Source organism: Stenotrophomonas sp. SrG, from assembly GCF_050031795.1.
GTDB lineage: Bacteria > Pseudomonadota > Gammaproteobacteria > Xanthomonadales > Xanthomonadaceae > Stenotrophomonas > Stenotrophomonas rhizophila_A.
This window is the reverse complement of the sequence record NZ_JBNBBE010000004.1, coordinates 23,453-80,111: the sequence shown is the minus strand read 5'-3', so window position 1 is coordinate 80,111 and position 56,659 is coordinate 23,453. Positions and strand designations below refer to the sequence as shown.

Annotated in this window: 50 protein-coding genes; 26 read left to right on the top strand and 24 right to left on the bottom strand. The window is 64.9% G+C overall.

Annotation, left to right across the window (positions count from 1 at the left end; genetic code table 11):
- Positions 1-140: 140 nt before the first annotated feature.
- Positions 141-1,574: a hypothetical protein gene (locus tag ACQG3P_RS05190; protein ID WP_426804396.1), complete on the bottom strand. Its 1,434-nt coding sequence runs from the start codon at positions 1,572-1,574 to the stop codon at positions 141-143.
- Between the two features lie 2 nt (positions 1,575-1,576).
- A complete protein-coding gene (locus ACQG3P_RS05185) occupies positions 1,577-3,721 on the bottom strand; it encodes an ATP-binding protein (protein ID WP_426804395.1) in 2,145 nt (714 codons plus the stop codon).
- 213 nt (positions 3,722-3,934) lie between these two features.
- Here ACQG3P_RS05185 and ACQG3P_RS05180 point away from each other — a divergent pair, with 213 nt between their 5' ends.
- From ACQG3P_RS05180 to ACQG3P_RS05170, 3 genes are all read left to right on the top strand, one after another.
- Positions 3,935-5,398 (top strand): DNA cytosine methyltransferase, encoded by a 1,464-nt coding sequence (locus ACQG3P_RS05180; protein WP_426804394.1) that lies wholly within the window; start codon positions 3,935-3,937, stop codon positions 5,396-5,398.
- Between the two features lie 74 nt (positions 5,399-5,472).
- Positions 5,473-6,675, top strand: coding sequence for a restriction endonuclease (locus ACQG3P_RS05175; RefSeq protein ID WP_426804393.1), 1,203 nt, complete (start codon positions 5,473-5,475; stop codon positions 6,673-6,675).
- Positions 6,644-7,018: a DNA cytosine methyltransferase gene (locus ACQG3P_RS05170; RefSeq protein WP_426804392.1), complete on the top strand. Its 375-nt coding sequence runs from the start codon at positions 6,644-6,646 to the stop codon at positions 7,016-7,018. The genes ACQG3P_RS05175 and ACQG3P_RS05170 overlap by 32 nt, the downstream gene beginning before the upstream one ends.
- Here the strand turns inward: ACQG3P_RS05170 and ACQG3P_RS05165 are convergent.
- The 4 genes from ACQG3P_RS05165 to aceE form a co-directional block, all read right to left on the bottom strand.
- Positions 6,997-7,458, bottom strand: coding sequence for a very short patch repair endonuclease (locus ACQG3P_RS05165; RefSeq protein WP_426804391.1), 462 nt, complete (start codon positions 7,456-7,458; stop codon positions 6,997-6,999). The two genes, ACQG3P_RS05170 and ACQG3P_RS05165, sit on opposite strands and share 22 nt — an antisense overlap.
- Positions 7,459-7,664: 206 nt before the next feature.
- A complete protein-coding gene (locus tag ACQG3P_RS05160; protein ID WP_426804390.1) occupies positions 7,665-8,669 on the bottom strand; it encodes a hypothetical protein in 1,005 nt (334 codons plus the stop codon).
- A gap of 11 nt (positions 8,670-8,680) precedes the next feature.
- Positions 8,681-8,869 (bottom strand): hypothetical protein, encoded by a 189-nt coding sequence (locus tag ACQG3P_RS05155; RefSeq protein ID WP_426804389.1) that lies wholly within the window; start codon positions 8,867-8,869, stop codon positions 8,681-8,683.
- A 97-nt stretch (positions 8,870-8,966) separates the two neighbouring features.
- Positions 8,967-11,654, bottom strand: coding sequence for a pyruvate dehydrogenase (acetyl-transferring), homodimeric type (gene aceE, locus ACQG3P_RS05150; protein WP_184124429.1), 2,688 nt, complete (start codon positions 11,652-11,654; stop codon positions 8,967-8,969).
- Positions 11,655-12,089: 435 nt separating this feature from the next.
- On the opposite strand from aceE, the gene ACQG3P_RS05145 reads away from it, so the two are divergent.
- The 3 genes from ACQG3P_RS05145 to ACQG3P_RS05135 all read left to right on the top strand — a co-directional run bounded on the left by ACQG3P_RS05145 (position 12,090) and on the right by ACQG3P_RS05135 (position 14,260).
- Positions 12,090-12,593, top strand: coding sequence for a PadR family transcriptional regulator (locus ACQG3P_RS05145; RefSeq protein ID WP_307107560.1), 504 nt, complete (start codon positions 12,090-12,092; stop codon positions 12,591-12,593).
- A 93-nt stretch (positions 12,594-12,686) separates the two neighbouring features.
- The gene (locus ACQG3P_RS05140) at positions 12,687-13,481 is read left to right on the top strand and encodes a siderophore-interacting protein (protein ID WP_184124425.1); all 795 of its coding nucleotides are present in this window, start codon (positions 12,687-12,689) and stop codon (positions 13,479-13,481) included.
- A gap of 362 nt (positions 13,482-13,843) precedes the next feature.
- Complete coding sequence (locus tag ACQG3P_RS05135) at positions 13,844-14,260, top strand: hypothetical protein (protein ID WP_068848834.1); 417 nt, start codon at positions 13,844-13,846, stop codon at positions 14,258-14,260.
- A 259-nt stretch (positions 14,261-14,519) separates the two neighbouring features.
- On the opposite strand, the gene ACQG3P_RS05130 is transcribed toward ACQG3P_RS05135, so the two are convergent.
- Both ACQG3P_RS05130 and ACQG3P_RS05125 read right to left on the bottom strand, forming a co-directional pair.
- Positions 14,520-15,227: a YceI family protein gene (locus ACQG3P_RS05130; RefSeq protein ID WP_093533003.1), complete on the bottom strand. Its 708-nt coding sequence runs from the start codon at positions 15,225-15,227 to the stop codon at positions 14,520-14,522.
- An 86-nt stretch (positions 15,228-15,313) separates the two neighbouring features.
- Positions 15,314-15,904 carry a malonic semialdehyde reductase gene (locus ACQG3P_RS05125; protein ID WP_068848832.1) on the bottom strand — a complete coding sequence of 197 codons (591 nt, stop codon included), beginning with the start codon at positions 15,902-15,904 and terminating at the stop codon, positions 15,314-15,316.
- 142 nt (positions 15,905-16,046) lie between these two features.
- On the opposite strand from ACQG3P_RS05125, the gene ACQG3P_RS05120 reads away from it, so the two are divergent.
- From ACQG3P_RS05120 to ACQG3P_RS05100, 5 genes are all read left to right on the top strand, one after another.
- Positions 16,047-17,018, top strand: coding sequence for a mitochondrial fission ELM1 family protein (locus ACQG3P_RS05120; protein ID WP_426804388.1), 972 nt, complete (start codon positions 16,047-16,049; stop codon positions 17,016-17,018).
- 75 nt (positions 17,019-17,093) lie between these two features.
- On the top strand, positions 17,094-17,309 hold the full coding sequence (locus ACQG3P_RS05115) for a hypothetical protein (protein WP_426804387.1): 216 nt from the start codon (positions 17,094-17,096) through the stop codon (positions 17,307-17,309).
- Positions 17,310-17,464: 155 nt separating this feature from the next.
- Complete coding sequence (locus ACQG3P_RS05110) at positions 17,465-18,355, top strand: DUF2145 domain-containing protein (RefSeq protein ID WP_426804386.1); 891 nt, start codon at positions 17,465-17,467, stop codon at positions 18,353-18,355.
- 29 nt (positions 18,356-18,384) lie between these two features.
- The gene (locus ACQG3P_RS05105) at positions 18,385-18,909 is read left to right on the top strand and encodes a hypothetical protein (protein ID WP_426804385.1); all 525 of its coding nucleotides are present in this window, start codon (positions 18,385-18,387) and stop codon (positions 18,907-18,909) included.
- A 76-nt stretch (positions 18,910-18,985) separates the two neighbouring features.
- The gene (locus ACQG3P_RS05100) at positions 18,986-19,540 is read left to right on the top strand and encodes a queuosine precursor transporter (RefSeq protein WP_426804384.1); all 555 of its coding nucleotides are present in this window, start codon (positions 18,986-18,988) and stop codon (positions 19,538-19,540) included.
- 363 nt (positions 19,541-19,903) lie between these two features.
- Here ACQG3P_RS05100 and glnE read toward each other — a convergent pair whose 3' ends face one another.
- Positions 19,904-22,738 carry a bifunctional [glutamate--ammonia ligase]-adenylyl-L-tyrosine phosphorylase/[glutamate--ammonia-ligase] adenylyltransferase gene (gene glnE / locus ACQG3P_RS05095; RefSeq protein ID WP_426804383.1) on the bottom strand — a complete coding sequence of 945 codons (2,835 nt, stop codon included), beginning with the start codon at positions 22,736-22,738 and terminating at the stop codon, positions 19,904-19,906.
- Positions 22,739-23,271: 533 nt separating this feature from the next.
- On the opposite strand from glnE, the gene ACQG3P_RS05090 reads away from it, so the two are divergent.
- Positions 23,272-24,786, top strand: a complete 1,515-nt coding sequence (locus ACQG3P_RS05090; RefSeq protein WP_068848813.1) for an acetyl-CoA hydrolase/transferase family protein — start codon at positions 23,272-23,274, stop codon at positions 24,784-24,786.
- Between the two features lie 218 nt (positions 24,787-25,004).
- On the opposite strand, the gene hglS is transcribed toward ACQG3P_RS05090, so the two are convergent.
- The 9 genes from hglS to ACQG3P_RS05045 form a co-directional block, all read right to left on the bottom strand.
- On the bottom strand, positions 25,005-26,369 hold the full coding sequence (gene hglS, locus ACQG3P_RS05085; RefSeq protein WP_426804382.1) for a 2-oxoadipate dioxygenase/decarboxylase HglS: 1,365 nt from the start codon (positions 26,367-26,369) through the stop codon (positions 25,005-25,007).
- A gap of 241 nt (positions 26,370-26,610) precedes the next feature.
- A complete protein-coding gene (locus ACQG3P_RS05080) occupies positions 26,611-27,165 on the bottom strand; it encodes a hypothetical protein (protein ID WP_426804381.1) in 555 nt (184 codons plus the stop codon).
- A 4-nt stretch (positions 27,166-27,169) separates the two neighbouring features.
- The gene (locus ACQG3P_RS05075; RefSeq protein ID WP_426804380.1) at positions 27,170-27,919 is read right to left on the bottom strand and encodes an HAD family hydrolase; all 750 of its coding nucleotides are present in this window, start codon (positions 27,917-27,919) and stop codon (positions 27,170-27,172) included.
- 95 nt (positions 27,920-28,014) lie between these two features.
- Entirely contained in the window at positions 28,015-28,431 is a 417-nt protein-coding gene (locus ACQG3P_RS05070) for an EF-hand domain-containing protein (RefSeq protein WP_426804379.1), read from the bottom strand.
- A gap of 219 nt (positions 28,432-28,650) precedes the next feature.
- Positions 28,651-29,028: a hypothetical protein gene (locus ACQG3P_RS05065; RefSeq protein WP_426804378.1), complete on the bottom strand. Its 378-nt coding sequence runs from the start codon at positions 29,026-29,028 to the stop codon at positions 28,651-28,653.
- A gap of 59 nt (positions 29,029-29,087) precedes the next feature.
- Complete coding sequence (locus ACQG3P_RS05060) at positions 29,088-29,819, bottom strand: M15 family metallopeptidase (protein WP_426804377.1); 732 nt, start codon at positions 29,817-29,819, stop codon at positions 29,088-29,090.
- Positions 29,773-31,389: a serine hydrolase domain-containing protein gene (locus ACQG3P_RS05055; RefSeq protein WP_426804376.1), complete on the bottom strand. Its 1,617-nt coding sequence runs from the start codon at positions 31,387-31,389 to the stop codon at positions 29,773-29,775. Before ACQG3P_RS05055 ends, ACQG3P_RS05060 begins: the two co-directional genes overlap by 47 nt.
- Before the next feature lie 4 nt (positions 31,390-31,393).
- Entirely contained in the window at positions 31,394-34,393 is a 3,000-nt protein-coding gene (locus tag ACQG3P_RS05050) for a TonB-dependent receptor (protein ID WP_426804375.1), read from the bottom strand.
- Between the two features lie 61 nt (positions 34,394-34,454).
- Positions 34,455-35,939, bottom strand: a complete 1,485-nt coding sequence (locus ACQG3P_RS05045; RefSeq protein ID WP_426804374.1) for a transglutaminase-like domain-containing protein — start codon at positions 35,937-35,939, stop codon at positions 34,455-34,457.
- A 132-nt stretch (positions 35,940-36,071) separates the two neighbouring features.
- On the opposite strand from ACQG3P_RS05045, the gene ACQG3P_RS05040 reads away from it, so the two are divergent.
- The 6 genes from ACQG3P_RS05040 (at position 36,072) to ACQG3P_RS05015 (ending at position 42,060) form a co-directional block, all read left to right on the top strand.
- Positions 36,072-37,514: an SH3 domain-containing protein gene (locus tag ACQG3P_RS05040; protein ID WP_426804373.1), complete on the top strand. Its 1,443-nt coding sequence runs from the start codon at positions 36,072-36,074 to the stop codon at positions 37,512-37,514.
- On the top strand, positions 37,514-38,620 hold the full coding sequence (locus tag ACQG3P_RS05035) for a dipeptide epimerase (RefSeq protein WP_068848791.1): 1,107 nt from the start codon (positions 37,514-37,516) through the stop codon (positions 38,618-38,620). The genes ACQG3P_RS05040 and ACQG3P_RS05035 overlap by 1 nt, the downstream gene beginning before the upstream one ends.
- A 29-nt stretch (positions 38,621-38,649) precedes the next feature.
- The gene (locus tag ACQG3P_RS05030; RefSeq protein ID WP_068848789.1) at positions 38,650-39,498 is read left to right on the top strand and encodes a MurR/RpiR family transcriptional regulator; all 849 of its coding nucleotides are present in this window, start codon (positions 38,650-38,652) and stop codon (positions 39,496-39,498) included.
- A gap of 17 nt (positions 39,499-39,515) precedes the next feature.
- Positions 39,516-40,310: a L,D-transpeptidase family protein gene (locus ACQG3P_RS05025; protein ID WP_426804372.1), complete on the top strand. Its 795-nt coding sequence runs from the start codon at positions 39,516-39,518 to the stop codon at positions 40,308-40,310.
- Entirely contained in the window at positions 40,307-41,602 is a 1,296-nt protein-coding gene (locus tag ACQG3P_RS05020) for an APC family permease (protein WP_068848785.1), read from the top strand. The genes ACQG3P_RS05025 and ACQG3P_RS05020 overlap by 4 nt, the downstream gene beginning before the upstream one ends.
- 95 nt (positions 41,603-41,697) lie before the next feature.
- The gene (locus tag ACQG3P_RS05015; protein WP_068848783.1) at positions 41,698-42,060 is read left to right on the top strand and encodes a hypothetical protein; all 363 of its coding nucleotides are present in this window, start codon (positions 41,698-41,700) and stop codon (positions 42,058-42,060) included.
- A 69-nt stretch (positions 42,061-42,129) separates the two neighbouring features.
- Here the strand turns inward: ACQG3P_RS05015 and yiaA are convergent, their stop codons facing one another.
- A complete protein-coding gene (gene yiaA, locus ACQG3P_RS05010; protein ID WP_068848781.1) occupies positions 42,130-42,561 on the bottom strand; it encodes an inner membrane protein YiaA in 432 nt (143 codons plus the stop codon).
- A 142-nt stretch (positions 42,562-42,703) separates the two neighbouring features.
- Here yiaA and ACQG3P_RS05005 point away from each other — a divergent pair, with 142 nt between their 5' ends.
- Entirely contained in the window at positions 42,704-43,867 is a 1,164-nt protein-coding gene (locus ACQG3P_RS05005; protein WP_426804371.1) for a PQQ-dependent sugar dehydrogenase, read from the top strand.
- 225 nt (positions 43,868-44,092) lie between these two features.
- Here ACQG3P_RS05005 and ACQG3P_RS05000 read toward each other — a convergent pair whose 3' ends face one another.
- The 4 genes from ACQG3P_RS05000 to folB form a co-directional block, all read right to left on the bottom strand.
- A complete protein-coding gene (locus ACQG3P_RS05000; RefSeq protein ID WP_426804370.1) occupies positions 44,093-44,716 on the bottom strand; it encodes a hypothetical protein in 624 nt (207 codons plus the stop codon).
- A 128-nt stretch (positions 44,717-44,844) separates the two neighbouring features.
- Positions 44,845-47,019, bottom strand: coding sequence for a beta-glucosidase BglX (gene bglX, locus ACQG3P_RS04995; RefSeq protein WP_426804369.1), 2,175 nt, complete (start codon positions 47,017-47,019; stop codon positions 44,845-44,847).
- 82 nt (positions 47,020-47,101) lie between these two features.
- Positions 47,102-48,364, bottom strand: coding sequence for a mechanosensitive ion channel family protein (locus tag ACQG3P_RS04990; protein WP_426804368.1), 1,263 nt, complete (start codon positions 48,362-48,364; stop codon positions 47,102-47,104).
- Positions 48,365-48,497: 133 nt separating this feature from the next.
- Positions 48,498-48,851 (bottom strand): dihydroneopterin aldolase, encoded by a 354-nt coding sequence (folB, locus tag ACQG3P_RS04985; protein WP_068848774.1) that lies wholly within the window; start codon positions 48,849-48,851, stop codon positions 48,498-48,500.
- Positions 48,852-49,256: 405 nt separating this feature from the next.
- Here folB and ACQG3P_RS04980 point away from each other — a divergent pair, with 405 nt between their 5' ends.
- Positions 49,257-49,901: a hypothetical protein gene (locus ACQG3P_RS04980; protein WP_254622159.1), complete on the top strand. Its 645-nt coding sequence runs from the start codon at positions 49,257-49,259 to the stop codon at positions 49,899-49,901.
- A gap of 9 nt (positions 49,902-49,910) precedes the next feature.
- On the opposite strand, the gene tsaD is transcribed toward ACQG3P_RS04980, so the two are convergent.
- Positions 49,911-50,936 carry a tRNA (adenosine(37)-N6)-threonylcarbamoyltransferase complex transferase subunit TsaD gene (gene tsaD / locus ACQG3P_RS04975; protein WP_426804367.1) on the bottom strand — a complete coding sequence of 342 codons (1,026 nt, stop codon included), beginning with the start codon at positions 50,934-50,936 and terminating at the stop codon, positions 49,911-49,913.
- 167 nt (positions 50,937-51,103) lie between these two features.
- Here tsaD and rpsU point away from each other — a divergent pair, with 167 nt between their 5' ends.
- The 6 genes from rpsU (at position 51,104) to ACQG3P_RS04945 (ending at position 56,457) form a co-directional block, all read left to right on the top strand.
- Complete coding sequence (rpsU, locus tag ACQG3P_RS04970; RefSeq protein ID WP_002808376.1) at positions 51,104-51,319, top strand: 30S ribosomal protein S21; 216 nt, start codon at positions 51,104-51,106, stop codon at positions 51,317-51,319.
- A gap of 115 nt (positions 51,320-51,434) precedes the next feature.
- Entirely contained in the window at positions 51,435-51,881 is a 447-nt protein-coding gene (locus ACQG3P_RS04965) for a GatB/YqeY domain-containing protein (RefSeq protein ID WP_093532977.1), read from the top strand.
- A gap of 179 nt (positions 51,882-52,060) precedes the next feature.
- Complete coding sequence (locus ACQG3P_RS04960) at positions 52,061-53,011, top strand: YihY/virulence factor BrkB family protein (protein ID WP_083214047.1); 951 nt, start codon at positions 52,061-52,063, stop codon at positions 53,009-53,011.
- Positions 53,012-53,075: 64 nt separating this feature from the next.
- On the top strand, positions 53,076-54,800 hold the full coding sequence (gene dnaG / locus ACQG3P_RS04955) for a DNA primase (RefSeq protein ID WP_068848768.1): 1,725 nt from the start codon (positions 53,076-53,078) through the stop codon (positions 54,798-54,800).
- A gap of 24 nt (positions 54,801-54,824) precedes the next feature.
- The gene (locus tag ACQG3P_RS04950) at positions 54,825-55,412 is read left to right on the top strand and encodes a beta-lactamase hydrolase domain-containing protein (RefSeq protein ID WP_426804366.1); all 588 of its coding nucleotides are present in this window, start codon (positions 54,825-54,827) and stop codon (positions 55,410-55,412) included.
- A gap of 52 nt (positions 55,413-55,464) precedes the next feature.
- On the top strand, positions 55,465-56,457 hold the full coding sequence (locus ACQG3P_RS04945; RefSeq protein ID WP_426804365.1) for a bile acid:sodium symporter family protein: 993 nt from the start codon (positions 55,465-55,467) through the stop codon (positions 56,455-56,457).
- Positions 56,458-56,659: the final 202 nt, after the last annotated feature.

The following is a 56,659-nucleotide window of genomic DNA, read 5'->3' as shown; positions in this document are numbered from 1 at the left end:
TAGAGGATCTGAGAACGAAGTCACGCAACCTAGGGGGCTCTCATGACTACAGCCTCTCAAAGTATCGCAGAACGGCACAGGGGACGGATCCCCCTGGCAGAGGCAGGCGACGCGCGTATCTTGTGAATGAGAGCAGTACGCTACCGAAACTCGATGATGCCCGGCCTGCTAGCCCAGCTAGAATAGCGATGAAGCAGCTTCTCAACTACGGAAGCTCGAAGACGGAAAGCGATTTCTGACCCGCCAAGTACAGAGTCCTGCCAAGTCCAGAAACGCCGGCAAGACACCAAAAGGTACTTGGATTCGCCATCAATAACCCATGGGCCCAACAGTTCCAATGCACCGCTCCTCAAGCGATCATTCGAACGTATTATGTACATAAACCGCTCAGGAACGCAGAAGCCGAGCAAAAATCGGCTCGTCCTTTGATTGTCCTGCGCATGATCACAATCCGCGCCCAACTCGACCAAAACAGCAGACTTTGAGTCCCTGATCTCCGTGATATCGGCACGGTGCTGATCCAGATTATCTGCACTCACCATGTCAGCTGGGAAAAAGAACTCCGAGGTGAGGTACTTCATCGGCCTGAAGCCGCCGAGTACATTCCTATCCATCGACTTAACGAAGAGAACAGCTCCCCTGTCAAGGGAGCCAAGGTGCTCCAGCACACGATCAACATGAAAAAATGTATTCAGCTCGGCGCTCATCTGCAGCGGCTTTGAGAAGGCAGCATCACCTTCAATTTGTTCGCCAATCGCGTCCGCTACCGCAGCTTGATATGCACCGTCCACAACTGACGCGCTGAACTGGTCAGCCACTATATCTAGCAAACCCGCGTCCAATGCCCGAGCAGGATGCTTCTTCGCCCCGTTCGCGCCAGCAGCAGCGACAGCGATACGCGAAAGCGTGACAGCTATAGATTCACTTGCCCTCACTGGATCGTTATCGACATCAATTCGAGCGCACCGGGACACTTCATTCACTGCTCGAGAAGCAGCCTCGGCTGCTCTTGCCTCCCATGCCGCAAGCATGTGCACCCGCTTATCGCCGACGATTGTCTGAGCGATGAGCTGCTTCAGCTCAGCCATTTTAGAGTGGAGTTCCGAGTAGTAGCTTTTGAGCTGATCTTCGAAGTCCCCGCCATCAACCGGCCTCACTAGAAAAGGGCCCTTCGGAATCTCCATCACGTCCAAAGGCAGCGGCGCCCCGTTAAGACGCTCTGGCCGATCATAAAGCAAGGTCTTCACAGACGCAGCGGTTGCTTCCATGCGCGTCCAAAAGACCAGCAGATACGGCCCGGAATCAGGCGATATCACCTGCTTGAGCACAGACACAATGGTGCCCCAAAGCGACTCAGTATTGGCCACTCCACCGAGCTCCGCGAGATTGAGATCGGTGAACACCAACCGGAGGTGGCCGTAACCACCGGCCGGGGGCGATGGCTGCAGTTCCGAATTCTCGCGGTCATACCAATGCCCGATAGCCGGAAGTCCCAGCGCTCCCAACGCGGTAGTAATCGCAAGCAGATGTGAGGGTTCGTCATCAATCGCTATCGCTTTAACTGTTCCATACATGGTCAATCTCCCTTAAACCGCATTACCACCGCAGCCCCGTCGTAAGCCTGCGGAACATCCATCTCATCTCGCAAGTCGCTGGCACGCTCTACGGTAAGTTCCCCGCCGCACTGCTCGAGAACGTGTCTTGAGAAGTAAAGCCCAAGCCCCATTCCCCCCGGCCTTGTCGTGTGAAATGCCTCACCCGCTTTCGCGGGATCGAAACTGAAGCCAGGGCCATTGTCTACAACGGCAATAAGACCGCGACTTTGTGATTCATCCCAATGAGTTAGAACCAAAACTGCTGCGGGTTCCTTGCGAGCCTCCTTCTCTCTTCTGTATCTTGCCCAATAGAGCGCGTTATCCAGCAGATTGGCCAATGCTCCGGAGACTAGATTCGGCACGACTTTCAGTTTGAAGTCCGGCCCTTCTTTATTGGTCACCGGAGTAGATAAAACCACCTTGTGATGTTCGAATCGTGGCTGTCGCGTAATGAGAGCTGCCCGCACAATGCCCGACGCAAACGTACCCTTCCGGGTACTCTTCCTAAGAAGTGGCGCGAATCCCTGTAGCAACTGATGCAGATTTTCAACCTGAGACCGAAGCGCAATCTCATTGGCCCCCCGATCCAACGCAGAAGCGATGGCTTCGACCTCGCGTTCAACCTCATGAAAGATGACCGCCAAATTAAGCCCAGCCATCCCCGCATTCGTCATCACATCCCTCAGCTCACCGAACTCCTTCTCGATGACGTCTATGTCATCCAGCAATTCCTTACCCAGTTTATGGCGCTTCGCAGAACTTCTAATATTCTTTATTGCGTCTGCAAATCTAAGCGTGTTCTTTGCGGCGCCGCCCCTAATGACATCATCCAGCAGTTTTCTATCATCGGAATGGACGCGCTCAAGATGCTCGAACGCGCTCAGGACCACTCGCCTGAGACGGAAGTAGGTTGGACTTTGATCAAACCCCTCTCTGTTGGTCTTTTCCTTTAAACTGTCACTGGCGTTTCGATCTAAGTGGATAGCGGCGACTACCGAGCTCGCGCCCAACTTCCCTGACGGCGTATTGATTCTTCGAGCGTTTAGACCAAGCCAATCGTCTCCCTTCTCGCCATAGTTGAAGACGCGCACGCCGTCGCGATACACGCGAACGCCCGTTTGGTCATCAAGCCATGCACGCAGTTGGGACGAGCTACCGGTCGAGTTGAGCACCTCTGATCTGCGGTGATAGGCAAATATCACACCAGATACGGGTCCGATTCCCTCCAGATCCTCCTTGGAGACGAAAATTGGGTCATCACCCGATTTCGTCTTTCGTTTCGGTTTCGCGCCTGAGTCTTCTGCGGTCAGGGGCAAGCTATCGTTCTTCTCGCCGTACTTCTTCGCTTTAACATCCTTCCAGGTTGGAGGATTGAACTCATACTCCCAACTGAACTTACCTGCGTCAATTGTGAACCTATACTTCCAAACCGACGTTTCGAGGAAGTCATTAGGGGCAATTAAATCTTTGAGCTCGCTGTTCCGCCCTGGCGCATCGAACGATACCTGGAAGGCATCTGGAGCCTCAAAAGGGCTGGAAAGCGATGTAACTAGCCGATACAACCCCCTCAAGTCTCGCCTTGACCAGTCCTTTCTACGCAGATCGAATATTTCGATCCTAGTGCCCGTGCCGTCCTTGAATATTCGTGGCGCGCGCGAGTTTCTAACTACAGTTACCTCCAACCCTTCAAGGTAGTCATCTTGGTCGATCAACGAGTCCCAATCGATCTTTACCTCACACTCATCAGACCCATGCGCCTTCGTAACTAAGCGCAACCCGCTCCCTAGCTTCAACGCCGCGATTCTTCCGACGCCCTTCTCTCCCAATCGTCGACGGGAGTAGATCGGCGACCTGTGACCGTCTGCGCTTCGCTTCGAGCTAGTAGCAAGCTCAAGCCACTTCCCAGTTATGTCGTCCTCAGTCATGCCGGACCCATTATCCTGCACCGCGATAGTTGGTACGGAGCTTTCTAAATCCACAGTGATGTCGACAAACGTAGCATCCGCGTCGTAGCTATTCTTTACCAGCTCAAACACGGCGAGTCTGTCGTCCCCAATTAGCTCTTCACCCAAAAGATGAAGCAGATGGCTTCGCGCCCTCAGCTTGTGCTTGGTCCCACTATCCATGTTCGCCTCTAAGGAAGATGAAGGGCTGCGGCCACCTGTCCGGCAGTATTGCCGTAGAGTGAGCGCGGCATCCCTGCTTGATCATATCCGCTTGGCCCGGGGCAGCGCGAGGCTTTCACCATGGATGGATCCAGCTACGCACGAGACCGTACAAAGCTGGATTTTTGACGAGTTCCGGCTCAAAATACTCGGCGGATCAAGTACCTACGGCCAATGGATAGCATCATCAAGCAAAAACTTGCGCGGATCTTTGCAGGGCAGCCCCCCCGGGCCCTTGATCTATTTTCGGGATGTGGTGGGATTTCTTTAGGATTCCAGCGCGCAGGCTTCTCGATTGGCGGCGCTGTTGAGCTCGATCCCCACGCGGCGCGCTCACACGGCATCAACTTTCACGGATCCAGTCCGGCGCACTCTCAGCCGATCGATATCACAGTCACCTCTCCGACGAGGTTGACTGAACTTTTGGGTATCGGCAACTTGCGCGACACCATCGATATCGTTACTGGCGGGCCGCCCTGCCAAGCATTTGCCCGAGTGGGCCGATCTAAGCTTAGAGAGATTGACTCTCACCCCCAGGCCTTCGTGCATGACCCGAGAGCCCAACTCTTTCATCGATACCTTGCTTATGTACAGGAGTCCGCGCCAGTTGCTCTACTGATGGAGAATGTGCCCGACATTCTTAATCATGGTGGTCACAACGTGGCTGAGGAGATCTGCGCCAGCCTCAAGCAGCTTGGGTACGTCCCTCGCTACACATTGCTAAACGCTGCTCTGTATGGCGTGCCCCAGATGCGCGAGCGAATGTTCCTAGTTGCGTACCATAAGGAACTGAACTTGGTGCCTGTTTTCCCAGAGCCTTCGCACTGGGTCGAGCTGCCGCCTGGCTACACCGGCTCTAGAAACGTGGCTCTCAAGGCCTTAAGGGCTATGGATAGACCTTCCGAGTTCTACCTACCCCCACCAACCGCAAGCTCCTCGTTGCAAGCGGCTGTGAGCGCGGCCCAAGCCCTCTCTGACCTACCTCCCATTAACCCTCAGAAACAACTTGAAGATGGCATCCTCGGCAGGAGCCGGGCCGACCTCAATAGGCGCGTGCGATATCGTGCGGTTTCGCAGTCTGATTACCAGCGCGACATGCGCAGCTGGCCCGGGTTCGAAGAGCGGGACACCAGCAGTGCACACTCCATTCGATATCTGCCACGCGACTATAAAATCTTCTCTAGAATGCGGGAGGGTGACCAGTATCCGCAAGCTCACGCGTTGGCCCAGAAGATGTTTAGGGAGGAGGTGTTGCGGCAGCAAGCCATGGGCGCTGCGCTGAAGCCTAATTCAAATGCCTTTAAGCTACTGCAGGCCAAAATCGTTCCACCGTACGATCCAGGAAAGTTTCCAAACAAATGGAGAAAGATGTGGCGCGACTTGCCCGCACGTACGCTGATGGCTCATTTGGGCAAAGATAGTTATAGCCATATTCATTACTCCCAGGGTCGCACCATATCTGTCAGAGAAGCGGCACGACTTCAGTCATTCCCAGATGGATTCATCTTCCATGGAGCAATGAATGCTGCGTTTAAGCAGATAGGCAACGCGGTTCCACCTTTGATGGCATATCGCCTCGCGCAACAGATCATGTCGCAACTATCCGAAGCGTCTACACCTCATAGCGAACCCGCGTGAGCGGGGAGTTCTTGTCCACAAGCTGATAGAAGCAGGCGATATTTCGTCCTGCTCATTGTGGCTACAATTGCCCTATGAGCCAAAAACGTCAACGCCGTCAATCGACTTGTGTTCCAGCCAGCCCGGAGTGGACTGACCGCTTGCGCTCGAGCGATCTTACCGTAGATTTCATCTACGAAGGAGGGCGTCGAGGAAACGCTGGAGACGACCCCCTTGTGCCATTGCTTGGCCTCAGCAATCAGGGCGGATTTAGGATTTTGGGAACTCGGGAAAGGCCCAATCTCATCGTACTGACTAGTACGATGAATGAGCACGCGTGGCCAGACCGATTGGATCTCGAAACTGGTGTGCTGACCTATTATGGCGACAACAGAAAGCCAGGGCAGGAGCTACATGACACGCGACGTTGGGGCAACGCGATGCTCCGCAACTTGTTCGATCGTGGCGCCGATCCTTCGCGTCGCATAGAGGTGCCACCGGTGCTAGTGTTTCGTAACACTGGAACTTACAGGGACGTGGTTTTTCTAGGTCTCGCGGTTCCGGCGGTTGAAGGCATTCGCCCAAGCGAGAGGCTTGTGGCAACTTGGCACCAGTCAAGTGGCCTACGCTTTCAGAACTATAGAGCAATTTTTACGATACTTAATGTCGGAACGATCAATCGAGATTGGATCAGAGATATCCAGAAGGGCACAGCACAATCGATACATGCGCCCCCGGAGTGGCTGCGCTGGACCGCTCAAGGGGTAATTGAACCTCTAGCCTCTCGACCCATTCAAGCACATCGTTCAAAGACCCAGCAGCTTCCAACTACGAAGGCAGAGCTGAAACTGATCTCAACCATTCTGTCTCATTACGGGGAGGATCCCATCGGCTTCGAGCGGTGCGCGGCGCGGATTACGCGAATCCTCCTTCCCAGCACAACCACACTAGACATCACTCGGCCTTCGAGAGATGGGGGGCGGGATGCTGTCGGTCGATATCGAATCGGCTCGCTTGGCTCAAGAGTTGAGGTTGAGTTTGCAATGGAAGCGAAGTGCTATTCACTCGATAACTCAGTTGGCATCAAGCAGACAGCCCGACTGATTTCAAGGCTGCGTCATCGTCAATTTGGCGTGTTAATTACGACGTCGTATGTCAATGCGCAAGCCTACCAAGAGATTGTGGATGACGACCATCCGGTTTTAATCGTTTCCGCCGTAGATATCGTTGCTGCGCTCAGAACGATTGGAGTCACGAGCGTTTCCGATGTCCAGCACTGGCTGGCCGAGGAATCGTAGCCCAGCGCAGACCCAGTTGCGCTCGAAGTTCCACCGTTCAATGCATCCAGACCACGCGAACTGGTCATCCGGCAAGTTCGTTGACCGCTTTGAGGTCCAGCAATGGAAAGGGCCTGGCTCCACTGCAACTAGCCACCTCTCCAAGGACGGTCACCGCTTCATCCACCCTGGTCCTTCGCAGCTCAGAAGCATTTCCGTGAGGGAGGCAGCGAGACTTCAGACTTTCCCCGACTATTTCCTTGAGGGGTCGAGCGGAGCGCAATTACGGCAAGCCGGAAGCGCGGTGCCACCATGGATGGCAAATCAGATTGCTGATGTGGTCTACGCGATCCTGGAATCCTGATTCCAGGCAATCTCTTCGTACTTTCTATCGGACCACAAAAACTCGCTTAGGTCTGCCAAGCTCCCATCGGGGGTGCGCCTGAGTGCGCACTCCCAGACAACTACTACTCGCCAACCCTGCATAGTCAGCTGGCTGACAACGGACTCGTCCCGCAGGCGATTAGCGGTCAACTTCGCAGTCCAGAATTCTCTACGCGTTGAGGGAATAGTGGCGTAGCGACAGTGCGCGTGTGCGTGCCAAAAGCACCCGTGCACGAATACTACAGCGCGATACTTTGGAAGTACCAGATCTGGTCGTCCGGGAAGATCTCGCCTATGGAGTGAGTACCTGAAGCCTTGGCCGTGCAGGTACCGCCGGACTCGAACCTCTGGCTTCGTGTTCTTGCCCCTTATCCCGGACATCATCCTCGATCGAATCACGGGGCTAACCACATCAATCATCAGGGACCTCAAGGACCTGAACTGTCTCGCCAACAGTGTCCCCGCGAGCCGATGAAGATGATGCGATCAGTTCCGGAGCTTAGCCAAGCGCCCCCGGGCATCGCCCGTGAGGCTTTCCACCAGAAAAACCCGTGACTTGCAGATCGTTTTCCGCACACTATCTGCAGTTTTAGCTCAGGCGAATGGCGCGCCACGTCCGTTCAACTTCATGCCACAGCCGGATCGACAGCGCCGTTCGCAGGGAGCACCTGCGCGGGAGAATCTTTCGAGAACCACTTTGCGTAAGCCTCATGGTCATAGAAGGAAGCAGATTCGACCTCCTTTATGCTGATGACCTTGATCCAGTCTTGAATGTCGAAGTCTTTCCTTCCTTGGAATCCGGCAACCACCTCATCTGCCTCTGCGCGCTGCACCTCAAGCAACCTGCGGGTGCGGCGCAGGAACTTCTCCACAATCGCCGAGCTACGCTGAGGTCCGATCAACTCCGAGGACAAACGGGCGAAGTTCTGGTCAAAAAGCCGGATATTCTCATCGAGCGTGTACAGCCGCTGGCGTGCGATCCAGAGCTCGATAACCGGATACTCGGTTCGCGCTTCGCCCATCCGCAAGCTGTCCTTGTCGCGATATGCGGAGAACGAGGGAAGGATCTCGATGCAGGCATCTGCGGCGTCAATGTTCGGTGGCGCCTCAAAGATCCGACCGCAGTAAATCTTCCTGGACTTGAGCGTCAACATCACAAGAGTCTGGTTGTCCGCTCCCCGCCGGAATAGCTGCGCCATCGGGCTTCCATGGGTGTCCGTCAAGCGATCATAGACCCGCTGCGCCCTGTTCCTGGGCTTGCCCTTAAGGTGCTGCTGCCTTTCCTTTGCTCCGCGAACAATCCGCACGGAAAACAGATTGAGGAATGACGCGAGTGCAGCCGAACCGATAAGCGCAAGTATCAACCGAAATGCGTAGGGCACTGGTATCGATTGATTTACAAACTGGGCAAGCCGCAGCGGCCAGGAGTCTGTAGGCAAGAATGGCTTCAGTCCCGATACGACAAGGAAGACCAATGCACCCAGGAGAATGCCGGACCCCGCCGACATGAAGAACAACTTTTGACCCTCCGCCCGGCTGGAGAAGTACCGAACAGGATGAAAAATCAAATTGAAGATAAAACCGCTGATCACAAGGACCAGCACCGCAATGGCCGAGCTTCCTGCTCCCATGACAGCGCTCCTTACTTCAGCCGCTGCCTAAGCTTCTCGATGGCGCGCCTGCCTTCCACTTCGCCGATGACGACGCGATCAGGATTGACCCTCAATGCGCCGTTGAAGCTTTGAACGGTCTGGCGCGACTGAAGCTCCCGCATCACCTCTCCGGCGAAGTCACGCAGATCACTTTTGATCTTTCGCGTACCTGTAGACATACATGCTCCTTCAGTAGGTGGGCCGATCACGCAGGGGCAGTGTATGCCCCTGCGTTCTCGCCACTTGAGACGCCTATCGCAGGATAGGCAAACTCAATCAAACCCCAACCGGATTAGCCTTCTCAGGATCAATCTTGTACTGCTTGATAGCCCGGGCCACATCCTTCCCGGTCATCTTCCCGTCCTTGGCCAGTGCCGCAATCGCGGCGTGCGCGATGTAGTACCGGTCCACTTCGAAGAAGCGACGCAGGTTCGCACGGGTATCCGAACGGCCGAAGCCGTCGGTGCCCAGCACGGTGAAGGTGGCCGGTACGAACGCGCGGATCTGGTCCGCATACGCACGCACGTAGTCGGTAGCGGCAATCACCGGGCCCTGGCGGTCTTCCAGCAGCTCGGTCACGTAGGCCTTGCGCTGGGTTTCTTCCGGGTGCAGGCGGTTCCAACGTTCGGCGTCGAAACCATCGCGGCGCAGTTCGTTGTAGCTGGGGCAGCTCCAGATATCAGCGGTGACGCCGAAGTCCTTTTCCAGCAGCGCGGCCGCTTCAATGGCTTCGCGCAGGATGGTGCCCGAACCCATCAGCTGCACGCGCAGCTCGTTCTTCTTCGGCTTGCCGGCGTCGGTGAGCAGGTACATGCCCTTGACGATGCCTTCGGCTGCACCTTCCGGCATTTCCGGGTGGGTGTAGTTTTCGTTCATCAGGGTCAGGTAGTAGTACTCGTCTACCTGGTCTTCCATCATCCGCTTGGTGCCGTGCTGCAGGATGACCGTGACTTCGAAGCCGAAGGTGGGGTCGTAGCTGCGCACGTTCGGAATGCCGCCAGCGGCCAGATGGCTGTGGCCATCTTCGTGCTGCAGGCCTTCACCGTTCAGCGTGGTGCGGCCGGCGGTGCCGCCGAGCAGGAAGCCGCGGGTACGCATGTCGGCGGCCTGCCAGGCAATGTCGCCCACGCGCTGGAAGCCGAACATGCTGTAGTAGATGTAGAACGGCAGCATCGGCACGTTGGAAACCGAGTAGCTGGTACCGGCGGCCATCCAGGAGCTGATGGCGCCCGGCTCGCTGATGCCCTGCTGCAGCACCTGGCCGCTCTGGTCTTCGCGGTAGAACATGAGCTGGTCGGCGTCGACCGGCTTGTACTTCTGGCCGAACGGGGCGTAGATGCCGATCTGGCGGAACAGGCCTTCCATGCCAAAGGTACGGGCTTCGTCGGCCACGATCGGCACGATGTGCGGGCCCAGTTCCTTGTCGCGCAGGGTGATGTTCAGGCTCTGCACGAAGGCCATGGTGGTGGAGTAGCTGCGCTCGCCGCTGCTCTTGAGCAGGCGTTCGTAGGTTTCCAGCTTCGGTGCGTTGAAGCTCTTGGTGGCCTTGCGGCGGCGCTGCGGCAGGTAACCGCCCAGTGCGGCGCGGCGCTCCTGCAGGTACTTCACTTCCGGCGAATCCGGGCCCGGGTGGTAGAACGGCACCTGGCCATCGGCCAGCTGCGCGTCGGTCACCGGAATGTTGAAGCGGTCGCGGAAGTGCTTGACCGCTTCGTCGTCCAGCTTCTTGGTCTGGTGGGTCGGGTTGAGCGCTTCACCGGCGCTGCCCATGCCGTAGCCCTTGACCGTCTTGGCCAGGATCACGGTGGGCATGCCCTTGGTGTTCACGGCCTCGTGGTAGGCGGCGTACACCTTGTGCGGGTCGTGGCCACCACGGTTGAGGCGCCAGATGTCGTCGTCGGAAAGACCGGCCACCATGGCGGCGGTTTCCGGGTACTTGCCGAAGAAATGCTCGCGCGTGTACGCGCCGCCGAAGGCCTTGCAGTTCTGGTATTCGCCGTCGACGGTTTCCATCATCAGCTTGCGCAGCACACCGTTGGTGTCCTTGGCCAGCAGGGCATCCCAGTAACCGCCCCACAGCAGCTTGATGACATTCCAGCCGCCGCCACGGAACACGCCTTCCAGTTCCTGGATGATCTTGCCGTTGCCGCGCACCGGGCCATCGAGGCGCTGCAGGTTGCAGTTCACCACGAAGATCAGGTTGTCCAGGCCTTCACGGCCGGCCAGCGCGATGGCGCCCAGGGTTTCCGGTTCGTCCGATTCGCCGTCGCCGATGAAGCACCACACCTTGCGGTCGCTCTTTTCGATCAGGCCACGGTTTTCCAGGTAACGCAGGAACTGCGCCTGGTAGATGGCGGCCAGCGGGCCCAGGCCCATGGAGACGGTGGGGGTCTGCCAGTAATCGGGCATCAGCCACGGGTGCGGGTAGCTGGAAAGGCCACCGCCGTCCACTTCCATGCGGAACTTGTCCAGCTGCTGCTCGTCGATGCGGCCTTCGAGGAACGAACGCGCATAGATGCCCGGGGCGCTGTGGCCCTGGATGAAGAGCAAATCGCCGGGGTGGTTGTCGCTGGGGGCGCGCCAGAAGTGGTTGAAGCCCACGTCATACAGGGTGGCACCGGAAGCGAAGCTGGCGATGTGGCCGCCCAGGTCGCCCGGCTTGCGGTTGGCGCGCACCACGGTGGCCATGGCGTTCCAACGGATAATGGAACGAATGCGCCATTCCAGTTCGGCGTTGCCCGGGCTCTTGGCCTCCAGGTTCGGCGCGATGGTGTTCACGTACTCGGTGGTGGGAGAGAACGGCAGGTAAGCACCCGAACGACGGGTCAGTTCCACCATGCCTTCCAACAGTTGATGCGCGCGCTCAGGGCCCTCGACATCAATAACGGCCTTCAGCGACTCGATCCATTCCTGGGTTTCCACAGGATTCGGGTCGTTGTTCAGCACCTCGTTCAACCAGTTCATTAGCGCTCCCATGACCGCACGCACGCGCGCGACTGTTTTAGATTTCTAGCCGCAAAGTGTAGCGCACCAATGGGTTTGCTTACTTCGCTACGGGTGCGTATGGAAGTGCTGCGGTTGTGTCTTGGGGACATGAGGCGACAGTGGAGCGTGGTGTTGCGGGGGTTCCACGGGGGGCTTCAGGTTGATGCGTGGGCGGTTTTTGGGCGACTGCGTTGGCTAGCGCTGTCATTGGGGGCGTGGAACCTGAGGAGTGTTCTATCTGGGGGACGTACCGTTGTGGTGGCGGCGGACCGGTTGGGATGAGGCCATGCCTGGCTGGGCGCGGTCCTTTCGGGGTCAATGGTTGCTGAACGTGTGCGCAGTCACGCATGGCGTGACCCTACACCGGGGATCATTTTCGATATATCGTTATCGGACTTCATTCGATATATCGAAATGACCGCTCCCCGTGATCTGGATGGGCCTGCCCGTCCGCTGACTTCCCGCCCGCTGAGCCGCGGCGACCTGCGCCTGCTGGTGCTGTCGCTGCTGGCGGCGCAGCCGCGCCATGGCTATGAGCTGATCCAGTGCATCAGTGAGATGTTCGTGCGGGTGTACACGCCCAGCGCGGGCTCGATCTACCCGGTGCTGGCGCAGTTCGAGGCCGCCGGCTGGGTGAGCGCGCTGGAAGAGGCCGGGCGCAAGCGCTACCAGCTCACCGCACTGGGCCAGGCCGAGCTGGCCGCGCAGCGCGAGGAGGTGGATGCGGCGCTGCACCGGGTGCGCCACAGCGCGCGCGCGATCGCCAAGGCCAACCTGCCGCCGGTGGTGCGCGATGCGATGCGCGAGCTGAAGCAGGCGCTGGGCCTGCACCACGCACGCTGGCAGGACGACAACGCCGTGGCGGTAGCCCAGGCGCTGCGCGAGGCGGCTGCGCAGATCCGCGCGCAGGGCCGCTGAACCGTTCTTCCCCTTATTCGACCCCGCCCGCGTTTCGCCAGCCAGGTCTTTCCCCCTACGCCGCTGCGGCGGCTTTGAAACAGGTACATCGCCATGGCTCTGCATGAAAACAAGTTGGTGCGCCACACCGTGAAGTTCCGCCCGCTGCAGGTGCTGCGCACCGAGGAAATCAGCCCGTGCATGCGCCGGGTGATCGTGGGCGGTGAGGCGCTGGAGGGCTTTGAGTCGCCCTCGCCGGATGACCACGTGAAGCTGTTCTTCCCGAATGCGGAGGGCCAGTTCGTGGTGCCCACCATGACCCCGGAAGGCCCGCGCTATCCGGAAGGCCAGGAGCCTTCGCCCGCCCGCGATTACACGCCGCGCTGGTGGGACCTGGAGGCGAAGGAACTGGCCATCGACTTCGTGATGCACGGCGATGGCGTGGCCTCGCGCTGGGCGGCCAATGCCATGGCCGGCGATGCGATTGCGGTGGGTGGGCCGCGCGGCTCGCACATCACTGCTGATGACTTCGATACCTATGTGCTGTTTGGCGATGAGACCGCGCTGCCGGCCATTGGCCGCTGGCTGGAGACGCTGCCGGAGGGCGCGCGGGCGGATGTGTACATCGAGATTCCGGAAGCGGATGACCGCCAGGAACTGCCTGAGGATGAACGCATCCGGGTGTCTTGGCTGGAGCGCAACGGGTTTGATGCGGCCACCAGCACCCTGCTGGAGGACGTGCTCACCGATTTTGAGGAGCCGGAGGGCGATACGTTTTACTGGATTGCGACCGAATCGCGCCGGGCGCGGATGATGCGCAAGTACGTGGAGGGGCACCTGGGGGTGCCGAAGGAATGGATCCGCTCGAAGGGGTATTGGAAGGCGCATCCGGAGCACGAGGGGGATTGATCTCCCTGCGCCGCACGACCAACGGTCGTGCGCTACCGCGGGGCGTGTCACGTGTACACGCGAACCGGGCGGGCGGGGTGTCACACGTACCCGCGAACCCGGCCCTGCGGGTGCCACGTGCATCCGCGAACCACGCCCGGCGGGTGCCACGTGCACCCGCGAACCCCGACCGGCGGGTGCCACGTGCACCCGCGAACCCCGACCGGCGGGTGCCACGCGTATCCGCGAACCCCGCCCGGCGGGTGTGACGTGCACCCGCGGACCACGCCCGGCCCGGGCCGGCGGCGGCATCCCCGGTAGGTCACGACCGTTGGTCGTGACCCCCGCCATGCGACAATCGCGTTTTGGGCCGGTGCCTTTCGATGCAAGCAGCTTCTCTTTCGGCACTGGCCGACCTGATCGCGCGCCTGGAGCGCGCCGATGCCACGCTGGACGCCACCCTGGCTGAGATCGCCCCGCAGGCCACCGTGCCGATGCGCGAGGCGGTGCTGCCGCTGGCCCGTGCCCAGCTGGCGCTGGTGCAGGCCAACGCCGATATCACCCTGGTGGCCGACGAGCTGCGCCGCTACCAGAAGTACGCGATGCCGGGTAAGCCGAGCCTGCAGATCGTGCAGCTGCGCAAGCAGCAGGGCGCGGTGAAGCAGACGGCGTTGATTGCCCGGCAGAATTTTGCCCAGGCCACGCACGCGTTCCTGCGCGAGAGCGGGTTGACCGCCCCGGCCCGCCGGCTGCCAACGGATTTCGCCACCGGTTGGCTGGCGAAGATCGCCACGGCGTAACCGCGTCGTTAACCTACGGTACGCACGGCGGTAGGGTCGCATCCCAATCGACTGCCGTGGAATTGCCCGCGTTCGATTGGGGCATGAACATCGGCGTGGACGGCTTTTGCTTCGGTGCAGGTCATGCGTAACCGAGCGTTGCACCGTTACGTGCAGTCGTTTGGGAACCGACCCTACCAATGCAGCACCCCGTTGATCATTACGCACAAACAAAAATCCCGCCTTTCGGCGGGATTTCTGCGTTCTACATCGTTACCGCTCAGGCAGCCGGCTTTTCGCCGGTGGCTTCGGTGGTGATGCGGATGTTCACTTCATCGCTCACGTTCGGGGCGTACGCGCCGACGCCGAAATCGCTGCGCTTGATGGTGGTGGTGGCGTCGAAGCCGGCGGCCGGAACCTTGGCCATCGGGTGTTCGCCGCCGGCGTTGACGGTCACATCCAGGGTCACCGGCTTGGTGATGTCCTTGATGGTCAGGTCGCCGGTCACGGTCAGCTTGTTGGTGCCGGCAGCTTCCACCTTGGTGCTCTTGAAGGTGGCGGCCGGGAACTTGGCGGCGTCGAAGAAGTCACCGCTCTTCAGGTGCTCGTCGAACTTGGCGGTGAAGCTGTTGAGGCCGGTCAGCGGCAGCTTCACTTCGACGGTGGACTTGGTCACGTCGGCGGCGTCGTACACCAGGGTGCCTTCGGCGCTGCCGAAGTGGGCGGTCGGGTGCGAGAAGCCGAAGTGGCTCCACTGGGCCAGCACGTCGGTGTGGCTCGGGTCGAGCTTGTAGGTGCCCGAAGCGATCTGGATGGCTTCAGCGGCCGGGGCGGCAGCAGCCGGGGCAGCGGTTTCGGCAGCCGGGGTGGTGGCGGCAGCCGGGGTCGCATCGGCGGCCGGGGCAGCGGTTTCTTCAGCCGGCTTGGAGCAGGCGGCGATGGCCAGGGTCAGGGCCAGCGGCAGGAGCAGTTTGCGGGTCACGGTCATGTCGGTTCTCTCTCGAATTCGTAGGGAAAAAGGGAAAAGTAAGGAAACAACCCGTCCGCACGGACGGGCCAGTCCGGCGGAAACGCTTATTCGATGCGGGCAGCTTCGTCAAAGGCCAGGCGAGGCAGCCGCGGGAACAGGCCCGAAGAATCACCGTAACCCAGATTGACCAGGAAATTCGACTTGATGGTGGTGCCCTTGAAGAAGGCTTCGTCCACCTTGGCCGGGTCGAAACCGCTCATCGGGCCGGCATCCAGGCCCAGCGCGCGCGCGGCCAGGATCAGGTAGGCGCCCTGCAGGGTGCCGTTGCGGAACGCCGATTCGTGGCGGCCTTCACGCGGGCCGTCGAACCATGCCTTGGCATCGGTGTGCGGGAACAGGTACGGAAGCTTTTCGTGGAAGTCTTCGTCGAAGGCGACGATCACGGTAACCGGGGCGGCCAGGGTCTTGTCGTGGTTGCCTTCGGACAGCGCCGGGGCGAGCTTGGCCTTGGCTTCGGGCGACTTCACGAACACGAAACGCGCCGGGCTGCCGTTGGCGGCCGTGGGGCCCCACTTCAGCAGTTCGTACAGCGCCTTCAGCTGGCTGTCTTCGACCGGCTTGTCGAGGAAAGCGTTCTGGGTACGGGCAGTACGGAACAACTGGTCAAGCGCAGCATCGTTGAGCACGTTGGACATGAAGCCTCCGGTAAAACACGTTGGACGAAGAAGGAATCCCGCACGCCGTGCGCTACCTTTACGGGGCACTGCGCGGTCGGCGAAGGCTGGCAGTGTAGAGTGTCGCGACTGTTGCAACACCCAGCCTGGCTGAAACGAATTAATGCCATACGTGAAACGATGGAGTCCGCCCTGGACGATCACTGACGGCCGTGCCGGCAATGTGCGGCAGGCAGTGGCCCTGGCCACGGCATTGAAGCTGGGGGTGCATCGCCCGCTGGTGCTGCTGCCGCGCGCGCCCTGGAAGTGGGTGGCGCCGCGCTGGCTGCCGGGCATGGCCGGGGGCTTTGGCGCGGCATTCGCGACATTGACTGCGCAACCGCCCGAGCTGGCGGTGGGCTGTGGCCGCCAGGCGGCCGGGGCGCTGCGCGAGCTGCGCCGGCACGGCAGCAAGGTGGTGCAGATCCTGGACCCGCGCCTGGGCACGCGCCATTGGGACCTGCTGGTGGTGCCCGAACACGATGCCCTGCGTGGCAGCAACGTACTTACCCTGCTGGGCAGCCTGAACCCGGTGGACGACGACTGGCTCACGGTGGGCCGCGCGGCGTTTGCGCCCTTCGGCGACCTGCCCGGGCCGCGCACCGCGCTGCTGGTGGGTGGGCCGACCGCGCACGCGCCGTGGCACGAGCCGGACATGGTGAAGGTGTTCCAGCAGTTGGCCGAACAGCTGCGCGCCGAGGGCGGCAGCCTGTTGGCCACCACCTCGCGGCGCACGCCGCCGGCGCTGGTGGGTGCGCTGCGTGGCGCCTTCGCCGATGTGCCCGGGGTGATCTGGGGCGATGGCGGTGACGGGGTAAACCCGTATGCGGGGCTGCTGGGCTGGGCCGACCGCATCGTGGTGTCACCCGATTCGGTGAACCTGCTGTCTGAAGCGTGCGGGACGCGGCTGCCGGTGGCGGTGGCGCTGGAACAGCAGGCGCAGGGAAGGATGGTGCAGTTCCAGCAGGCGCTGCGCGCGCGCGGGCGGTTGCAGGAACGCTGGTTGGATTGGGGGTATCCCGGGCCGATCGAGCCGCTGCGCGAGACCGGGCGGATTGCCGCGCAGGTGCGCGAGGCATTGGGTATCCCGGCTTAACGGCGGTGGGCGCGTGGCTACCGATGCGGTGGCGATGCCGTTAGATTCGGGGTTCACCAGGGAAGGAGCGTGCGTATGCGCAGTGCGTTAGTGGCGTTGATGGTTGTGTTGATGGCGGGGTGTTCGAGCATGCCTGCCGGGCAGGATGCGGTGTCGTGGAGCTGCCATAAGGAGCTCACCGCGTATCGCAACCAGCCGCCGCGAACGGACGAGCAGAAGAAGGAGCGGTGGCCGCCGGAGGATCAGCCTGCGCCGGTGAGCGAATCCTGCGCGCGGGAGTTGAGCCGCTGAGTAATCTGGTACCGCGATGACACCCATGGGGTGTCACTACGTGGCCGCCAGTACCCCACCGTCGACACCAACGGTAGTGCCGACTGTTAGTCGGCACACAGCCTGATGCCGCTATGATGCCGACGCGGCCCCGTACCGCTGGAGACTGAAACGCAATGGATATGCCCTGCCCCGGATTGCCTGGGTACCCGCCGTTGAAGCGCCTCACGCTGCCGGCACTGCTGTGCGCGGCGTTGCTGCTTGCGGCGCCTGGGGCGCTCGCGCAATCCCAACAACCCGAATGCATGGAGCGCCACCCTACCCCGGCCGCGCTGGCGTCGATGTTCGATGTCGCACAACGCGCCGATGAAACACTGGAAGCGCTCGACGGCGTGGATGTGGTGATCATCGCGCGCGGCGGCCAGGACCTGAGCAGATACGGCCTGCGCCACAGCCACCTCGCCTTCGCGGTGCGCGAGGACGATGGCAGCTGGCGCGCGGTGCATCTGTTGAACCACTGCAAGTCGCCGGAGTCTTCGCTGTTCCATGAAGGGCTGAGCAACTTCATCGGCGAAACCGGCACGCATACCGATCTGCGCGTGGGCGTGCCCACGCCTGCGGTGCGCGCAACCTTGAAGGCCATGCTCACCGCGCCGGGCATCCAGGCCAAGGCGCTGCACGAGCCGCGTTACAGCGTGGTGGCCTACCCCTTCAGCGTTGAATACCAGAACTCCAACCAGTGGGTATTGGAAGTGCTGGCGGCGGCAATGGCGCAATCGCGCGACGGCACGCTGCTGGTGCGGCGTGCGCAGGTGCAGGCGTGGTTGGAGGAACAGCACTACCAACCCAGCTCGCTGCACATCGGCGTGGGCAAGCGCTTGGGCGCGCGGTTCTTCTCGGCTAATGCGGCCACCACCGACCACCCGGCCAGTGAGCGCATTTCCGGCGACTATTCTGTGGTGACGGTGGAATCAGTCTTCGATTTCCTGCAGCAGCGCAAGGTGCTGGCGCAGGAGCTGAGCGTGGCGCACGTGCCGGTGGCCGGGATGGCGGCGCCGAAGCCGTAATGATTTTTCCCTTTGCAGAAGGAGTTGGCATGAAGCGTTATTCGATTCTGGCGATGGCACTGAGCGTGGCCATTGCAGCACCGCAGGCTGGTGCGCAGAACTTCACTCCCAGCCAGCAGTCGGTGAGCTACGCGGCGATCAGCGCGTATGTGAGCATCGCGGTGGTCACCGCGCCGATCTGGCTGACGGCGGCGGGCTTCAAGGGCTCGGCCAAGGGTTCGGAGCGGCGCAGTGCGGCCAAGGACAAGGGCGCCGGCGCTGCCGGGGCGAAGGCGGGCCCGTTGCCGCCGCTCACCGTGGAGAAGGTGGAGCGCCAAGCTGATGGTGCCTACCAGGTGGCCCTGAAGAACCCCGAAGCCCCCACCGACCTTGCCGTGGTGCAGTGGCCGGCGCGCGACGACAACCCCGCGCAGGCGCTGAAAGCCGGCGATGTACTGGCCTTCACGCCCACCGAGGCTGGTGCCGGCTGGATGGTGGCCGATGCCCAGGGCACGCAGCTGGCGTTCCTGCCCACCACCGATGCGGCGGCCAGCAACCTGAGCGAACGCTGGTGACGGAACCGGCCCGGGGTGGCTGTGGCCGCCCCGAGCCGGGATAATCCGCCGCTTCCCTGTCTGCCCCTGGTTCGCCATGACCGCGCGCCCTGCCATCGTGTTTGCCCCCTTGACCCTGCGCTCGCTGCTGCTGGCGGTGCTGGCCATGGGCGCTGTGGTGCTGGGTTCGAACGTGCTGGTGCAGTACCCGATCAACGATTGGTTGACCTGGGGCGCTTTCAGCTACCCGGTGGCGTTCCTGGTGAGCAACCTGATCAACCGCCGGTTTGGTCCGGCGGCGGCACGGCGGGTGGCGTGGGCGGGGTTTGCGCTGGCGGTGCTGCTGTCGATCTGGATTGCGACCCCGCGCATTGCGGTGGCCTCGTGCCTGGCGTTCATTGCCGCGCAGCTGCTGGACATCACCGTGTTCGACCGGCTGCGCCGTGGGCACTGGTGGCGCGCACCGATGGTCGCGACCACGTGCAGTGCGACGCTGGATACGACGATTTTCTGGAGCATCGCGTTCGCCGGTTCGAGTATGCCGTGGGTGAGCTGGGCCGCGGGCGACTTGGCGGTGAAGCTGGCCATTGGTGTGTTCCTGCTGGCGCCGTTCCGCGCGTTGCTGTGGAAGATGGCGCCGCGCACGGCGTAGGGTCGCATCCCTATCGACCGCCGTTACGTTGCCCGCGTTCGGTTGGGCATGAACATCGGCGGGGACGGCGTTTGTTTTTTCCCGGGGTCATGCGTTACCGGACGTTGCACCGATACGTGCAGTCGTTTGGGAACCGACCCTACCAGTGCATGTATCCCGGTTGCCGGCCATGCGGCATTGCCCGCGATAGCGAATGTATTCCGGTTGCCGGCCATGCCGCATTGCCCGCGATAGTGCACGTATCCCGTGCCGCATTGCCCGCGATTCGGCGGTAGGGTCGCATCCCTATCGACCGCCGTTACGTTGCCCGCGTTCGGTTGCGGCATGAACATTGGCGGGGACGGCATTTGTTTTTGCCCGGGGTCATGCGTTACCGGACGTTGCGCCGGTATCGGCGAAGGGCAGCTCTGCTGCTTCGCAGGTGGCGGTGATTACGCGTTGCGCTTCTTCCAACGCGGGGGTCAGGACCGCCAGGCGCGGCCTTCTGTCCAGCGTGCAGGCCAACCCTACGTCCAACAGCGCGGCGTGCGCTTCGTGCAGCGCCTCGCGCGTGCCGCCGGGCAGCCAGGCAATGCTGGCCAGCTGGTCGATCAGGCTGGGGGTGTCCCGCGGCTCCAGCACCTGCGGGTGCGTGCCGGCGCTGTCCAGCACGCCGGTCTGCAGCAGGAACTCCAGGTCCACGATGCCACCGGCGCCCTGCTTGAGATCCCAGCGCGCGGCGTCGCTGCGGTCCAGTTCGGTGCGCATGCGGCCGCGCATTTTCACCACGTCGGCGTACAGCACCTCGCGCTCGCGCGGGCGCGCCAGCGTGGTGGCACGGATCCGTTCGAAATCGGCCAGCAGGCTGGCGTCACCGGCGATGCCACGCGCGCGTACCAGCGCCTGATGTTCCCAGGTCCAGGCACGCTCGCGCTGGTATTCGGTGTAGCTGGCCAGCGAGGACACCAGCGAGCCCTTGCCGCCATCCGGGCGCAGGCGCACGTCGATGTCGTACAGGCGGCCGGCAGCGGTGACCGCGCCCAGCAGCGCCATCACCTTCTGCGCCAGGCGTGCGTACCAGCGGCCCGGGTCAAGCGGGCGGGCGCCGTTGCTGCTGTCCTGGTCGGCCGGGTGGTCGTGCAGGAAGACCAGGTCCAGGTCCGAGCCGAAGCCCAGTTCCAACCCGCCCAGGCTGCCGTAGCCGATGATGGCAAACCGCCCGCCCGGCACTTCACCGTGCGCGCGGCGCATGTCCGCATCAGCCATCGCCAAGGCGGTGACCACCACCGCCTGGGCGAGCTGGGCAAGCTGGCGGGTGCTGTCCACGGCGCGTTGGCGGCCATCCAACGTGGCCAGGGCCATGCGGAAGCTCAGCGCAAGCCGGGTTTCATTGAGCAGGCGCAGCGCGGCTTCGGGGTCGTCCACGGCCAGCGCGGCATCGCACTCGGCCTGCATGGCGGCGGCATCGGGCATCGGGCCGGACACGCGCACGTCCAGCAGTTCGTCCAGCAGCAGCGGGTAGGCGGCGATGCGCTCGGCCAGCAGCGCGCTGCGGGCGAGCACGTCCACCAGCCTGGCCAGTGCGCTGGGCTGTTCGTCGAGCAGTGCGAGGTAGCTGGTGCGGCGCAGGATGGCCTGCAGCAGGCCGAGCACGCGCTTGAGCGCGGCATCGGGCTGCGGCGAGCGGGTGGCGGCGTGCAGCAGTGCGGGCAGTACGCGGTCGAGGCGTGCGCGCGCGTTGTCGCTGAGCGACTTCACGCCCAGTGATTGGGCGAAGTCGCGCAGCGACTGGTCGGCGCCGTTGGGATCGTGGAAGCCGGCGTTGGCCAGCACCTCGGCATCGCCGCTGTCGGGCAGGCCGCGCCAGTAATTGGCCAGCGCATCGGGGGCGGCCTGGCCGGCGCGCGGGGCGAGCAGCGCGGCGAACTCGGTGCTGACCCGGTTGCGCTGCACATCGAGTGCGGCCAGCAGCGCGTCCCAGTCGGCGTAGCCCAGGCCACAGGCGATGCGCAGGCGGTCGGTGGGGTCGGTGGGCAGCGCGTGGGTCTGGGCATCGCGCAGCATCTGCAGGCGGTTTTCCAGGCGGCGCAGGAAGCGGTAGGCGTGCAGCAGGTCTGCGCCATCCTCCGGCGCCATCTGCCCGCAGGCGACCAGGGCGGGCAGCGCATGCAGCAGGCGGCGCTCGCGCAGGCTGGCTTCGCGGCCGCCGCGGATGAGCTGCAGGGCCTGGGACAGGAATTCGATTTCGCGGATGCCGCCGGGGCCGCGCTTGATGTCGTCGAACATGTCGCGGCGCGAGACTTCGGCGGTGATGGCCGCCTTCATTTCGCGCAGGCCGTCGAGCGCGGTGAAGTCGAGGTAGCGGCGGTAGACGAACGGGCGCAGGGTCTGCAGCCAGGCTTCACCGGCGGCGATGTCGCCCGCCACGGCGCGCGCCTTGAGCCAGGCGTAGCGTTCCCAATCGCGGCCTTCGCGCTGGAAGTACTGGTCCATGCCGGCGAACGACAGCGCCACGCGGCCGGCGCTGCCGAACGGGCGCAGGCGCAGGTCGACGCGGTGGCTGAAGCCGTCCACGGTGGTTTCATCGAGCAGCCGCGCCAGGCGCTGGCCGAGCCGGGCGAAGTATTCCTCGGCGGCGAGCGGGCGCGGGCCGTCGGATTCACCGCCCTGCGGGTAGGCGTAGACCAGGTCCACGTCGGAACTGAAATTGAGTTCGCCGCCGCCCAGCTTGCCCAGGCCGAACACCACCAGCTGCTGGGTGCTGCCATCGGCGGCGCGGACCACGCCGTGGCGGGTGGCGAATTCCTGTTCCAGCGCGGCCAGGGCCAGCGCCAGGCATTCCTCGGCCAGGCGGGTGGCCCCGGCCAGGGTGGCGGGCACGTCGTCGAGGCCTTCGAGGTCGCGCCAGATCAGGCGGGTGGAGCAGGCGGTGCGGTAGCGGCGCAGGCGCGCCGGCCAGTCGGCGGGCTGCTGGGGATCCAGTTCCGGGAGCGGCAGCGGCGGGCAGTCGGTTTGGGTCAATTGCGACAGAAGCCCGGGCTGCCGGCACAGGGTGTCGAGGGCGAAGTCGCTGGTGATGGCGAGCAGGCGGAGCTTGGCGAGGACCGGTTCCGGCGGCGGCCAGTTGCCTGAGTCGTTCAGGCTGAGCGCAAGACGCGCAAGCGCGCGGTCGACGAGCGGGACAAGGGCGGCGGGAACGGCATCGGCGGAAATCGGCATAAGGCGATTATGCATGGGGCCGCGCGCGGCACCCGAATGGCACGGTGCGTGTGGGGTCCGTGTATGCGGCGCGGGCGTAGGGTTGGTTCCCAAACGACCGCCGATAACGGGTCTACGCCCGGTGACGCATTACCGTTGGACAACGTAAACGCCTTCCCCGCCGGAGGTCATGCCCCATCGAACGCGGGCGGTGCCACGGCAGTCGATTGGGATGCGACCCTACCGCAGGGCGGCCACACCGTGGTGTTCCCGTGAATGAATAGGGCACATGCCAAATTTTGGACATAAAAAAGCCCGCTTGCAGCGAACTGCCAGCGGGCTCTGCTCCCTCCCCCACGTCGGGATGCAGGGCGATCTTCTAGGCTCCGCGAACAAGTTGCACGCTGCACTGCAAAACAATACTGGCGGGTACAGATGCCCTCATTTAACTGAATAGGACCTCATATACCGGGAGAACGCCATTCCACCTTGGTCGCACCCGGGACGGTGGTGCGATGGCGGATAATGAATATCCCCCACAAAATGTAGTCGTCATGTCCGTTGATCGCATTGCCGACGCGCGCCTGCGCGCTCGCGTTGTATCTGCCGAAGCCGCCGCCGCGCTGATCCAGCCGGGCGAAACGGTGGCCATGAGTGGTTTCACCGGCTCGGGCTACCCGAAGGCGGTGCCGGTGGCGCTGGCCCAGCGCATCGAGGCCTTCCACGCCGACAACCTGCCCTTCCAGATCAGCCTGATGACCGGCGCGTCCACCGCGCCGGAACTGGACGGTGCGCTGGCCAAGGCCGACGGCATCGCCATGCGCATGCCGTTCCAGAGCGACCCGGACGCGCGCAACCGCATCAATGCGGGCCTGCTGGACTACATCGACATCCACCTCAGCCACGTGGCCCAGCATGTGTGGTTCGGGTTCTATGGCGAGATCGATACGGCGGTGATCGAGGTTTCCGCGATCCGCGAAGACGGTTCGCTGGTGCCCTCCACTTCGGTGGGCAACAACAAGACCTGGCTGGACCTGGCCAGGAAGGTGATCGTCGAGGTCAACGAATGGCAGCCGGCCGGCGTGGACGGCATGCACGACATCTACTACGGCACGGCGCTGCCGCCCCACCGCAAGCCGATTCCGCTGATCCACGGCAACGACCGCATCGGTGAAACGGCGCTGCGCTGCGACCCGGACAAGATCGTGGCGGTGGTGCGCACCAACGGCCCGGACCGCAACAGTCCGTTCAGCCCGATCGATGCGACCAGCGAGCAGATCGCGGCGTACCTGATCGAGTTCCTGCAGCACGAAGTGGCGCGCGGCCGCCTGCCGGCCAACCTGCTGCCGCTGCAGAGCGGCGTGGGCAATATTCCCAATGCTGTGTTGGCAGGGCTGGGCAAGAGCGGCTTCCGCGACCTGAGCGCGTTCACCGAGGTGATCCAGGACGGCATGCTGGACCTGCTGCGCGATGGCGTGCTGAGTTACGCCTCGTGTACCGGGTTCGCGCTGAGCCCGCAGGCCAATGAGACGTTCAAGGAGAACATCGATTTCTACCGCGAGCGCATCATCATGCGCACGCAGGAGATTTCGAACCATCCGGAGCTGGTGCGCCGCCTGGGCTGCATCGGCATGAACGGAATGATCGAGGTGGATCTGTACGGCAACGTCAATTCCACGCATGTGATGGGCACGCGGATCATGAACGGCATTGGCGGTTCGGGTGATTTCGCGCGCAACGGGTTCCTGTCGGCGTTCCTTAGCCCGTCCACGGCCAAGAACGGCACCATTTCGGCGATCGTGCCGATGGTGAGCCATGTGGACCACACCGAACACGATGTGTCGGTGATCGTGACCGAGCAGGGGTTGGCGGATCTGCGTGGGTTGCCGCCGCGCAAGCGTGCGCGGGTGGTGATCGATAATTGCGCGCATCCGGATTTCCGCGACCAGCTCAATGATTATTTCGAGCGGGCCAGCCGCGACAGTTACGGTAAGCACACTCCGCACCTGTTGCCGGAAGCGTTGTCGTGGCACCAGCGGTGGTTGGATACGGGGACGATGAAGGCCTGAGTGGTTGCAACAAAAAACGCCGGGATTTCCCGGCGTTTTTTGTTCGCGATGGTAGGGTCGGTTCCCGAACGACCGCCGATAACGATGCAACGTCCGGTAACGCATGACCCCGGGCAAAAACAAACGCCGTCCCCGCCGGAGGTCATGCCACAACCGAACGCGGAAAATTCCACGGCGGTCGATTGGGATGCGACCCTACCGGCGCATCCCATTGCCATTTAGATTCGGAGACTATCGAGCGACTCTTTCTGCAGGCGCTCGTAAATCACGAACTCGTCCTCTACCTTCATGCCCAGCGCCTGCTCGAACGCATCGCGGTTGGCGTGAGCAGCGTACGCGCGCTGTTCTTCCCCGCCGAGGTTGGACTGGAAGATGCCCGCGGCACTGACCGGCAGGAAATCTTCGTAGACGATCGGGTCGGCACTGGCCAGCCCTGCCGCTACCAGCGCTTCGGCCGGCAGGTCGCCCACGGCGGCCGGGTTGGCGCGGCCGGCGTCCGTGAGGGCGTAGCGGTAGTAGCCCAACCCTTCGCGGCGCAGGGTGTCGTGGTCGTCCGGGAAGGCGGTGAAGGCTGCGGCCAGGCGCGTGGGGTAATCCTGCCCGGTGCTGCCGGCGCCGCCGGCATCGCGAGCCTGGGCCAGCAGCTGGTCGTACAGCGCGCGGCCCTTGGGGGTGAGGGCCAGGCCACGCTGTTCGATCTCGCCGAAGCGCGCGGTATGGGTACCGGCATCGGCGCCTTCGCCGTCGGGGAAGTTCACCGTTTCCTCCAGCGCCTTGAAGCTGGTCTGGCGCAGCAGGATCGGACAGCGCCGCGGCGGCGGGCCTTCGACCACGGCCTTGGCATCGATGCCACGGGCCAGCATGCCGGCCTGCGCGGCGTCGATGTCCAGCGTGCGCGGGGTGAGGTGGTTGATGTGCGGGCCACGGAAGCTGACCACGTCGGCCACCAGGCGGTGGGCGTTGCTCAATGCCTCGTAGGTGGCCAGCGAGACGGTGGCATCGCTGTGCCAGCGGAAGGTTTCCAGTGCGGCCAGCACGAAGCGGCGGGCATCGTTCTGGTCCAGGCCGCCTTCGCGCTCTGCCTGCTCGATCAGCGCCAGCGCGTCATCGGTGAAGATGCGGCGGCGCACGAGGATGCGCGCGGATTCGTCGCGCAGGGCTTCGTCTTCGATCAGTTCCAGGCGCAGCAGCGAGGTGAACACGCGGAACGGGTTGGCGGCCAGCGCCGATGCGGTGCGCGGGCGGAAGGCGGTGGAATGCACTGGCACGCCGGCCACGGAGAGGTCGTAGTAGCCGATGGGGTACATGCCCATGACGGCGAACAGGCGGCCCAGGGTGGCGAGCTCTTCGGCAGTGCCGACGCGGATGGCGCCGTGGCGCTCCTGCGCCAGGCGGCCGCGCTCGTCATTGCGCTCGAGCTGCTCAGCCAGTGCCGGGTTGTCGGTGAGCACGGCATCGTTGATCTCGGCCACCAGGTCGACCAGGGTGCCGTACAGCGGCACTTCGGTGCGGTACATGGTGGACATGGCCTGGGCGAACAGGCTGCGGATATCGTCGGGTGAAACGAAACGGTCGGCGCTCATTACGTACTCGGCAACGGATCACGGGGAACAGCAGGTGCCCATTGTCGCCGAGGTGGGCCGTACCGGGCGAGGTGCACAGCAGCATTGGGGGGAGTGCCCCACGCGATGCATGGATGGGTAGGGTTGGTTCCCAAACGACCGCCGATAACGGGTCAACACCCGGTAACGCATGACCGACGAGCGGAGCAGGAGCCGTCCCCGCCGAAGTTCATGTAGTCCGGCGCAGATGGGGCCTGGAGGGTCAGCGGGCGCGTCTGGTTTCGGCTTCTGCAGCGGCTTTGTCGCGCTGGGCGCGGTCGCCGAGCTGGCGCTTGAGGGTGGCGTCGAGGGTGACCGGGCGGTCCCAGTGGTCGTGGCTGGCCACGATGGCGTGGCGCAGGGTGCGCCAATGCGTGTTGCTGGGGGTGACCGGCATGTTGGTCACCATGTCGGCCCAGCGCTTGTCTTCGCCTTCGTCGGGCACGAAGCGCGACCAGGCCTGCACGGCGTCCCGGCAGGAGCGCTCGGTGGCCTTGGCCCAGAAGCAGGCGAAGTAGATGTCGCCCGCCTGCCAGCCATGGGTGTAGAACAGCGCGGCGATGTAATCGCGCGGGACACTGGCGTAGCGCGCTACCTCGTCGAGGAAGCTCTCCGGGTAGCGCTCGGCGTAGTGGTTGATGTCCTGCAGCTGGTCATCCACCCAGGCGTCACCGGTGTGGACCTGGTAAGCCTGGGATTTTTCCGGGGTCTGCTGCGCGGCCGCCAGCAACGGCAGCCACAGCAGCAGGGCAACCAGCAGCAGGCGCAGGCGCTTCACCGGTTCAGCCGCCCGCCGCCTTGGCTTCAATGGCGCGCAGGGCCTGCGGCCAGTCGAACGCGGTGGCCGCTTCGACCATGCGCGGCTCGTCGGCGGCCACGCCATGCTGGGTTTCATGTGCCCAGGTCACCGCATACGGGGTGTGGATGCCCCAACCGCCCAGGGTGACCACCGGTTCGATATCCGAGCGCAGCGAATTGCCGACCATGACGAAACGCTCCATCGGCAGGTCGAACTCTTCGAGCACGCGCGCGTACGTTTCCGGATCCTTCTCGGACACGATTTCGATGCGCGGGAACAGATCGCGCAGGTTGGCGACCTTGATTTTGGCTTCCTGGTGGAACAGGTCGCCCTTGGTGATCAACACCACTGGATAATCGCGGGCGATTTGGGCGACGGACTCGCGCACGCCATCGATCAGCTCCACCGGGTGGCGCAGGGTGTCATGGCCGATGTCGAGGATCAGCTGCAGGTCGCGTGCGGCAATGGTCTTTTCGGTGATCTCGATGGCCGCTTCCAGCATCGACAGGGTCATGCCCTTGACGCCGTAACCGAACACGCCGAGGTTGCGCTGCTGCACCTCGAGCAGGTGGCGCGCGGTGGCGGTGTCGTGCACGTCGATGTAGCGCGACAGGATGTCGAGGTAATCCTGTTCGGCCTTGCGGTAATAGTCCTCGCTCTTCCACAGCGTGTCGTCACCGTCAAAACCGACCAGACCGATGGCGCCGGTGGGCGCGGGCATGGAGGTCATCATCGGGCAAGGATACCAAGCGGAAAAGAAGGAAGGGCGGCCCAAGCCGCCCTTCCAGGCCATTCACCGTTGTCCAGCGGTTTCAGGCAGTTGCGTGGTTACCGGCCCGGGGCGGCGTTGCCGCCGGCTGCGGCGCCCTGCTGGGCGGCGACGTAGGCTTTGTACTCGTCCGGGGTGAGCTTGCCGTCTTTGTTGCTGTCGGCCTGGTCGAACACCTGGGCAAGGCCTGCGTTCACCTGGGCCTCGCTCTTGCTGATGGCGCCGTCACCGTCGGTATCGACGCTGGCCCAGGTCTGGCCGCCACCGCCGCCGGCCTGCGCCGAGGCCTGGGCGGCCGCGCCGGTGGCCGCATCTGCCGCCTGGTCTGCCTGCGCCGCCGACTGCTGGGCCTGCGCGGCCTGGGTCTGGGCCTGCGCGGCACTCTGCTGTGCGGTCTGTGCCATCGCCGGAATGGCCAGCACACTGCCGGCGGCGACGATCAGGGCGATCAGGGGCTTGCGGTTGCGAATAGTCATTGGGTGGTCTCCTTGTGGGATGTTGCGCGGCTCGTTGTTTTCCGCACGACCCCACACTGACACCCCGTTTGTGAATCGACCTTGCCCTGCAACCGGCCTGCGCACACAGTCTTAACCACACGCGCGCAGCGCTCCGTTACCCCTGCGGTTACGCGCAGGTGAGCGGTTGGTAAGACGATCATTCAATGGGCCCGGATTTAACCGGATGCGAACGAAAACTCAGGGGTTGCTGGCGTTTTTTTCGCCTGAGCGGGAACTGAATATCAGCCAGCCCAGTGCAACACCGCCCAATGCACCAGCCACTTCAATCACCACGCGCGAGCCCAGTTCGTTCGGATCGTGGATGGTGGCCAGGAACAGGCGTGCATACAGCGGCGACTCCAGCCGCATCATGCCCATGTAGAACAGGTTCCAGGCATCGATGCCGGCGGATGCGGCCACGGACATCACGCAGGCCCAGCCAATGGCATGCCCGTCCGACCACCTCGCCCAGCGGCACACCCGGTGCCACAGTGCGTACACCAGCAGGCCGACCAGCAGGGCGATGAGCCCGGCTTCCAGCGTGCCCAGCAATCCAAAGTGCAGCGGCAGGTTCATCGTGGTCCGGGCGTTGGGGGAGCGCGCATTGTAGCGGCGCGCCGCCCGGACGCAGGGGCTCAGCGCACCGGCACGTCGAAGGCGGTGGTCGGGCTGGGCTCGGGGGTGAGGGTGAAGTGCCACCATTCCTGCGGATAGTTGGCAAAGCCCTGGCGCTGCATGGCCTGCAGCAGGGTCTGGCGGTTGCGGTACTGGGTGGGGGTGATGTCGGGCGCGTTGGTATGCGCGCGCGGGCCGAAGAAGTCGAAGTCGGTGCCCATGTCGACCACGCTGCAGGGGTTGCTGCGGCAGTCGAGCAGGCCCAGGTCGACGGTGGCGCCACGGCTGTGGCCGGAGGTTTCGGCGATATAGCCGCCCAGCAGCGCGGGTTTGTCGAGACTGGGGTACTGCTGCGCCTTGCGCGACTGCTCCAGCGGGTCGTTGGCCCAGTCCACGAACGCCCGCACCGACTGCGCCGGGCGGTAGCAGTCGAACAGCTGCAGGCCGTAGCCGTTGGCGCGCAGGTCGGCTTCCACCTCGGCCAGCGCCTTGGCGGCCGGGCGCAGCAGGAAGCACTTGGGCGCTTCGTAGCCGGGCACCGGGCGGCCGGTGAAGTTATTGCTGCCGGCGTAGCGCATGTCGAGTTTGATATCCGGCGCCAGCGCGGTGATGTCGACCAGGCCGGCCTGCTCGGCGGTGCGCACCAGGGCGATGTGGACCGGCTGGGCCGAGGCCACTGCGGGCGCGGCCAGGGCGAGCAGCAGGCTAAGGGCAATCGCCGATGCGGGTGAAGTGCAGGTCCTGGTAGTCATAGCTGAAGTCGATATCCGGATCGATCGCGCTCAGGCGGAGCGTGGGCGGGGTGCCTGGCTCCACCTGCAGCCAGGGTTCTGCATCCGCCCCGAGGGTATCCCACTGCACCAGCCAGCGGGTATCGAGCTGCATCACGGTTCCGCGCAGTGTCGGCGATTTGTCCACGCTGAAGCGCAGGGTGTTGTTTTCCGGGCAGAGGCGGGCCTGGCCCAGCCAGGGGTCGCGATAGAGGCCTTGCACGGCTGCGGGATGGTCGCCACCGCGTAGAGCCACGCCCTGCGTGGCTGCGGGATGGTCGGCGCTGCTCAGCCACGCATGGCGTGGCTCTACGGGTTTGCGCGCGCTCGTATCGGAGCGCACATGGCCCGCCGCATGGCGGCTGGCTGTTTCGGCCTGCAACTGCGCGGCGTAGCTGGCTACGGTCTGCTTCTGCGCCGGGGCGGTGTAGTGCTTCAGCGCGGCCTGCATCAGCACGGTGCGCGCATCCTCGCCTTCGCCGTTGATCAGGATCACCACGCCCACCTTGCGGTCCGGCAGCAGCGCGAGCGAGGAATACATGCCCGACAGCGTGCCGGTGTGGGCGACCTTCCACTGCCCGTCCATGTCCGACAGGCGCCAGCCGTAGCCATAGGCGGAGAAGTGCGCGTTGTCCCAGCGGCGCTGGCGTTCGCCGAGCGGCATGGGCATGTGCGCGGTCCACGGCGCGCGGCGCTGGGGTTCACTGAGCCAGCCAGGCACCCGCGTGGGATCCAGCAGCACCTGCATCCAGCGGGTCATGTCGCGCAGGCTGCAGCGGATGCCGCCGGCCGCCATCGAGGTCAGGTCCGGGGCGACGTCGGAATCGGCGTTGACGACCACGTTGCCACTCCCGCGCCGGGCATGCGGTTGCGCCACGTTGCCCACCTTCGCCACCGACCACGTGCCGGCCTGGCAGCGGGTCATGCCGAGCGGGATGAACACTTCCTCGCGCAGCAGCTGGTCATAGGGTTTGCCACCGGCAGCCGCCGCCACTTCGCCGGCCACCACGTACATCAGGTTGTCGTAGGCGTAGCCGCTGCGAAAGCTGGTGACCGGCGTGAGATGCTCCAGGCCGGCAATGATGTCGGCGCGGGTGAACGCATTGGGTTCGGGCCACAGCATCAGGTCGCCCGCGCCCAGGCCGAGCCCGCTGTTGTGGATGAGCAGGTCGCGGACCTGCATGTGTTCGGTCACCCACGGGTCGTGCATGCGGAACTGCGGCAGGAACTTGGTCACCGGGTCGTCCCAGGCGAGCAGGCCACGGTCGACCAGCCGCGCCAGTACAGCGGCGGTCATCGCCTTGCTGTTGGAGGCGATCTTGAACAGGGTGTCGGCGTCGATGGGCTCGCCGCTGCCGGCGCGGCGTTCGCCGGCCGTGTGGATGTAGACCACGCGGCCGTCGTCCACTACGGCCATGGCCAGGCCCGGCAGCGCGTAGTGCTGCCGGGCCTGGTCGAACATCGCCTGGAAGCCTGGCTCGGCGGTTGCGGCGCTGGCCGAAAAGACCAGCCCCGCCGTCGCACATACCACCCACCGTTTCAAGGCGTTCATGCCCTCAATAGTTCCACGTCACCGTGAGCTGGGCATAGCGCGGCGACTGGAACCCGGTGCCGTAGCCGTACAGCGGGTTCGGCGTGCCGATGCTGTCCTGCGGCTCGTAGTCCTGGTCCACCGACACGATGCGCTGCTGGTTGAGCACGTTGTACACGGCCAGCTTCAGGCTGATGTCCAGAGGCACCGGCACCTTGTAGGCGATGCTCATGTCCAGGTCGTAGGTCCACGGCGTACGGCCATCGCCGGCACGCGGCGAATGCACGAACACACGTTCGGACGGTACGCTGGACTGGCAGTTGGACACGCACACGAAGTAGCTGTGGAAGTCGGTGGCGTCATACGGGTTGCCGGCGCCAAAGCGGGTGATCGGGCTGCCGGACTGGATGCCCAGCGTGGCGGCCACGGTCAGGTTTTCGGTCACCGCGTAGCTGCCACGGAACTTGAACTGGTGGCGGCGATCGTTGGCGAGGTAGCCGTAGCCACGGTAGTTCACCCACGGATTGTCGAAGTTTTCGGTACGGCCCGAATCGGCGAAGTCGGTATCGGAATTGACCGGGCCTTCGGCGTTGCCCTTGCCGTAGGCCAGGGTGTAGGACGCGTTGAAGCCCCACTTGCCATCCCACGCGCGGTCGACCTGCAGTTCCAGCGCCTTGTAATCGCGCTTCGGCTTGACCCAGCCGCGCTGGCCAACATAGTTGCCATCATCGTCATACAGCGCCCAGCCCTCACGGGAAGTGTCGATGTTGATCCAGCCGTCATTGCTGCCATCGCAATCGGTGTCGCCCCACACGGTGTTGGTGCGGCCCGGGTTGCCCATGATCCACACGCTGTCGACCGCACCGCACTGGCCGGTGGCGGTGATGTTCATGTCGTCAATCGCGTTGTTCAGGCGGCGATAGGTGACGCTGGCGCCGACCGACCACGATTCGCTGAGCATGTGCTGGAAGCCCAGGATCGCTTCATCCTGGTACACCGGGTCCATGTCGCGGTTCACCTCGGCGCGCAGGTCCGGCACGCTGCCATCGCCCTGCGAGTTGTCCACCGGGCCGATCTGGCCGCCCAGCACCGGGATGTTGTTTTCGCCACCGGAGTAGCCGAGGAACTCGTACCAGGTGCGCTCGTCCAGGAAGCCGCCCGCCTGCTTGATGTTGATGACGTTGGCCACCGGCAGGAAGTAGCGGCCCAGGTTGCCGAACACCTTGGTGGTGCCATCGCCCTTGACGTCCCAGGAGAAGCCGAGGCGCGGGGCGAACATGTTGTCGATCTTGATGTAGCTGTCGCCGTCGCCGCCCTTGTTGTCGAAGCCTTCCACGCGCGCGCCGATGTTCAGCAGCAGGTTGGGCGTGACCTGCCAGTTGTCTTCGAGGTAGTACGCCGAGTTGATGGTTTCGAACGAGCCGGCCACTTCATAGCGGCGGGTGCGCGCGACCAGGCCGCTGGCCGGCACGGCACCGCCGTTGAGCGAGCTGCCGGGAGTACGGTAGTAGATGTCGTAACGCAACCCACCCGGACCCGGGTACGAGCGCTCGTAATCGGAGGTGTTCTCTTCGCGATCCAGGCCGAAGCGCAGCAGGTGGTCACCCAGGGCCCACTCGAAGTCGGCGCGGGCCGCCTTGCGGGTATCCAGTGCCGCTTCCACCTGCGAACTGCTGGTGCAGCTGCGGTCGCCTTGGAGGTCGGTGGGAACGCCCTGGCTGGCGGTGCGGTTATCGAACACGCGGTTGCAGTTCTGGTCCATCAGGCTGCTCTGCGAGCGGTTGCGCTTGTTCTCGCCATACATGAGCTTCATGGTCAGGTCGTTGTTGACCTGCCAGCTGTAGGTGCCGGACCAGTTCTTGCCGCCTACGGTGTTGTAGATCTGGTTGGTGCGGTCGCCGACGATGTCGCCAGTGGCGTAGTCGTACTTGTAGACGTCGGTGATGGTGTCGCTCTTGTCGGAGAAGCCGAACAGCGACAGCATCTGGTTGTCGGTGATCTGCCAGTCCAGCTTGCCGCCCCAGAACGGGTCGTCAGCCTTTCCGCGGTTGAATACGGTGCCGGCGTCGTTGGTGGAGTTGGGCTCGTAGTCGCGCGCCTCGTACATGCCGAAGAAGAACAGCTTGTCCTGCACCAGCGCGCCGGAGGCGAACACGTTCAGGGCGCTGCGCGAGTAGTCATCCTGGCTGGCGGTGATGTAGCGGCTGCCGTTGCTGTCGTAGCGGTCGCGTGCCTGCGACTGCCAGGCACGTGGTTCCACCACCAGCTGGGCGCCGGTCTGGAACTCATTGGTGCCCGAGCGGGTCACGGCGTTGATGACGCCGCCGGTGCTGCGCCCGAACTCCACCGAGTAGCCGCCGGTCTTGACCTGGAATTCCTGGTAGAAGCCGAACGGCACCGATGAGAAACCGACCCGGTTGTAGAAGTCGGTGACGTTCAGGCCGTTGACGTAGACGGTGTTTTCCGCGACCGACGAGCCGCCGAAGGAAATGCCCTGCCCGCCCAGCGAGCCCTTGCCTTTCACCGCGCCCGGGGCAAGCAGCGCCACGGCGGTGATGTCACGGTCCACCGGCAGCCGGAGCAGTTCTTCGCGGGTGATGTTGGTGGCCGATTCGGTGGAGCGCACGTCCACCATGTTCACCACCTGCGGGGCGCGCACCTGCACCGCGCCCAGGGTACTCACGCCGCTGACCGGCACGTTCACCGTGGTGGCGTTGCCCAGGGTCACATTGACCTGGCCCACGCGAGCCGGGGCGCCGCCGGCCACAGCCACTTCCAGGTCATAGGTGCCCACCGGCAGCAGGGGAATGCGGTAGCTGCCGTTGGCATCGGCGCGCACCGAGCGCACGAAGCCGGTGGCAGGATTGCGCACCGTGACGGTGGCACCTTCCAGTTGCTGGCCCGGTTCGCTCAACAGCCTGCCGGCCACCGAACCGTCCTGCGCCATCGCTGCCGGTGCAACGACACCCAGGCACGCACCCAATGCGACGCATAGCGCCGCCCGCTTCAAACCGTTCGCTTTCATTCCCTGCTCTCTCCTTCAAGGGTGAAAAATTAGTGTTGATCACCCCACCAACGGTGGGGTGCTACCGCGGCGTGGCAGGCACCACGTGCGACTGGAAGTCGTAATTCCATTGATCGAAGTACAGGTTGCCGCCGGACCATTCGACTTCGCCGCGCTGCGAATCCACGGTGTCCGAGCGCGGGTACTGCTTGGCCGGCTGGAACGGCTGCTGGAAATCGTCGTTGAAGGCGATGCGGTAGGCATCGAGCCCGCCGAAGTAGAAGTCGCGCAGCGCCGGGTCGGCGCTTTGCAGGCGGCCGGTGGTGACATCCATCGGCACCCAGCCATACGGGGCCAGGTACAACGCGCCCCAGTCGTGCAGGTTGTTGTAGCCCACCGCGTCGTCCGAATAGACCATGCCGGACTGCCAGCGCGCGGGGATGCCGTTCATGCGCAGCAGCGCGATCAGCAGCAGCGTCTGCTGGCCGCAGTCGGCATGGCCGGCGTGCAGGGCGTAATCGCTGATGTTGGAAATGGTGGAGTATTCGCGGGCGCCGGCCCACGGGATCTGGTCCACCGCGTCGAACAGCTTCTGGGCGATGCGGTACGGGTTGGTTTCATTGCCGACCACGCGCTGTGAGAACGCGCGCAACGCCGGGGTGAACACCACGTGCGGTGGCTGTTCGGCCAGGTAGGGTTGCAACGCCGCATCGGCCGGCGTGGGCAGCACCTTGGCCGGATCGATCTCGATGTGGCGGGCGTAGACGGTGACGGCGTAGCGGATCTCGAAGCGGGTCGGCTTGCCTGCCACGGCCTTCTGCTGCAGGTGGACGGTGCGCTGCTGGGCGGTTTCGGGCGCGATCACCGCGCCACTTTTGGGCCCGATCCAGCTGATGTCTTCCTGCTGGCCAGGAATGGCACGCGGGTAAGGAATCCATGCCTGCAGCAGCTCGCCGGCGGGCACGGCATCGGGTTTGACCGTGATCGACTGGGTGACTTCCACACGGCGCGGCACCACGCTGCGGGTGCCGCTGGCCTTGGCCGCCGCGATTACTTCTTCATGGTGCGGGGCGAGGTTCTCGTACGGGCCATCCACCGGCAGTGGGACGTTGGGTGCGCGGCGTGCCTTGGCTTCGGCGCTGACCCGGAACAGGTTGGCTGGCGCGCGCTTGAAGTAGCGGCGTTCACCGTCGATATCCAGGTGTTCGATCAGGCCGGCGGCATCCCAGCGCGCGAACTCGTCATCGCGCAGGTCCGGGATCTGCTTGCGCACCAGGGCCTTGGCGGCGGCCCCGTCCAGGGTGAAGTCCAGCCGCATGCGGCGCATCCGCTCGCGCTGGAACGCATAGGCGGCACGTGCCTCTGCGCTGAGCGCGGGGTCGTTGATGGCCGCAGCGATGCGGGCATCGGCAGCGGCAAAGTCACCGTGGTCTATCTGCGCCACCACCGCATCCAGCGCCGGACCCTGTGCCCCGGCCGAGGCAATGCCCAGCAGCAGGCACGCCGTTGCGGCGCGCTGGGCGAAGGTCGAGGCAGGAGAACGCGGTTTGCGTACGGGCAGATCCACGGCGACACTTCCCAAGGTGCAGGTGGTAATCGCTGTGTAACACGGGCCTGACAGGTGGTCAATAATTTATTCTTGCTTTCGCTGGAAAAAGGAATAAATATTCCTGACGCTTTCGAGGAGGGTGACCGCTCCATGATCCAGGCTTCCCCCCGCCGCCCCGTGCGGCCTGCGTGGCTGGCGCGCGCCCTGCTGGTGGCGCTGACGCTGCTGCCCGCCGGCGCGACCTGGGCCGACGCGCCCTTTGCGCCCCCGGCGGCATTCGGCGGCGTGACCGGGTTGCGCGAGGCCTACCTCGACCCGGCGTTCTGGGCGGCCCGGTTGCCCGATGCCGACCGGGTGATCCTGGATCGCGCCGGCATTGCCGCGCAGAACACGCGGATGCGCGCTGAAGACGACTCCATCCATGACCTGCGCGCGCTCCCCGCCCAGCTGACGCGTGCGCGGGTGCTGGCCGACATCCAGGCGCTGTCGCGCTGGCCGACGAAGCCGCTGTTCGGCGAAGACGAGCAGCCGATTCCTGCCAGCGCGCGTACCGCCATCGAGGCGAACCTGGCCCTGGCGGCCATTCCCGCCGAGCGCCCGCTGCAGTACGGGCTGGTGACCCACCGCGCGGCGCTGCGTGCGTTCCCCACTGCGCTGCGGGTGTTCACCGCGCAGGGCGACACCGATATCGACCGCTTCCAGGAATCGGCGCTGTTCCCCGGCGACGCGGTGGCGGTGCTGCATGAAAGCGCCGACGGCCAGTGGCTGTTCGTCACCAGCGAGCGCTATTCGGCGTGGATTGAAAAGCGCTTCGTTGGCATTGGCAGCACGGACACTGTGTTCGGCTACGGCCAACACGGTCCTTACCGGGTGGTGACCGGCGCCACCGCCTTCACCGCATTCACCCCGGAAGAGCCGCGGGTATCGCGGCTGCAGCTGGAGATGGGCGTGCGCGTGCCGGTGCTGGCCGATTGGCCGCTCAACCAGACCGTGAACGGCCAGCAGGCGCACGCCGCGCACGTGGTGCAGCTGCCGGTGCGCAATGCCGATGGCACGCTGGCGCTGGTGCCGGCGCTGCTGCCGCGTTCGCAGGACACCGCCAGCGATTACCTGCCGTTGACCCCGCGCAACGTGCTCACCCAGGCGTTCAAGTTCCTGGGCGAGCGCTACGGCTGGGGCCATTCGTACGACACGCGTGATTGCAGCGGCTTCGTGTCCGAGATCTACCGCAGCTTCGGCGTGCTGGTGCCGCGCAATACCAGCGCGCAGGCAGTCAGCCCGGCGCTGGACCGCATCGCCTTCAGCGACAAGGACGGCAAGGCCAGGCGCAACGCGGCCGTGCAGCAGCTGCAGGTGGGCGACCTGGTCTACATTCCCGGCCACGTGATGGTCACCATCGGCCAGCTCGACGGGCAGACATGGATGATCCACGACACCGCCGGCGGCAGCTGGTTCGGCCCCGACGGCAATCGCGTGCAGGCCCACCTCAACGGCGTTTCGGTGACTCCGCTGCAGCCGATGATGGCCAGCGACACCGTGAGTTACATCGACCGCATCACCAACATCCAGCGCATCCGGCCCCAGACTCCTTGATGAAAATCACCGACATTGAACTTGGCATGCTGCGCGTGCCGCTGAAAACCCCGTTCAAGACCGCACTGCGCACCGTGGATACGGTGGAAGACGTGGTGGTGCTGGTGCGCACCGACACCGGCCACACCGGCTATGGCGAGGCGCCGGCCACGGCGGTGATCACCGGCGATACCCACGGTTCGATCATCGAGGCGATCAACACCTTCATCAAGCCGCGCCTGGTCGGCCAGGACGTGGCCGAACTCAACCGCAACTGCGCGCTGATCCAGTCGTCGATGGAGCGCAACACCAGCGCCAAGGCGGCGGTGGAAATCGCGGTGTACGACCTGTGGGCGCAGCTGCACAAGGCGCCGCTGTACCAGATGCTGGGCGGTGGCGACCCGGTGATCACCACCGACATCACCATCAGCGTGGATTACATCGACAAGATGGTGGCCGATTCGCTGTCGGCGATCGACCGTGGCTTCGAGTCGCTGAAGATCAAGGTGGGCAAGGACATCGGGCTGGATATCGAGCGGGTGAAGGCGATCCACGCCGCCGTGCAGGGCCGCGCCCTGCTGCGGCTGGATGCCAACCAGGGCTGGACCGCCAAGCAGGCGGTGCACGCCATGCGCACGCTGGAAGAAGCCGGGGTGGTGCTGGAACTGCTGGAGCAGCCGGTGAAGGCGGCCGACATCAGCGGGCTGAAGTACGTGACCGACCGGGTCAACACGCCGGTGATGGCCGATGAGAGCGTGTTCAACCCGGGCCAGGTGTTCGACCTGATCCAGCAGCGCGCGGCCGACATCATCAACATCAAGCTGATGAAGACCGGCGGGCTGTCCAACGCGATCCGGATTGCCGACATCGCCGCCATCTACGGGGTGCCGTGCATGATCGGCTGCATGATCGAATCGAGCATCAGCGTGGCCGCGGCCGTGCACCTGGCGGTGGCAAAAAGCGAGATCATCACCAAGGTGGACCTGGACGGCCCGTCGCTGGGGCAGTTCAATCCGGTCACCGGCGGGGTACATTTCAACGAGTCGGAGATCACCATCAGCGATGCGCCCGGCTTGGGCATCACCGAGGTGCGCGGGTTGGAGATGATCAAGCCGCCGCGCTGGTAACGTCCCCCCGTCCCCTTTTTGATGACCCCATGCCGCCTCTGGTGAAAATCCGCTCCGAGCGTGACCACATGTCGGCGATCGAACGCCGCATCGCCGATTTCATCCTCGACAATGCCCACCTGCTGCGCGATTACTCGTCGCAGCAGCTGGCCAGCGCGCTGGGCATCAGCCAGTCCAGCGTGGTCAAGTTCAGCCAGAAGCTGGGCTTCAAGGGCTACCCGGACCTGAAGTATTCCATCGGCCAGGCCGTGGCCCGCGCCGGCAACGATCCGGCCGCCGGCCCGCCGGCCGCCGCGCCGGGCAACGATTACGACCAGCTGGCCGAGCGCCTGCGCCTGAGCCGCACCGCGGCCGACGAGGAAACCCGGCTGGCCAACCCGCAGGCGGACGTGGAAGCGATCGTGCAGCTGATCGACGGCGCGCCCAAGCTGTTCGTGTACGGGCTGGGCGACGATGGCCTGTACGCGCGTGAGTTCGCGATGCGGCTGTCGCTGCTGGGCATGCTCACGGTGCACCACGCCGACCCGATCCTGATGATGGCCAACCTCTCGGCGGCGCGGCCGGGCGATGTGCTGCTGGTGTTTTCCGAGTTCGGCAAGCTGCCGCAGCTGTTCCAGCTCTCGCGCCAGTTCCAGGACGTGGGTGGCAAGGTGGTGTCGATCACCCGGCACAGCGCCAACCCGCTGCGCGCGCACGCCGATGGCGCGCTGGTGGTGTGCGCGCACGATCCGGCGCCGCACGTGGCACAACTGTTGTACCGTTCTGCCTTGCAGTCGCTGCTGGACTTCGTGTTCGTGCTGCTCTGCCACGCCAACCCGGACCGCCACCGCCAGCTCGGGGTGAACCTGGAACGGATCGAACACCTGATCGACACCTGATTCCCGGAGTGCACCCGATGCTGTCGCTGCTGCGTACCGCCTTTGCCACCGTGCTGGTTGCCAGCGCCCTGCCCGCTTCGGCACTCACCCCCGTGGCCACGCCGCTGCTGGACAACGGCCAGATGATCGTGGTCACCACCGACGGCTGGGATGCCACCCAGGGCCGCCTGCAGGCCTATGCACGCACCGCGCAGGGCTGGCAGCCGCATGGCGCCGCGTTCGATGTGGCGGTGGGCCGCAACGGCAGCGCCTGGGGCGTGGGCGTAGCGCCCGCGCCGGACGGCAGTGGGCCGCAGCAGCCGGGCGAGCCGGTGAAGCAGGAAGGCGACGGCCGCAGCCCGGCCGGGATGTTCAGGATCGGCCCGGCGTTCGGCTATGCGCCGAAGGTGGCCAGCGCGATGCCCTACCAGCCGATGCTGGAAAGCAGCTACTGCATGGATGTACCGGATTCGAAGTACTACAACCGCATTGTGGATGCCGACGTCGTGGGTGCCGATGCGGTGGTAGGCTCCACCGAACCGATGCGGCTGGACCTGCACAACAAGGGCGACGTGCGCTACCGCGAGGGCTTCGTGATCGAGCACAACCCGAACGCGGTACCGCGCCGGGGCAGCTGCATCTTCGCGCACCTGTGGCGCACGCCGGGTGAGGCCACCGCCGGTTGCACGGCGATGCAGCCCGAACACATGCGCGGCCTGCTGGCCTGGCTGGACCCGGCCCAGCGCCCGGTGTTCGTGCTGCTGCCGCGCGCGCAGTACCAGCGGCTGCAGCAGGACTGGCAGCTGCCGGCCCTGCCGAAGGCCGCACGATGAGCGCCGCGCCCGAACCGCAACTGGAACGCGCGGTCAGCCGCTGGCAGATCGTGGGGTTGTCGATCAACGATGTGATCGGCAGCGGCATCTACCTGCTGCCGGCCGCGACGGTGTTGTTGCTGGGGCCGTTCAGCCTGTGGGGCGTGGTGGCAGCGGGCATCGTCGTGGCACTGCTGGTGCTGTGCTACGCGCAGGCGGCCAGTTACTTCGATGAACCCGGCGGCAGCTATCTGTATGCGCGCGAGGCGTTCGGGCGCTTTGCCGGGTTCGAGATCGGCTGGATGATCTGGCTGACCCGGATCAGTTCGGCGGCCGCGTTGAGCAACGCGCTGGCCGATGCGGTGGCACGGTTCTGGCCCTGGGCCGGGCACGATGTGGGCCGGGTGCTGGTGATCGTGGCCTCGCTGGGGTTCCTGACCGCGGTGAACGTGGCCGGTGTGCGCTCGGCGGCGCGGACCGGGATCGTGCTGGTGATCGGCAAGATGCTGCCGCTGCTGCTGTTCGTGGCGATCGGCGCGTTCTACGTGGATACCGACCTGGCCTTCTCCGGCACCCGCCCGGACCCGCACGACCTGCAGCGCATGGGCGAGGCGGCGTTGCTGCTGCTGTATGCCTATGCAGGCTTCGAGAACATCCCGGCCGCGGCCGGTGAGTACCGCAATCCGCGCCGCGATATTCCGTTCGCGCTGATCACCATGATCATCACGGTGACGGTGATCTACGGCGCGGTGCAGTTCATCGCGCAGGGCACGCTGCCGGGCCTGGCCGATTCCGCCACGCCGCTGGCCGATGCTGCCGCCGGCTTTGGCGGCGAGGCGCTGGCCCTGATCCTCACGGTGGGCGCGACGATCTCCATCCTGGGCACCAACAGCAACACGATGATGATGGGCCCGCGCTTCCTGTTCGCCCTGGCGCGCGATGGCTACGGGCCGAAGCTGCTGGCGCAGGTGCACCCGCGCTTCCGCACGCCGGCGGCGGCGATCATCACCCAGGGGCTGATCGCGCTGGTGCTGGCGTTGTCCGGCTCGTTCGTGCAGCTGGCGCTGCTCTCGATGACCACGCGCCTGTTTGCGTACATCGGCACGGCGGCAGCCGTGATCGTGCTGGCCCGCCGCTTCCGCGACCGCCCCGGCGCATTGAAGCTGCCCGGCGGCCCGCTGATTCCGATCCTGGCGCTGGTGCTGTGCCTGGCGCTGTTTGCCAGTGCCAGCTGGCAGAACATCGCCGCCGCGTTGATCGCGTTCGCGGTGGGCGGGGTGATCTACCTGTTGCCGCGCAAACAGGAAGGGTGACGGGCGGTCGTTCCTTGATCCAACATTCACCCCACGCGCCCGCCGCGTTAACCGGTCCTTGGGTAGGTTGAAGCCCCACCCAACCGGAGCCCCACATGAGCCCTGACTACCAGATTCCCGGCCGGGTGCCGGAAGACGGCGTCCCGCGCGAAGCGGTCTCGGATTACTGGCGCGAGCGCTTCAGCGCCGAGCCGTACTACGACAGTGACCTGGCGTTCGAGGATTACGAGCCGGCCTACTACCTCGGCTACAGCTCCCGCCACGCCCGCACCCGCGCCGATGAAATGATCGACGCCTACGAGCAGGTGGAAGCCGAACTCGAATCGCGCTGGGCGCGGGAACAGGCCACCAGCAAGCTGACCTGGGCGCAGGCCCGCAACGCAGTACGCCGTGGCTGGGACGAATCCACTGCCCTGCACCAGTCACACCTGGACAAGGGCGTCCCGCGCGGTACCTGATGCGAAGCGCGCCCAGAACGGGATGCGCCCTGCCAGGGTTGCATCCCGATCAAACCGCTCGCGCCTGGCTTATTCAGCGCGCGGAATCGGCGGAATCTCGCGATCACCCGCGGCCATCAGGTCGCGGGTGTTCTTTTGTACGGCCACGGCGCCAAACAGACTCAGCGCGAAGGCCATGCCGTAGAAGCCCTTTTCGCTGAGCAGCAGGGTGGCGTTCCAGAGCCCCACCAGCAGCAGCAACAGCGACACCAGCAGCGCGAACCAGCACAGCGAGTAATAGAGGCTGCTCACCGGAATGCCTTCCACCCGGTCGCGCACGCTCTTCTGCAGTGACACGGCGGCGAACAGGCCGAACAGCAGCAGGGTGAGGTAGTAGCCCTTTTCGTTCAGTGCCATTTCGGCGTTGAACAGGCCGACCAGGTACGCCACGGCGCCCAGCAGCAGTGCGGTCCACGAGGCGGCGATGAACGCCGGAGACGGTTTGGTGACCTGAGGCTTCATTGTTCAAACTCCCTTTTGATGGCGCCTACGGTAGCCGATTCCCCCGCACCCGCCTACGGGGGTGACGTATGGTCCACGCCCCCTTGATGGCCATGGTGTACAACAACGGCTGGCCATTCGCGTCCCCTTCCGGAGATTTCCCATGACCCGCCGCCTGCTGCTCAGCCTTGCCCTCGCCGCCACCCCCGCCCTGTTCACCACCGCCTGCGTGGCCGCCGATACCCCCGGGACGGCCTCCGCGCCTGCACCCGCGCTGGAAAAGGCGCAGTGGCCGTTCACCGCCACCGAATTTGCCACCTTCGACCAGCCCTGGGCGATGAGCTTCCTGCCCGATGGCAGCCTGCTGGTGACCGAGAAGGAAGGCCGGTTGAAGCACTTCAACCTGACCACCCGAAAGAGCGCGGAGATCACCGGCGTGCCGAAGGTGGCCTACGGCGGCCAGGGCGGCTTCGGGGATGTGCTGCCGCACCCGGACTTCTCGAAGAACGGCCTTGTGTACCTGAGCTACGCCGAGGAAGGCGACAAGGACACGCGCGGCGCCGCCGTGGGCCGCGCCAGGCTGGTGCTGGCCGCCGATGGCAGCGGCACGCTGGAAGACTTCAAGGTGATCTGGCGCCAGACCCCGAAGGTGGAAGGCAAGGGCCACTACGGCCACCGCCTGGCCTTCGGTCCGGACGGCAAGCTGTGGATCACCTCCAGCGAGCGGCAGAAGTTCGATCCGGCGCAGGACATGTCCGGCAACCTGGGCAAGATCATCCGCCTCAACGACGACGGCAGCGTGCCGGCCGACAATCCGTTTGCCTCCCAGGGGGGCGTGGCCACGCAGGTGTGGTCATTGGGCCATCGCAATGCGCTGGGCATCGCCTTCGATGCGCGCGGGAAGCTGTGGGTGCACGAGATGGGTCCGGCCGGTGGCGATGAGTTGAACCTGATCACGCGCGGGGCCAATTATGGTTACCCGATCGTGTCCAACGGCAACCATTACGACGGCCGCGACATTCCCGACCACAGCACGCGCCCGGAGTTCGCCGCGCCGAAGGTGACCTGGACCCCGGTGATTTCGCCGGCCGGTTTCATCATCTACAGCGGCACGCTGTTCCCGCAGTGGACCGGCAGCGGCTTCATCGGCGGGTTGTCGTCAACCTCGCTGGTACGGGTGGCCTTCGACGGCGACAACGCGCGCGAAGCCGAGCGCTTCCTGATGGGCGAACGCATCCGCGAAGTGGAACAGGGCCCGGATGGCGCGATCTGGCTGCTGGAAGATGGCAGCAAGGGCAAGCTGTTGAAGCTCACCCCGAAGGGGTGATGCAGGTGGGAGCGCCGGGCGATGCCCGGCCTTCCCCGCCGACGTTCATGCCATTACCGAACGCGGGCAATGTCACGGCGGTCGATCGGGATGCGACCCTACCAGCGCGCAGTCGCGTCCGGCCCAACCGGCCCGGTCGGCGGTGCTGGGGGTAGGGTCGGTTCCCAAACGACTGCGCTCCGCCATCAACATCCGGTAACGCATGACCTCCAACGAAGGCATGCGTCATTGTCCGATATTGTTGACCTTGACGTCGCTCTTCGTGCATTCCTTGTCCAGGCAGGTGCCGTTGATCCACACCTCGCCCTGACCCAGCATCACGCCCTGCCAGTTGACGAACAAGGTGTCGAACTTCTGCTCGGCAATCAGCTTGGCCAACGCCGGGGTCACGATCCTGTCGTAGTCGCGCTGGAAAGCGGCAGCATCAGCCACCTTCTGGTTCTTGCCGGCGATGGTGACCCGCACCGGGTACCGCATCAGCCCGGCCACCGCGGCACGGTCACCTGCCGCTACACCACGCTGCAGTTCGTTGAACACACTTTCGTACGGGGCGGCATCCCCCAGCAGCTTGGTGATGCGCTCGCGTGCGCCACCCTCGGCGTCGGCAGATGCATCCGCAGGCTTCGCCGCCGAATCGGTCCCCGCTACCGGGGGAGCCGTATCCGGCGTGGCCGCCGTGCTGGGCTCCACCGCATCGGGTGACAACCCGGCCTGCGGCGCATCTTCGGCGGCCGTGGGCGCAGTGGCCGGCGGCGATGTCGAGGGCGCCGCCGCTTCGTTGGCCGGCGGCGTGGGCTGGCTGCACGCAGCCAGCATCAACGTGGGTAGCAGGATCTTGATCAGGCGCATGCACGGCTCCGTCGATATCTCGAAGATGCCAGCGTAGCCCGCATGGCGTGCAGCACCCATGACGGTAGCGCCAGGCCCTGCCTGGCAAGCGCGCGGTGATGGATCGCCGGGCAGGGCCCGGCGCCCGATCACTTGGCCAGCAGCTCGAAGATCACCGGCTCACCGGCGGCAGACGACGCACACACCCACACATCGAACTGGCCCGGCTCCGCACGGAACACGCCATCACGGCCGGTGAAGCCCAGCGCATGACGATCCAGCGTGAAGCGCACGTCCGTGCTCTCGCCCGGCTGCAATGCCACCTTGCGGAAATCCTTCAGCTCGCGCACCGGCCGCACGCGGCTGGCCACGCGGTCGTGGATGTACAGCTGCACCACTTCCTCACCCGCCACCGCACCGGTGTTGGTCAGGGTGGTGGTGATTTCCAGCGTGTCATCCCAACCCAGCTGGGCGCTGTTCAACTGGGGCACGCCGTAAGCGAAGGTGGTGTAGCCGAGGCCGTGCCCGAACGGATACAGCGCCGCGTTCGGAATCTCGCGCCAGCGGGCCTTGAACTCCGACATGGTCGGCAGTTCCGGGCGGCCGGTGCGCGGGTGGTTGTAGAAGAACGGCTGCTGCCCCGATACCTGCGGGAAGCTCACCGGCAGGCGGCCGGACGGGTTGTAATCGCCGAACAGCACATCGGCCACGGCCGGGCCGGTCTGCGTGCCCAGGTACCAGGTGATGGCCACGGCCTGCGCATTGCGCACCGCACCCTGCAGGGCCAGCGCGCGACCATTGCGCAGCAGCACCACCAGCGGCTTGCCGGTCATCGCCACGGCCTCGGCCAGCGCCTGCTGCGCTGCCGGCAGGGTGATTTCCACGCGCGACTGCGCCTCACCGCTGTACCGCTGCGGTTCGCCCAGCGCCAGCACCACCACGTCCGCACGCAGTGCGGCGGCGACGGCCTGTTCGATGCCGTCCTGCACGGCCGCTTCCAGGTCGCAGCCGGGCACGATCTCCAGCAGGCTTTCATCGCGGATCGCAGCGCGCACGCCGGCTTCCAGGGTGACGTAGCGCGACTTGTCGCCGAACAGCGTCCAGCAGCCTTCGATGTTGTCGCGGTCCTGCACGAACGGGCCGATCAGGGCGATCTTCTGCCCCTCCTTCCGCAGCGGCAGCACGTTGCCTTCGTTCTTGAGCAGCACGATGGAACGGCGCGCGGCATCGCGCGACAGTGCGTCATGCGCGGCGATGTAGGAGGTATCGGCTTCGCGCACCGGATCCAGCGAACGGTAGGGATCGTCGAACAGGCCGATCGCTTCCTTCAGGTTGAGGATGCGGCGCACCGATTCGTCCAGCGTGGCCATCGGCACCTCGCCGCTGTCGATCAGGCCCGGCAGGTGTTCGGCGTAGAAGCCGCTCTGCATGCTCAGGTCCAGGCCGGCGGTGAATGCCTTGGCGGTAGCGTCGCGGTCGTCGGCGGCATAACCGTGCGCGACCAGTTCCATGTCGGCGGTGTAATCGGAAATCACCACGCCCGGGAACTGCCACTCACCGCGCAGGATGTCGGTAAGCAGTTCGGCGTTGGCGCTGGCGGGCACGCCGTTGATGTCGTTGAAGGAGGACATCACCGTGATCGCACCGGCCTCGAACGCGGCCTTGAACGGCGGCAGGTGCACGTCGCGCAGGGTCTGCGGCGAGATGTCCACCATGTTGTATTCCATGCCGGCCATCACCGCGCCGTAGGCGGCGAAGTGCTTCGGGGTGGACAGCAGCGCGTCGGCGGCGCGCAGGTCCGGCCCTTGGAAGCCGCGCACGCGGGCGGCGGCGAACGCGCAGCCCAGCACCACGTCTTCACCGGCGCCTTCGGCACCGCGGCCCCAGCGCTGGTCTCGGGCGATGTCCACCGCCGGTGCGTAGGTCCAGTGCAGGCCCGCCGCGGTGGCTTCGACGGCGGTGGCGCGCGCGGTGCGCTGGGCCAGGTCCGGTTCGAAGCTGGCCGCTTCGCCCAGCGGGATCGGGAACACGGTGCGCATGCCGTGGATGACATCGGCGGCCAGGATCACCGGAATGCCCAGGCGGCTTTCTTCCAGGGCGACCTGCTGGATGCGGCGGCCGGCCTCGACGCCCACCCCGTTGAACAGCGAGCCCACCTTGCCTTCGCGCACCTGCTGAAGCACCTGGTCGGCGTTGCTGACATTGGCTTCGGGGTTCACGTCCGGCGCGAACGGCCGGACCATGTCCGCGAACACACCCAGCTGGCCGACTTTTTCTTCGACGGTCATCTGGGCAATGAGGGTTTCGATGCGATCGGAGGCCACCGGCTATCCTTATGAAAACGTTTACAAGGCCGAGATTCTAGCGTTCCCGCCGCCAGCAAAGCAAAGCGCGGGGCACAGGAGCTTACTCTGCGGCGGCCCGCTGCTGCTGTGCGGTCATCAACATGGCATCGCTGGAGGCCTGGAACACGCGCAGCCCGAACGCCGGCAGGATCGCCAGCAGGTGGTCAAACACGTCGGATTGAATGCCTTCGTAGCCCGCCCAGGCGGTGGTGCGGGTGAAACAGTACACCTCCAACGGCAGCCCTTCGGTGGTCGGCTGCAGTTGCCGTACCAGCAACGTCATATCCGTATGGATGCCGGGGTGCTGGCGCAGGTAGCGCTCCACGTAGGCACGGAAGGTGCCCAGGTTGGTAACCCGGCGCGCGTTCACCGCCGCCACGCCCTGGGCCTGAAGCTGGGTGTTCCACTGGGTGAGCTCGGCCTGCTTCTCACGCAGGTAGTCGCCCAGCACCGCGAACTGCTCCAGCCGCTGCAATGCCGCCGCGTCCAGGAAGCCCACGCTGTGCTGGTCCAGGTACAGCGCGCGCTTGATCCGGCGGCCGCCGGCTTCCTGCATGCCGCGCCAGTTCTTGAACGACTCGGTGACCAGCTTCTTGGTCGGGATGGTGGTGATGGTCTTGTCGAAGTTCTGCACGGTGATGGTGTGCAGGGCGATATCGATCACATCGCCATCGGCGTTCTGGCTGGGCATTTCGATCCAGTCGCCGAGCCGCACGCGACCATCGCCGCTGATCTGCACGCTGGCCACCAGCGACAGGATGGTGTCCTGGAAGACCAGCATCAGCACGGCGGTGGCGGCGCCCAGGCCGGCCACCATCGGGCCCAGCTTCAGGCCCAGCAGTTCAGCAACAATGACCAGGCCTGCGGCCGCGAAGACCACGATCTTCACGACCTGCAGATAGCCCTTGATGGGCTTGTTGCGGGCATCGGGGCGGCGCTCGTAGAGCTCGTTTGCCGCATCCAGCGCGTGCGAGACCGCCAGCGCGACGGTCAGGACCGCCCAGGCCCGGCAGGCGCCGATGATGAATTCCACCAGCTGTGGCGGCAGATCCGGGACGATCCGGATGCCGGCGGCGATGACCATGCTGGGCACCACGTTGGCCAGCCGCGAGATCACCCGCAGGTTGCTGCCGCCTTCCGTGCCGGGCAGGCGGCGCACCAGCCGGCGCAGGCCGCGCAGCAGGATGCGCTTGGTGACGAAGTTGGCCAGCCAGGCGGCCAGCGCCAATGCGCACAGCACGATGGTGGTATAGGCCCAGGGCCAGGGTTCAAGGGTGTCCTGCAGGTTTTCCAGGAGTTGTACTGCGATTACGGCGTCTACCATCGTTTACGGGTTCTCTTGGTATTGCGAGGGCCGACTGACAGTCGGCGCTACCGGGGCGCGGCCCCTGCGACAGCTGCGCGACCGGGGCGCGGCCCGTGCGACAGCTGCGCGGTCAGTGCCGGGCAGCGGTGGCTCAGGCGGTGCTGCGCTCGATGATCACGCCCACGGCCTTGGCACCACGCACCGCGCCGGGCTTGCTGAGCTTCAGGCGCAGCCACTGCACGTTGAATTCGCGCAGCACGATCTCGGCGATGCGCTCGGCCAGGGTTTCAACCAGGCCGAAGTCGGATTCGCGCACGAACTGCTCGATGCGCTTGCTCACGGCCTTGTAGTTCAGGGTGTCGGCGATATCGTCGCTGGCCGCCGGCCTGCGGTTGTCAAAGCCCATTTCCAGATCGAAGCGCAGGGTCTGGCGGATCCGCCGTTCCCAGTCGTAGATCCCGATCAGGGCATCGATCTCGAGCCCTTCGATGAATACCTTGTCCATAGGAGTGCCACGTAGAAGATGGCGACCATGGTAACGGGACGGCCCCGAACGTGCCTCGAACCGGTGCCTGGCGGCGCCCCGTGTGAAATGCGGGCCGAAAAAGACAAAGGGCCCCGCGCGGAGCCCTTTGCTTTACCTCTTGTCCCCGGGTGGAGATGGGATACCCATCCGCGAGTCCCGGTGGCGCGTGAGGCAGAAATTACGTGGGCGGCGCTACGCCGTCAACCATTCTTGACTGGAATTGGGACGAGTTTCGCTCTTGCGGTCGATTCAATAGAGACAGTCAATCAGGCTCCGCAGATCGATTGAGACAACCTCGCAACAGCCTCCTGATCCCTGATGTTCACAGCACCGCCTGCCACTCCATCCTCCACCCATCGGACATGAAGGGCCAGCAGTGTGCATATGGAAGACGCTGTAAGACGCGCTTTGTCGGAAGAACGGCTGCGCACATTCGATTGTGCAGTCACCTGCAGCACACAGTGCACACCACTCGAACTGTACCTCTGGAATGCACGCATCTCCGCCGCGTTTCTGGTGCCGCTGCACATTGGCGAGGTGGTGACCCGCAACGCCGTATCCGATGCGCTTACCCGAATCCATGGGCCGCGGTGGCCATGGGTTCAAGGCTTTGAAGACAGCCTTCCCAGCCCTGCAGGCGGATACGATCCACGAAGGGAGTTACGTCGCGCCGCAGCCCGCAGCAGCGCGACGGCGACCGTCATCCCGACGCTCAGCTTCGTGTTCTGGCAGAAAATGTTCACGCATCGCTTCGACGCCCGCCTCTGGTCCCGCTGCATGGGCCAGGTATTTCCCGGCGCCGATCGCGGGATGCCATTGCACGGGATCCGGGCTGAGATGCACCGTGATCTCGAGCAGATCCGGCGTCTGCGTAATCGTATCGCGCACCATGAACCCATCTTCGGGAGGGCATTGGCCGACGACTATGCGGCCATCGAGCGAGTAGTGAAGCTGCGCTGCCCGCGCACAGCGGCATGGATGGCCGGACACGATATGGTGAGGCCACTGCTGCGGAATCGACCGGTCTGACGCCGACTGCTACACCGCCGGCAGCGTCGCCATGTCCCAGCGCGGGGTGACCTGCACCTGCGGCGGGTTGTGCTGGCCGGCCTCCAGACGCAGCGCGCCGGCGAAGGCGATCATGGCGCCGTTGTCGGTGCACAGCGAAGGGCGCGGGAAGCAGGCGCGGCCGCCACGGCGTTCAGCCATCTGCTGCAGCTTGGCCCGCAGGCGCTTGTTGGCGCCCACGCCACCGGCCACCACGATCACGTCGGTACCGGCCGCATCCAGCGCGCGCTCGCATTTGATGGCCAGGGTTTCGACCACGGCGTCTTCAAAGCCGCGCGCGATGTCGGCGCGGGTCTGCTCGCTCTGGTCGCTGTCGCGCCAGGCCAGCAGCACCTGGGTCTTCAGGCCGGAGAAGCTGAAATCCAGCCCGGGCCGGTCGGTCATCGGGCGGGTGAACTTGAACCTGCCCGGGGTGCCCTGTTCGGCCAGGGCCGCCAGCTGCGGGCCGCCCGGGTACGGCAGGCCCATCAGTTTGGCGGTCTTGTCGAAGGCTTCGCCGGCGGCATCGTCCAGGGTCTCGCCGAGCAGGCGGTACTGGCCGATCCGGTCCACCGCCACCAGCTGGGTATGCCCGCCGGACACCAGCAGGGCCACGAACGGCGGCTCCGGCGGGTCTACTTCCATCAGCGGGGCCAGCAGGTGGCCTTCCATATGGTGGACACCCACCGCAGGCACCTCCAGCGCCCAGGCCAGCGAACGGGCCACACCCGCGCCCACCAGCAGGGCGCCGACCAGCCCCGGGCCGGCCGTATAGGCCACCCCGTCGATGTCGCCCACGCCTAGCCCGGCCTCGGCCAGGGTCTGGCGGATCAGGGGGAGCAGCTTGCGCACATGGTCGCGGCTGGCCAGTTCAGGCACCACCCCGCCGTATTCGGCGTGAAGGGCGATCTGGCTGTACACGGCATGGGCGCGCAGGGCGTCCGGGCCGGCCATGGCGGTGTCATACACCGCTACGCCGGTCTCATCGCAGGAAGATTCGATACCAAGGACTCGCATAACGGGTATTATGGACCTCTTGAGGCCTTGGCAGACGTACCGCCGACGTGCCCTTCACTACCCCAGGCCAGGATCTTTGCCGGGGTGGGTTGCAACTTCTTTTCTCGCCGCTATAATGTGCGGCTCTCACCGGGCGTGACCCGGTTCTACTGTGTCCCGGAGATTCCATGCCCAGCGTTAAAGTCCGCGAGAACGAGCCCTTCGAGTTTGCGCTCCGTCGCTTCAAGCGCACCTGCGAAAAGGCCGGCGTGCTGGCCGAAACCCGCAAGCGCGAGTTCTACGAAAAGCCGACCCAGGAGCGCAAGCGTAAGGCTGCCGCTGCTGTGAAGCGTCAGCTGCGCCGCTCGTCGCGCGACGTCACCAAGCGTCAGCGCCTGTACTGATCGGACGCAACTTCGATGCGGCAGGCTTGTCCTGTCGCGGCGGAGCCGAAGCCGGAACGCGCGAGCGTTACCGGCTTTTTGCGTTTCCACCCTTTTCATCGATACGAGGTGTTCCATGAGCCTGAAGCTGCAGCTCACCGAAGACATGAAGGCCGCCATGAAGGCGGGCGACAAGCACAAGCTGTCCGTGATCCGCCTGATCAAGGCGGAAATCCAGCGCCGCGAAGTGGATGAGCGCGTCGAGCTGGACGACACCGCTGTGATCGCCGTGCTCGACAAGATGGTCAAGCAGCGCAAGGACTCGATCAGCCAGTACGAAGCAGCCCAGCGTGAAGACCTGGCGCAGATCGAGCGCGACGAACTGGTGGTGATCGACACCTACCTGCCGGCCAAGATGGGCGAAGCCGAGATCGTGGCTGCGATCCAGGCCGCCGTTGCCGAAACCGGCGCCGCCAGCGCCGCCGACATGGGCAAGCTGATGGGCGCGCTGAAGCCGAAGCTGGCCGGCCAGGCCGACATGGGCCTGGTCTCCAAGCTGGTGAAGGCGCACTTCGCCGGTTGAGTGAGCGGGGGGACACGACCAACGGTATGCCCACGCTGCGCGCGGGCACCCTTCGGGCCGTCGTAAACGACGTTAGGTGCGGCTTTCGCCGCACCTTGCGTGTCCTACCGGTAGGCGCCCACCGTTGATGGGCCCGCGTTTCACCCGGTCTTCGAACCGGGCCTGCTAGAAATCCAGGCATGTCTTCGCTGCCGCCCTCTCCCGCGCCCGAGCCCGCGCACGACCCTTCCCGCGTTCCGCCCCGCCTGCGCAAGTACGTGGACCGGCTTGAACGCAGTTTCCCGGTTGCCGTGGGCAAACGCTTCGTCGATGTGGACGTGCTGACCCAGGCCGCGTCGGTGTCCTTCTATGCCCTGCTGTCGATGGCGCCGTTGCTGGTGCTGCTGCTGTGGCTTACCGCTTCGCTGTACCCGCCCGCACAGCAGGCGCTGATCGGCCAGATCAACGATGTGGCCGGCAGCAGCGCGGCCACCGTGGCCGATACCGTGCTCAAGAACGCCGACAACCAGCCCTCGATGGGCTCGCTGGCCGGGATGTGGAGCACGTTATTGCTGTTCATCGGCGCCACGGCGGTGTTTGCCCAGCTGCAGAACGCGCTCAACCTGATCTTCAATACCAGCGGCGAACGCCTGGACGGCATCGTGGCGTGGCTGCGCAAGCGCGTGTTTTCCTTCGGCGTGGTGCTGGCGCTGGGCTTCCTGCTGATCCTGTCGATGACCGCCACCACCATGCTGCAGGTGGCGTTCGCGCAGCTGCCCTCGGTGCTGCCGGCGGTGGGTTACCTGACCAGCCTGCTGCTGTACACGGTGGGCTTCGCGTTCCTCTACCACTACCTGCCCGACCGCCGCGTGGCCTGGCGGCAGGCGTTCATCGGCGGGGTGATCACCTCGGCGCTGTTCGCGCTGGGCCGCTATGCCATCGGGCTGTACATCGCCACGGTGGCGCCGGGCAGCGCCTACGGCTCGATGGGCGCGCTGGTGATCTCGCTGGTGTGGATCTACTACGCCACGGTGGTGTTCTTCGTGGGCGCGCTGATGACGGCGGTGATCGACGAGCGCCTGCGTGCCCGCGTGCACCTGGCCGAGGCCGGCATCGTGCCGCCGAAACCGGGCGAAGGCACCGCCAGCTAGTAGACTAGCGGGGTCCCCCGCTTCCGTGCGTGGCCGTTGCCGGCCGTGCCCCCTGCTGCTGCCCATGGCCCGTATCCCCGACGCATTCATCGACGACCTGCTGGCCCGCTCCGACATCGTCGAAGTGGTGGGCAGCCGCGTGCCGCTGAAGCGCCAGGGCAAGGAATATTCGGCGCGCTGCCCGTTCCATGACGAGCGCTCGGCCTCGTTCACGGTCTCGCCCACCAAGCAGTTCTACCACTGCTTCGGCTGCGGCGCGCACGGCACCGCGATCAGCTTCCTGATGAACTACGACCGCCTGGAGTTCCTCGACGCGGTCGATGAGCTGGCCAAGCGCGTGGGCATGGAAGTACCACGCGATACGCAGCCGCGCACCGCCCAGCAGCAGGACGACAGCCGCGAGCTGTACGCCGCGCTGGATGCGGCCACGCGCTTCTTCCAGAAGTCGCTGGAGGGCAGCGACACCGCCCGTGCCTACCTGGACCAGCGCGGCGTGGACGAGGAAAACCGCACGCGCTTTGCAATCGGTTACGCGCCCGATGGCTACAGCGCGCTGAAGGATGCATTGGGCAAGGACGAGCGGCGCATGAAGCTGCTTGACCGCGCCGGGCTGTTTTCCAAGAACGACCGCGGCCATGTCTACGACAAGTTCCGCGACCGGGTGATGTTCCCGATCTACGACCGGCGCGGGCGCGTGATCGCCTACGGCGGCCGGGTGCTCGAGAAGGACGACGGCCCCAAGTACCTCAACTCGCCCGAGACCGCGCTGTTCCACAAGGGGCGCGAACTGTACGGCCTGTGGCAGGTGCGCCAGGCCAACCAGAAGATCGAGCGGCTGATCGTGGTCGAAGGCTACATGGACGTGGTGTCGCTGTTCCAGTTCGGGGTCACCCAGGCGGTGGCCACGCTGGGCACGGCGACCACGCCGGACCACGCCGAACTTCTGTTCCGCAACGCGCCGGATGTGTTCTTCTGCTTCGACGGCGACGCCGCCGGCCGCCGCGCCGGCTGGCGCGCGCTGGAATCGGTGCTGCCGCGCATGAAGGATGGCCGCCAGGCGTTCTTCCTGTTCCTGCCCGATGGCGAAGACCCCGACACCATCGTGCGCAAGGAAGGCAAGGACGGCTTCGACGAGCGCCTGAAGCAGGCCACGCCGTTGTCGCAGTTCTTCTTCGATGAGCTCACCCGCGAAGTGAACATGGCCACGCTGGATGGCAAGGCACGCCTGGCCGAACGCGCGCGGCCGATGCTGGCGCAGATTCCCGATGGCGCCTTCGGCGACCTGATGAAGCAGCAGCTGGCCACGTTGACCGGGCTGGGCGCTAAACCAGCCGCCGCGCCGGCATCGCGCCCGCCGGCACGCGCCGTGGCACCCGCGCAGCGTCGCAGCCTGGTACGCGCGGCCATTGCCATCCTGCTGCAGCAGCCGTCGCTGGCGATGACGCTGGAAGGCCACCACTTCAGCGGCCTGCGCCTGCCCGGGGTGGAGCTGCTGATCGAGCTTCTCACGCTGGTGGAACAGCGCCCGGACATCAGCACCGGCGCACTGCTGGAGCACTTCGAAGGCCGCGAAGAGCAGGAATCGCTGCACAAGCTGGCCGCGCAGACCCTGCCCGGCGATGAGGCGATGTGGAACCAGGAACTGCACGATGCGGTGGCGCAGCTGGAAAAACAGCTGTTGCTGCAACGTCTTGAGGAGCTTCAGGCAAAGCAGCGGCAGCAGGGTCTGGACGATACTGACAAGTACGAACTGCGCGAGCTGCTGAAGGCGCGCGCCACGCTGCGTTGACCGATGAGGGAGGAAGGTGAAGTGATGCGACGTTGGAACCGCCCCGCCTTCTTCAGTGCCTGTGTGATGTGCCTGGTGTTGCTTGCTCCGGCCAGCAGCGAGGCAGGGCCCCGCTCTACGCAGGACGGGTTGGATGCTCGGCTGGTAGAGCGAGGCCCTGCCTCGCTGGCCGAAGCCGACCTCGCCCGAACCTTCAGGAATCCTGCAGAAGACCTCTACACCGGCGGGCAACCGACGGCAGCACAACTGCAGCAGGCCGCCACGGCAGGCATCACCACCGTGATCGACCTGCGCCAACCCACCGAAGACCGCGGCTTCGACGAAACCGCCACGGCGGCGTCGCTCGGCCTGCACTACGTGCGCATCCCGGTCGCCGGTGCTGCCGGCCTTACCCCCGCCAAGGTGCATGCCCTGCAGGCCGCACTGGCCCAGGCCAACGGCCCGGTACTGCTGCACTGTGCCTCCGGCAACCGCGTCGGCGCGCTGCTGGCGCTGATGAAAGCGCAACAGGGCGCATCCACCGAACAGGCCCTGCAGTTCGGCCGCGAGGCCGGCATGACCTCGCTGGAGGCCCAGACCCGCACCCTGCTCGAGCAGGACACCGCGCGTTGATCCTGCTGCCGCTTCACCCCCTTTCCCCCTGCTCTACAGGAGCCTGCCCACCATGACCCGCTGGTGGTCGCGCCTGCGACCGGACAACTTCACTCTCGCCCTGCTCGGCACCGTGCTGCTGGCGTCGTTGCTGCCGATGCACGGTCCTGCGGCCATGGTGCTGGACGATGTCACCGACGTGGCCATCGCTGCGCTGTTCTTCCTGCACGGTGCGCGCCTGCCGCGCGAATCGATCATGGCCGGGCTGCTGCACTGGCGCCTGCACCTGACCATCCTGGCCTGCACGTTCGTGCTGTTCCCGCTGTTCGGGCTGGCGTTCAAGCCGCTGGATGGCTGGCTGCTCACCCCCGAGCTGTACATCGGCGTGCTGTTCCTGTGCGCGTTGCCGTCCACGGTCCAGTCATCGATCGCGTTCACCTCGCTGGCGCGCGGCAACGTGCCGGCGGCGGTGGTCAGCGCTTCGCTGTCCAGCATCCTCGGCGTGTTCCTCACCCCGCTGCTGCTGGCCCTGCTGGCCGGCACCGCAGGCGGCATGCACAACCCCGGCCAGGCCATCCTGAGCATCATGCTGCAGCTGCTGTTGCCGTTCGTGGCCGGCCACCTGCTGCGCCCGTGGATCGCCCCATGGGTGGAACGGCAGCGCGCGCTGCTGCGCTACACCGACCAGGGCACGATCCTGCTGGTGGTGTATTCGGCTTTCGGTGAAGCAGTGAACGAAGGGCTGTGGAGCAAGACCCCGCTGCTGTCGCTGCTCACCGTGGCAGTGGTGGCGGCGGTGCTGCTGGGTATCGCCATGCCGACGATTGCCTTCCTGTCAGGGCGGCTGGGCTTCAACCGCGAAGACCGCATCACCATCCTGTTCTGCGGCTCGAAGAAGAGCCTGGCCACCGGCGTGCCGATGGCCAAGATTCTGTTCGCCGGCGGCAGCCTCGGCGCCATCGTGCTGCCGATCATGATCTACCACCAGATCCAGCTGATCGTCTGCGCGGTGATCTCACAGCGCTACGCACGCGACCCCGTGGTGAACCCCGCGCCATTGGACTGACGGCGCAGCACGCGGTACGCGGCACGCGGTACGCGGTACGCGGTACGCGGCACGCGGTACGCGGCACGCGGTACGCGGTACGCGGTACGCGGCACGCGGCGATGTTGGTAGGGTCGCTTCCCAAACGACCGCCGATAACGGTGATCAGCCGATGGTGGGCATGACAATCATCGGAACTGCGCTTTGCGACGTGGCGCCGGCA

Bases quoted from the DNA above. Each gene is read 5' to 3' on its own strand.
- ACQG3P_RS05190 (WP_426804396.1), bottom strand. From the start codon at position 1,574: ATGTATGGAACAGTTAAAGCGATAGCGATTGATGACGAACCCTCACAT.
- ACQG3P_RS05185 (WP_426804395.1), bottom strand. From the start codon at position 3,721: ATGGATAGTGGGACCAAGCACAAGCTGAGGGCGCGAAGCCATCTGCTT.
- ACQG3P_RS05180 (WP_426804394.1), top strand. From the start codon at position 3,935: ATGGATAGCATCATCAAGCAAAAACTTGCGCGGATCTTTGCAGGGCAG.
- ACQG3P_RS05175 (WP_426804393.1), top strand. From the start codon at position 5,473: ATGAGCCAAAAACGTCAACGCCGTCAATCGACTTGTGTTCCAGCCAGC.
- ACQG3P_RS05170 (WP_426804392.1), top strand. From the start codon at position 6,644: ATGTCCAGCACTGGCTGGCCGAGGAATCGTAGCCCAGCGCAGACCCAG.
- ACQG3P_RS05165 (WP_426804391.1), bottom strand. From the start codon at position 7,458: ATGATTGATGTGGTTAGCCCCGTGATTCGATCGAGGATGATGTCCGGG.
- ACQG3P_RS05160 (WP_426804390.1), bottom strand. From the start codon at position 8,669: ATGGGAGCAGGAAGCTCGGCCATTGCGGTGCTGGTCCTTGTGATCAGC.
- ACQG3P_RS05155 (WP_426804389.1), bottom strand. From the start codon at position 8,869: ATGTCTACAGGTACGCGAAAGATCAAAAGTGATCTGCGTGACTTCGCC.
- aceE (WP_184124429.1), bottom strand. From the start codon at position 11,654: ATGAACTGGTTGAACGAGGTGCTGAACAACGACCCGAATCCTGTGGAA.
- ACQG3P_RS05145 (WP_307107560.1), top strand. From the start codon at position 12,090: ATGACCGCTCCCCGTGATCTGGATGGGCCTGCCCGTCCGCTGACTTCC.
- ACQG3P_RS05140 (WP_184124425.1), top strand. From the start codon at position 12,687: ATGGCTCTGCATGAAAACAAGTTGGTGCGCCACACCGTGAAGTTCCGC.
- ACQG3P_RS05135 (WP_068848834.1), top strand. From the start codon at position 13,844: ATGCAAGCAGCTTCTCTTTCGGCACTGGCCGACCTGATCGCGCGCCTG.
- ACQG3P_RS05130 (WP_093533003.1), bottom strand. From the start codon at position 15,227: ATGACCGTGACCCGCAAACTGCTCCTGCCGCTGGCCCTGACCCTGGCC.
- ACQG3P_RS05125 (WP_068848832.1), bottom strand. From the start codon at position 15,904: ATGTCCAACGTGCTCAACGATGCTGCGCTTGACCAGTTGTTCCGTACT.
- ACQG3P_RS05120 (WP_426804388.1), top strand. From the start codon at position 16,047: ATGCCATACGTGAAACGATGGAGTCCGCCCTGGACGATCACTGACGGC.
- ACQG3P_RS05115 (WP_426804387.1), top strand. From the start codon at position 17,094: ATGCGCAGTGCGTTAGTGGCGTTGATGGTTGTGTTGATGGCGGGGTGT.
- ACQG3P_RS05110 (WP_426804386.1), top strand. From the start codon at position 17,465: ATGGATATGCCCTGCCCCGGATTGCCTGGGTACCCGCCGTTGAAGCGC.
- ACQG3P_RS05105 (WP_426804385.1), top strand. From the start codon at position 18,385: ATGAAGCGTTATTCGATTCTGGCGATGGCACTGAGCGTGGCCATTGCA.
- ACQG3P_RS05100 (WP_426804384.1), top strand. From the start codon at position 18,986: ATGACCGCGCGCCCTGCCATCGTGTTTGCCCCCTTGACCCTGCGCTCG.
- glnE (WP_426804383.1), bottom strand. From the start codon at position 22,738: ATGCCGATTTCCGCCGATGCCGTTCCCGCCGCCCTTGTCCCGCTCGTC.
- ACQG3P_RS05090 (WP_068848813.1), top strand. From the start codon at position 23,272: ATGTCCGTTGATCGCATTGCCGACGCGCGCCTGCGCGCTCGCGTTGTA.
- hglS (WP_426804382.1), bottom strand. From the start codon at position 26,369: ATGAGCGCCGACCGTTTCGTTTCACCCGACGATATCCGCAGCCTGTTC.
- ACQG3P_RS05075 (WP_426804380.1), bottom strand. From the start codon at position 27,919: ATGATGACCTCCATGCCCGCGCCCACCGGCGCCATCGGTCTGGTCGGT.
- ACQG3P_RS05070 (WP_426804379.1), bottom strand. From the start codon at position 28,431: ATGACTATTCGCAACCGCAAGCCCCTGATCGCCCTGATCGTCGCCGCC.
- ACQG3P_RS05065 (WP_426804378.1), bottom strand. From the start codon at position 29,028: ATGAACCTGCCGCTGCACTTTGGATTGCTGGGCACGCTGGAAGCCGGG.
- ACQG3P_RS05060 (WP_426804377.1), bottom strand. From the start codon at position 29,819: ATGACTACCAGGACCTGCACTTCACCCGCATCGGCGATTGCCCTTAGC.
- ACQG3P_RS05055 (WP_426804376.1), bottom strand. From the start codon at position 31,389: ATGAACGCCTTGAAACGGTGGGTGGTATGTGCGACGGCGGGGCTGGTC.
- ACQG3P_RS05050 (WP_426804375.1), bottom strand. From the start codon at position 34,393: ATGAAAGCGAACGGTTTGAAGCGGGCGGCGCTATGCGTCGCATTGGGT.
- ACQG3P_RS05040 (WP_426804373.1), top strand. From the start codon at position 36,072: ATGATCCAGGCTTCCCCCCGCCGCCCCGTGCGGCCTGCGTGGCTGGCG.
- ACQG3P_RS05035 (WP_068848791.1), top strand. From the start codon at position 37,514: ATGAAAATCACCGACATTGAACTTGGCATGCTGCGCGTGCCGCTGAAA.
- ACQG3P_RS05030 (WP_068848789.1), top strand. From the start codon at position 38,650: ATGCCGCCTCTGGTGAAAATCCGCTCCGAGCGTGACCACATGTCGGCG.
- ACQG3P_RS05025 (WP_426804372.1), top strand. From the start codon at position 39,516: ATGCTGTCGCTGCTGCGTACCGCCTTTGCCACCGTGCTGGTTGCCAGC.
- ACQG3P_RS05020 (WP_068848785.1), top strand. From the start codon at position 40,307: ATGAGCGCCGCGCCCGAACCGCAACTGGAACGCGCGGTCAGCCGCTGG.
- ACQG3P_RS05015 (WP_068848783.1), top strand. From the start codon at position 41,698: ATGAGCCCTGACTACCAGATTCCCGGCCGGGTGCCGGAAGACGGCGTC.
- yiaA (WP_068848781.1), bottom strand. From the start codon at position 42,561: ATGAAGCCTCAGGTCACCAAACCGTCTCCGGCGTTCATCGCCGCCTCG.
- ACQG3P_RS05005 (WP_426804371.1), top strand. From the start codon at position 42,704: ATGACCCGCCGCCTGCTGCTCAGCCTTGCCCTCGCCGCCACCCCCGCC.
- ACQG3P_RS05000 (WP_426804370.1), bottom strand. From the start codon at position 44,716: ATGCGCCTGATCAAGATCCTGCTACCCACGTTGATGCTGGCTGCGTGC.
- ACQG3P_RS04990 (WP_426804368.1), bottom strand. From the start codon at position 48,364: ATGGTAGACGCCGTAATCGCAGTACAACTCCTGGAAAACCTGCAGGAC.
- folB (WP_068848774.1), bottom strand. From the start codon at position 48,851: ATGGACAAGGTATTCATCGAAGGGCTCGAGATCGATGCCCTGATCGGG.
- ACQG3P_RS04980 (WP_254622159.1), top strand. From the start codon at position 49,257: ATGGAAGACGCTGTAAGACGCGCTTTGTCGGAAGAACGGCTGCGCACA.
- tsaD (WP_426804367.1), bottom strand. From the start codon at position 50,936: ATGCGAGTCCTTGGTATCGAATCTTCCTGCGATGAGACCGGCGTAGCG.
- rpsU (WP_002808376.1), top strand. From the start codon at position 51,104: ATGCCCAGCGTTAAAGTCCGCGAGAACGAGCCCTTCGAGTTTGCGCTC.
- ACQG3P_RS04965 (WP_093532977.1), top strand. From the start codon at position 51,435: ATGAGCCTGAAGCTGCAGCTCACCGAAGACATGAAGGCCGCCATGAAG.
- ACQG3P_RS04960 (WP_083214047.1), top strand. From the start codon at position 52,061: ATGTCTTCGCTGCCGCCCTCTCCCGCGCCCGAGCCCGCGCACGACCCT.
- dnaG (WP_068848768.1), top strand. From the start codon at position 53,076: ATGGCCCGTATCCCCGACGCATTCATCGACGACCTGCTGGCCCGCTCC.
- ACQG3P_RS04950 (WP_426804366.1), top strand. From the start codon at position 54,825: ATGCGACGTTGGAACCGCCCCGCCTTCTTCAGTGCCTGTGTGATGTGC.
- ACQG3P_RS04945 (WP_426804365.1), top strand. From the start codon at position 55,465: ATGACCCGCTGGTGGTCGCGCCTGCGACCGGACAACTTCACTCTCGCC.